45 protein-coding genes and 5 pseudogenes are annotated in these 50,680 nt (G+C 67.9%); 28 read left to right on the top strand and 22 right to left on the bottom strand.

Annotation, left to right across the window (positions count from 1 at the left end; translation table 11 throughout):
- The coding region (locus tag ACKUB9_RS28545; protein ID WP_407529394.1) for a helix-turn-helix domain-containing protein at nt 1–119 on the bottom strand (119 nt) is incomplete at its 3' end.
- Nucleotides 120–514: 395 nt separating this feature from the next.
- On the opposite strand from ACKUB9_RS28545, the gene ACKUB9_RS28540 reads away from it, so the two are divergent.
- The gene (locus ACKUB9_RS28540) at nt 515–1,474 is read left to right on the top strand and encodes an SDR family oxidoreductase (RefSeq protein WP_407529390.1); all 960 of its coding nucleotides are present in this window, start codon (nt 515–517) and stop codon (nt 1,472–1,474) included.
- 165 nt (nt 1,475–1,639) lie between these two features.
- Nucleotides 1,640–2,656, top strand: a complete 1,017-nt coding sequence (locus ACKUB9_RS28535) for an MBL fold metallo-hydrolase (RefSeq protein WP_407529389.1) — start codon at nt 1,640–1,642, stop codon at nt 2,654–2,656.
- Nucleotides 2,657–2,677: 21 nt separating this feature from the next.
- On the opposite strand, the gene ACKUB9_RS28530 is transcribed toward ACKUB9_RS28535, so the two are convergent.
- The 5 genes from ACKUB9_RS28530 to ACKUB9_RS28510 all read right to left on the bottom strand — a co-directional run bounded on the left by ACKUB9_RS28530 (nt 2,678) and on the right by ACKUB9_RS28510 (nt 10,061).
- On the bottom strand, nt 2,678–3,127 hold the full coding sequence (locus tag ACKUB9_RS28530) for an adenylate/guanylate cyclase domain-containing protein (protein WP_407529388.1): 450 nt from the start codon (nt 3,125–3,127) through the stop codon (nt 2,678–2,680).
- A gap of 46 nt (nt 3,128–3,173) precedes the next feature.
- Nucleotides 3,174–4,694: an ATP-binding protein gene (locus tag ACKUB9_RS28525; RefSeq protein WP_407529387.1), complete on the bottom strand. Its 1,521-nt coding sequence runs from the start codon at nt 4,692–4,694 to the stop codon at nt 3,174–3,176.
- Nucleotides 4,691–5,410 carry a response regulator gene (locus ACKUB9_RS28520; RefSeq protein ID WP_407529393.1) on the bottom strand — a complete coding sequence of 240 codons (720 nt, stop codon included), beginning with the start codon at nt 5,408–5,410 and terminating at the stop codon, nt 4,691–4,693. Before ACKUB9_RS28520 ends, ACKUB9_RS28525 begins: the two co-directional genes overlap by 4 nt.
- A gap of 347 nt (nt 5,411–5,757) precedes the next feature.
- A complete protein-coding gene (locus ACKUB9_RS28515; protein WP_407529386.1) occupies nt 5,758–6,885 on the bottom strand; it encodes an efflux RND transporter periplasmic adaptor subunit in 1,128 nt (375 codons plus the stop codon).
- Entirely contained in the window at nt 6,882–10,061 is a 3,180-nt protein-coding gene (locus ACKUB9_RS28510) for an efflux RND transporter permease subunit (protein WP_407529385.1), read from the bottom strand. The genes ACKUB9_RS28515 and ACKUB9_RS28510 overlap by 4 nt, the downstream gene beginning before the upstream one ends.
- 470 nt (nt 10,062–10,531) lie before the next feature.
- Between ACKUB9_RS28510 and ACKUB9_RS28505 the strand changes: the two are divergent.
- A pseudogene (locus ACKUB9_RS28505) lies at nt 10,532–11,037 on the top strand (IS5 family transposase); the annotation flags it as partial.
- 25 nt (nt 11,038–11,062) lie between these two features.
- On the opposite strand, the gene ACKUB9_RS28500 reads toward ACKUB9_RS28505, so the two are convergent.
- Nucleotides 11,063–11,647: an AraC family transcriptional regulator gene (locus ACKUB9_RS28500; protein WP_407529384.1), complete on the bottom strand. Its 585-nt coding sequence runs from the start codon at nt 11,645–11,647 to the stop codon at nt 11,063–11,065.
- 147 nt (nt 11,648–11,794) lie between these two features.
- Between ACKUB9_RS28500 and ACKUB9_RS28495 the strand changes: the two genes are divergently transcribed.
- Nucleotides 11,795–12,277, top strand: coding sequence for a nuclear transport factor 2 family protein (locus ACKUB9_RS28495; protein ID WP_407529383.1), 483 nt, complete (start codon nt 11,795–11,797; stop codon nt 12,275–12,277).
- Between the two features lie 17 nt (nt 12,278–12,294).
- On the opposite strand, the gene ACKUB9_RS28490 is transcribed toward ACKUB9_RS28495, so the two are convergent.
- The 4 genes from ACKUB9_RS28490 to ACKUB9_RS28475 all read right to left on the bottom strand — a co-directional run bounded on the left by ACKUB9_RS28490 (nt 12,295) and on the right by ACKUB9_RS28475 (nt 15,532).
- Nucleotides 12,295–13,275, bottom strand: a complete 981-nt coding sequence (locus ACKUB9_RS28490) for an NAD(P)H-binding protein (protein ID WP_407529382.1) — start codon at nt 13,273–13,275, stop codon at nt 12,295–12,297.
- 236 nt (nt 13,276–13,511) lie between these two features.
- Complete coding sequence (locus ACKUB9_RS28485) at nt 13,512–14,270, bottom strand: SDR family NAD(P)-dependent oxidoreductase (RefSeq protein WP_407529381.1); 759 nt, start codon at nt 14,268–14,270, stop codon at nt 13,512–13,514.
- An 84-nt stretch (nt 14,271–14,354) separates the two neighbouring features.
- Nucleotides 14,355–15,110, bottom strand: a complete 756-nt coding sequence (locus ACKUB9_RS28480; RefSeq protein WP_407529380.1) for an SDR family oxidoreductase — start codon at nt 15,108–15,110, stop codon at nt 14,355–14,357.
- A complete protein-coding gene (locus ACKUB9_RS28475) occupies nt 15,107–15,532 on the bottom strand; it encodes a MarR family winged helix-turn-helix transcriptional regulator (protein WP_407529379.1) in 426 nt (141 codons plus the stop codon). Before ACKUB9_RS28475 ends, ACKUB9_RS28480 begins: the two co-directional genes overlap by 4 nt.
- 102 nt (nt 15,533–15,634) lie before the next feature.
- Here ACKUB9_RS28475 and ACKUB9_RS28470 point away from each other — a divergent pair.
- Nucleotides 15,635–16,315: pseudogene (locus ACKUB9_RS28470) on the top strand (SDR family oxidoreductase).
- A 237-nt stretch (nt 16,316–16,552) separates the two neighbouring features.
- Here the strand turns inward: ACKUB9_RS28470 and ACKUB9_RS28465 are convergent.
- The gene (locus tag ACKUB9_RS28465; RefSeq protein ID WP_407529378.1) at nt 16,553–17,170 is read right to left on the bottom strand and encodes a TetR/AcrR family transcriptional regulator; all 618 of its coding nucleotides are present in this window, start codon (nt 17,168–17,170) and stop codon (nt 16,553–16,555) included.
- A gap of 55 nt (nt 17,171–17,225) precedes the next feature.
- Between ACKUB9_RS28465 and ACKUB9_RS28460 the strand changes: the two genes are divergently transcribed.
- Genes ACKUB9_RS28460 through ACKUB9_RS28450 form a run of 3 tightly spaced genes read left to right on the top strand, consistent with a single transcriptional unit; the run spans nt 17,226 to nt 18,501 of the window.
- Nucleotides 17,226–17,681, top strand: coding sequence for a nuclear transport factor 2 family protein (locus ACKUB9_RS28460; protein WP_407529377.1), 456 nt, complete (start codon nt 17,226–17,228; stop codon nt 17,679–17,681).
- Nucleotides 17,674–18,330 (top strand): NAD(P)H-binding protein, encoded by a 657-nt coding sequence (locus tag ACKUB9_RS28455; RefSeq protein WP_407529376.1) that lies wholly within the window; start codon nt 17,674–17,676, stop codon nt 18,328–18,330. The genes ACKUB9_RS28460 and ACKUB9_RS28455 overlap by 8 nt, the downstream gene beginning before the upstream one ends.
- Before the next feature lie 12 nt (nt 18,331–18,342).
- The gene (locus tag ACKUB9_RS28450; RefSeq protein WP_407529375.1) at nt 18,343–18,501 is read left to right on the top strand and encodes a hypothetical protein; all 159 of its coding nucleotides are present in this window, start codon (nt 18,343–18,345) and stop codon (nt 18,499–18,501) included.
- Nucleotides 18,502–18,753: 252 nt separating this feature from the next.
- On the opposite strand, the gene ACKUB9_RS28445 is transcribed toward ACKUB9_RS28450, so the two are convergent.
- Entirely contained in the window at nt 18,754–19,653 is a 900-nt protein-coding gene (locus tag ACKUB9_RS28445; RefSeq protein WP_407529374.1) for a LysR family transcriptional regulator, read from the bottom strand.
- Between the two features lie 113 nt (nt 19,654–19,766).
- On the opposite strand from ACKUB9_RS28445, the gene ACKUB9_RS28440 reads away from it, so the two are divergent.
- Nucleotides 19,767–20,870: an aldo/keto reductase gene (locus tag ACKUB9_RS28440; RefSeq protein WP_407529373.1), complete on the top strand. Its 1,104-nt coding sequence runs from the start codon at nt 19,767–19,769 to the stop codon at nt 20,868–20,870.
- Nucleotides 20,871–20,940: 70 nt separating this feature from the next.
- On the opposite strand, the gene ACKUB9_RS28435 is transcribed toward ACKUB9_RS28440, so the two are convergent.
- A complete protein-coding gene (locus ACKUB9_RS28435; protein WP_407529372.1) occupies nt 20,941–21,846 on the bottom strand; it encodes an SDR family oxidoreductase in 906 nt (301 codons plus the stop codon).
- Between the two features lie 100 nt (nt 21,847–21,946).
- Between ACKUB9_RS28435 and ACKUB9_RS28430 the strand changes: the two genes are divergently transcribed.
- A complete protein-coding gene (locus tag ACKUB9_RS28430) occupies nt 21,947–22,822 on the top strand; it encodes a helix-turn-helix transcriptional regulator (protein WP_407529371.1) in 876 nt (291 codons plus the stop codon).
- 569 nt (nt 22,823–23,391) lie between these two features.
- On the opposite strand, the gene ACKUB9_RS28425 is transcribed toward ACKUB9_RS28430, so the two are convergent.
- Complete coding sequence (locus ACKUB9_RS28425; RefSeq protein WP_407529370.1) at nt 23,392–24,291, bottom strand: SDR family oxidoreductase; 900 nt, start codon at nt 24,289–24,291, stop codon at nt 23,392–23,394.
- A gap of 34 nt (nt 24,292–24,325) precedes the next feature.
- The gene (locus ACKUB9_RS28420; protein ID WP_407529369.1) at nt 24,326–25,063 is read right to left on the bottom strand and encodes an SDR family oxidoreductase; all 738 of its coding nucleotides are present in this window, start codon (nt 25,061–25,063) and stop codon (nt 24,326–24,328) included.
- A gap of 95 nt (nt 25,064–25,158) precedes the next feature.
- Between ACKUB9_RS28420 and ACKUB9_RS28415 the strand changes: the two genes are divergently transcribed.
- Nucleotides 25,159–26,094 carry a LysR family transcriptional regulator gene (locus ACKUB9_RS28415; RefSeq protein WP_407529368.1) on the top strand — a complete coding sequence of 312 codons (936 nt, stop codon included), beginning with the start codon at nt 25,159–25,161 and terminating at the stop codon, nt 26,092–26,094.
- A 55-nt stretch (nt 26,095–26,149) separates the two neighbouring features.
- Here the strand turns inward: ACKUB9_RS28415 and ACKUB9_RS28410 are convergent, their stop codons facing one another.
- Nucleotides 26,150–27,049, bottom strand: a complete 900-nt coding sequence (locus ACKUB9_RS28410; RefSeq protein ID WP_407529366.1) for a LysR family transcriptional regulator — start codon at nt 27,047–27,049, stop codon at nt 26,150–26,152.
- Between the two features lie 141 nt (nt 27,050–27,190).
- On the opposite strand from ACKUB9_RS28410, the gene ACKUB9_RS28405 reads away from it, so the two are divergent.
- From ACKUB9_RS28405 to ACKUB9_RS28385, 5 genes are all read left to right on the top strand, one after another.
- A complete protein-coding gene (locus ACKUB9_RS28405; protein WP_407529365.1) occupies nt 27,191–28,036 on the top strand; it encodes an SDR family oxidoreductase in 846 nt (281 codons plus the stop codon).
- 89 nt (nt 28,037–28,125) lie between these two features.
- Nucleotides 28,126–28,755 carry an ester cyclase gene (locus tag ACKUB9_RS28400; RefSeq protein ID WP_407529364.1) on the top strand — a complete coding sequence of 210 codons (630 nt, stop codon included), beginning with the start codon at nt 28,126–28,128 and terminating at the stop codon, nt 28,753–28,755.
- Between the two features lie 18 nt (nt 28,756–28,773).
- On the top strand, nt 28,774–29,448 hold the full coding sequence (locus ACKUB9_RS28395) for a VOC family protein (RefSeq protein ID WP_407529362.1): 675 nt from the start codon (nt 28,774–28,776) through the stop codon (nt 29,446–29,448).
- 135 nt (nt 29,449–29,583) lie between these two features.
- Nucleotides 29,584–30,570, top strand: coding sequence for an IS481 family transposase (locus ACKUB9_RS28390; protein WP_407529361.1), 987 nt, complete (start codon nt 29,584–29,586; stop codon nt 30,568–30,570).
- A 15-nt stretch (nt 30,571–30,585) separates the two neighbouring features.
- Complete coding sequence (locus tag ACKUB9_RS28385; protein WP_407529360.1) at nt 30,586–31,029, top strand: alpha/beta fold hydrolase; 444 nt, start codon at nt 30,586–30,588, stop codon at nt 31,027–31,029.
- A 110-nt stretch (nt 31,030–31,139) separates the two neighbouring features.
- On the opposite strand, the gene ACKUB9_RS28380 is transcribed toward ACKUB9_RS28385, so the two are convergent.
- A complete protein-coding gene (locus tag ACKUB9_RS28380) occupies nt 31,140–32,033 on the bottom strand; it encodes a LysR family transcriptional regulator (protein WP_407529359.1) in 894 nt (297 codons plus the stop codon).
- Nucleotides 32,034–32,191: 158 nt separating this feature from the next.
- On the opposite strand from ACKUB9_RS28380, the gene ACKUB9_RS28375 reads away from it, so the two are divergent.
- The 6 genes from ACKUB9_RS28375 (at nt 32,192) to ACKUB9_RS28350 (ending at nt 39,138) form a co-directional block, all read left to right on the top strand.
- Nucleotides 32,192–32,659 (top strand): aldo-keto reductase family protein, encoded by a 468-nt coding sequence (locus ACKUB9_RS28375; RefSeq protein WP_407529358.1) that lies wholly within the window; start codon nt 32,192–32,194, stop codon nt 32,657–32,659.
- Nucleotides 32,660–32,812: 153 nt separating this feature from the next.
- Entirely contained in the window at nt 32,813–33,331 is a 519-nt protein-coding gene (locus tag ACKUB9_RS28370) for a DoxX family protein (RefSeq protein ID WP_407529357.1), read from the top strand.
- Between the two features lie 187 nt (nt 33,332–33,518).
- On the top strand, nt 33,519–34,004 hold the full coding sequence (locus ACKUB9_RS28365) for a (2Fe-2S)-binding protein (RefSeq protein ID WP_407529356.1): 486 nt from the start codon (nt 33,519–33,521) through the stop codon (nt 34,002–34,004).
- A gap of 4 nt (nt 34,005–34,008) precedes the next feature.
- Nucleotides 34,009–35,004 carry an FAD binding domain-containing protein gene (locus ACKUB9_RS28360; protein ID WP_407529355.1) on the top strand — a complete coding sequence of 332 codons (996 nt, stop codon included), beginning with the start codon at nt 34,009–34,011 and terminating at the stop codon, nt 35,002–35,004.
- A gap of 5 nt (nt 35,005–35,009) precedes the next feature.
- Nucleotides 35,010–37,220 (top strand): xanthine dehydrogenase family protein molybdopterin-binding subunit, encoded by a 2,211-nt coding sequence (locus tag ACKUB9_RS28355; protein ID WP_407529353.1) that lies wholly within the window; start codon nt 35,010–35,012, stop codon nt 37,218–37,220.
- Between the two features lie 76 nt (nt 37,221–37,296).
- Nucleotides 37,297–39,138: an adenylate/guanylate cyclase domain-containing protein gene (locus tag ACKUB9_RS28350; protein ID WP_410823927.1), complete on the top strand. Its 1,842-nt coding sequence runs from the start codon at nt 37,297–37,299 to the stop codon at nt 39,136–39,138.
- 244 nt (nt 39,139–39,382) lie between these two features.
- Here the strand turns inward: ACKUB9_RS28350 and ACKUB9_RS28345 are convergent, their stop codons facing one another.
- Nucleotides 39,383–39,805, bottom strand: a complete 423-nt coding sequence (locus ACKUB9_RS28345) for a transposase (protein ID WP_407529391.1) — start codon at nt 39,803–39,805, stop codon at nt 39,383–39,385.
- Between the two features lie 264 nt (nt 39,806–40,069).
- Nucleotides 40,070–41,327, bottom strand: a pseudogene (locus tag ACKUB9_RS28340) (IS256 family transposase).
- A gap of 96 nt (nt 41,328–41,423) precedes the next feature.
- Here ACKUB9_RS28340 and ACKUB9_RS28335 point away from each other — a divergent pair.
- Nucleotides 41,424–42,467 (top strand): annotated as a pseudogene (locus ACKUB9_RS28335) (IS110 family RNA-guided transposase).
- 252 nt (nt 42,468–42,719) lie between these two features.
- Here the strand turns inward: ACKUB9_RS28335 and ACKUB9_RS28330 are convergent.
- Nucleotides 42,720–43,085 (bottom strand): annotated as a pseudogene (locus tag ACKUB9_RS28330) (transposase); the annotation flags it as partial.
- A gap of 210 nt (nt 43,086–43,295) precedes the next feature.
- Between ACKUB9_RS28330 and ACKUB9_RS28325 the strand changes: the two are divergent.
- The 3 genes from ACKUB9_RS28325 to ACKUB9_RS28315 all read left to right on the top strand — a co-directional run bounded on the left by ACKUB9_RS28325 (nt 43,296) and on the right by ACKUB9_RS28315 (nt 48,395).
- Complete coding sequence (locus tag ACKUB9_RS28325; RefSeq protein WP_407529351.1) at nt 43,296–44,210, top strand: DUF6671 family protein; 915 nt, start codon at nt 43,296–43,298, stop codon at nt 44,208–44,210.
- Between the two features lie 179 nt (nt 44,211–44,389).
- Nucleotides 44,390–45,949, top strand: a complete 1,560-nt coding sequence (locus tag ACKUB9_RS28320; protein WP_407529350.1) for an NADH-quinone oxidoreductase subunit L — start codon at nt 44,390–44,392, stop codon at nt 45,947–45,949.
- 19 nt (nt 45,950–45,968) lie between these two features.
- On the top strand, nt 45,969–48,395 hold the full coding sequence (locus tag ACKUB9_RS28315; RefSeq protein ID WP_407529349.1) for a YbcC family protein: 2,427 nt from the start codon (nt 45,969–45,971) through the stop codon (nt 48,393–48,395).
- Between the two features lie 125 nt (nt 48,396–48,520).
- On the opposite strand, the gene ACKUB9_RS28310 is transcribed toward ACKUB9_RS28315, so the two are convergent.
- Complete coding sequence (locus tag ACKUB9_RS28310) at nt 48,521–49,426, bottom strand: LysR family transcriptional regulator (RefSeq protein ID WP_407529347.1); 906 nt, start codon at nt 49,424–49,426, stop codon at nt 48,521–48,523.
- Between the two features lie 304 nt (nt 49,427–49,730).
- On the opposite strand from ACKUB9_RS28310, the gene ACKUB9_RS28305 reads away from it, so the two are divergent.
- Together ACKUB9_RS28305 and ACKUB9_RS28300 are read left to right on the top strand one after the other, a co-directional pair.
- Nucleotides 49,731–50,060, top strand: coding sequence for a hypothetical protein (locus ACKUB9_RS28305; RefSeq protein ID WP_407529345.1), 330 nt, complete (start codon nt 49,731–49,733; stop codon nt 50,058–50,060).
- 186 nt (nt 50,061–50,246) lie between these two features.
- Nucleotides 50,247–50,680 (top strand): carboxyl transferase domain-containing protein (locus ACKUB9_RS28300; protein ID WP_410825967.1); only part of this gene is annotated, 434 nt, incomplete at its 3' end.

Below are 50,680 nucleotides of genomic sequence, written 5' to 3'. Positions count from 1 at the left end.
CAGCGGCTGGCGCTCGACACGCTGACCCCGAAGCGAGCCGCGGCGCGATGGCAGGAGGCCCCCGCCGCCACAGCAGCGACCACACGCTCGCGGAGATCCACAGAGAGGGGTGAGGGCATCGGCAAGCTCCTTCACCCCTCAACGCGCAACCCGCAGATCCGTCTCTAGCGGCTCGGGACCCGCTCTAGTCTGGCCGATGACCGTACCCGGGACGGTGGCCTGCGCCAATCGATTCTCATCATGCGTGAGCATCCTCTTCGTCGATCAAGGGCAAGATCGCTCGTCGCATCGACAGCGCCGATGCGGCTTCATGCAAGATATCGATTTGTGTAGCCCCAAGATCGGCGTTGATTGTGGTCCGTGCCTGTTCAGGCAGGGCGGTCGGCGCACCGATGGGGGGCGGGCGTCAGCGCGTCTTTCGCCGAGAACACCTGTCGCCGGTCGTTCGTGAGCGCAGGGGAGCTTGTCGCATGGTCGAACAAAAGGCTGTCGATGCGCCACCCGGCGCTCGGTCATGGCGGCTGCCGCGACAGGCGCCAGCGCCGTTGTCGCGTCCACGCAAATCAGCGCCCAACCCCAGCCGGCGCGAAGCGTCACGAAGTCGGACCCGCGCCGAGCCTACCCTCAGCCTCCCTTCAGGCCGCAGAACCAGCGCTTCCCAGGGCTTGCCGGCGCCATGCAACCCAAGCCGGATCACGGCGAGGACAGCTATGCCGGCTCGGGCCGTCTCGCGGGCCTGAAGGCGCTAATCACGGGCGGCGACAGCGGGATGGGACGGGCCGCCGCGATCGCGTTCGCCCGAGAAGGCGCTGACGTCGCCATCGCCTTTCTTCCCGAAGAGGAGTCGGACGCTCGCGAGGTGCTGAAGCTCATCGAGGCGGCAGGCCGGCGCGCAGTCGCCGTGACGGGAGATATCCGCACGGAAGAAGTCTGCCGCAGGATCGTCTCGGAGGCGGTCACCTCCCTCGGCGGGCTCGACATCCTCGTCAACAACGCGGGCGCGCAGACCATGCAGGCGACGCTGGAGACGATCAGCGCCGAGCAGTTCGATCGCACTATGAAGACCAACGTGTACGCGCCATTCTGGCTGACCAAGGCGGCGCTTCCCCATCTCGGGCCCGGATCCTCGATCATTATGACGGCGTCCAGCCTCGGCTACGACCCCAACCCGGACCAGGTCGACTACTCTCTCACCAAGGCGGCGAACATCAACTTCGCGAAGTCTCTCACCAAGCAGCTCGCCGGTCGAGGCATCCGCGTCAACGCCGTCGCGCCCGGCCCGATCTGGACCCCGTTGATCGTTCAAACTGGCCGCTCGGACGAGCTTTACGCGCAATTCGGAGCGGGCACGCCAGCGGGTCGCCCTGGCCAGCCCGCAGAGCTCGCCTCGATCTACGTGCAGTTGGCCGATCCTACCGCGAGCTACGCGTCGGGTCAGGTGTACGGGGCGACAGGAGCCAACGGCGACGCGTAAGCCGCAGCTGAACCGAATCCCACCCGATAGCTGCAGCAAAGGAACAAGCATAACGGCAATCCGAGACCGCATCATCGCTGCCGATCACCTCGCATGCTGAACATAGATTTGAGGTTTGGACCAGACGGGACCACATGTGCGCCATCATAGTGCGGAGAGGTGGCAATGACCGAGCCAATTCTTGCCGAATCAAGCGCGCTCGGGCGACGTCAAGCGATGACGCTCCTGCTTGGCGGCGGCCTGGCCGCGGCGGTCCCGAACGCCGCGGCGGCTCAGGACGGGCAAGTCCTGTCCCGCCTGACCGTGCCCGCACCATCTCCGCCCGTAGTCGACGCTCGCTTCCCGGCGGAGATGGCGCCCGGCGTCTTTATCCTGCCCGACAAGCGCATCCCGCTGGTGCCGAACATCGGGATCGTGGTCGGACGCGAGACGGCCTTGGTGGTCGATTGCGGACTCGGCCTCGACAGCGCGGAAGCCGTGCTGGCGCTGACCCGGCGGCTCGCGCCGGGGCGCCGGATCGTTCTCACCGTCACTCATGCTCATCCCGAGCACGGCTTCGGGGCGCAGGTGTTCAAGCGAGACGCCCGCATCGTCTATAACCGGGTCCAGTCCGACTACTTGGCCCGTGCGGGCCAGACCCTCCTCGAAGGGTTCCGGGCCGGCGTCCTCCCGCCAGGGCAGAAGCACCTGCTCGACGGCATCGTCATCACCCCGCCCGACGAGGCCTACGACGGCGAGCGCGCGAGCTTAGATCTCGGCGGCCGACGCGTGGACATGCGGACCTGGGGCGTCGCTCACAGCCCCGGCGACCAGGTCATACATCTGCCGGACGAGAGCATCGTCTTCGCGGGCGACCTTCTCGAGGAACGAATGTTCCCCATCGTGCCGTTCTTCCCGCCGATGATCGGGGCAGCCGACATCGACGTGGCGCGCTGGGAGACGGTCCTCACGGACATCCAGAGTTTTCGGCCGCGCCTGGTCGTGCCAGGCCACGGCAACCTAGGCGGCGCGGAGATCGCGACGGACGTGCTCGGCTATTTCAAGCTGGTCCGTGAGTTCATCGAAGGGGCAAATGGGCAGGCGAGCGGGCTCCGCTCGCGCATTCGGCAGGCCTATCCCACTTGGGAGAACGACAACTTCATCGGGCCAGCCCTGCAGTACTTCGCCGCCCGTCGCGGCTGACCTGCCGCCGCGAGCGTGAGCTCAGGAGACCTCAATTCGCCGATCCGCCCAGGGGAGTCGAAACGCGGCGCCGGCGCCGTCGATCTCAATGGTAGGGTAGGACAGCCAACAGAGATCCGCGCCTGCCTCTCCGGCCGTCTTGCTCGAAGCCAGAACGACCACCTTGTTCTCGTCGTCGACCTCGCGCCCGTGGTGCTCGAAGCGTTGCGCGACGTTCACGACGCGCCCGATGATCGTGTAGTCGACGCGGCCCGAGAGGCCGGCGTTCCCGACCGCCACCGGGCCGGTGTGCAAGCCGATTCTCATCCGGCATGCGTGCTGTTCGGCGCTCCGGCGCGCGGCGTTGAACGTCTCGACCTCCCGGGCGATGGCGCATGCCGCGAGGCACGCGGTTCTCGCGCGGTCGATCCGCTCCTCGGGAGCGCGCTCGAAAGGATTCGAACCTCTGACTCCTAGATTCGTAGCCCTCATCGGGACACTCTAAAGGTGGGACGCTCGGTTTGAGTTTCGAACTGCGTCACCGGTAGGCCCCGGCGGAGCTCAGCCCTGCTGCCGCGGCGATTTCGTCCCGCGTCGCGTGCCCCCCATGGGGTGAGGCGGCCCGGCTCGGCGCCAAGGCACCGAGCGCCGGAGCGGTCAGGGGCAGTGAGAGGGTGGTCCGGAAGCGCCCGGCGCCGCCGTCGAAGCAAATGTCGCCGCCGTGCCGCCGCACGATCGTTCGCGCGATCGCGAGCCCAAGACCGATACCCCCGGTTTCCTGATTGCGCGACCTTTCAAGGCGGTAGAAGGGCGAGAAAACCTTCTCCCATTGGTCCTCAGGAATGCCCGGGCCGCGGTCGCACACGACGACCTCGACGACGTCGGCCTCGGCGACGAGCTCGACATCGGCGTGCTTTCCGTATCGCACGGCGTTCTCGACGATGTTTCGCAGCGCACGGCGGAGCGAACCCGGACGGCACCGATATGGCAGCTTCGCGCGTTCGACGAAAGCAACGCTAAGGCCGACCTCGCGCAGGTCGTCGCACAAGCTCTCTACCAGCGCGGTGAGGTCGATGTCGCGGGTCTGCTCCTTCTCGGCGTCATGCCGCGCAAAATCGAGGCTCGCCTCGGCCATTCGCTGAAGCTCGTCGATGGTGGCGAGCAGCTTCTCGCGCACCTCCTCCTCGGTGACGAACTCCGCCCGCAGACGCAACGACGTGATCGGGGTTCTCAGGTCGTGGCCGATCGCGGCGATCATGCGCGTGCGATCTTCTACGAATCGATTCAGCCGTTCCTGCATTAGGTTGAAGGCCTGCGCGGTGCTGCGGATGTCGTCGGGCCCGATCTCGGGCAGAACGGCATGCTCGCCACGGCCGACGGCTTCGGCCGCAGCCGCCATGCCGCGCATCGGCCTCGTTATGCCACGCCCGATGAAGGTCGCGATCATGCACAGCAGGAGCGCCGTCACGCCCATGGTCGCCACGGTCTGCGGGGTCCAGAACGGTTTGTAGGCCGGCTTGGCCCAGACGCTGTTCAGCCAGGCGCCGTCCCGCAGCCGAACCGCGAGCCCCATGGTGGTCGCGTCGTCGATCCGCAGGAACCGTGCCGGGCGCGGGAGCGGCCAGGCGGTAGCCGGCAGCTCCGACCAACTTGCCTTCGCCGACGACTTGGCCGCTTCGATCAGCGCGCCGCTCGGAGGTTCGTCGGTCGCGTCGGGCCCGACGGGTCGTCCGAGACCCGGAAGCGGCTTCGTGAGCTCCCTCCTGGCGTCGCCTCGCCACGCGTCCATGTCGTCGGGAGGCGTCGGTGTGACCCAGAAACGCGAGTAGTTCGTGCCGCTCGCCCTGAGGATGTCGGCCTGCAATTCGGACGGCGTCGCCTCGAGGAGCTTCGCGACGGACGCGCTGCGGCTCAGGAACTCGGACCTGATCGTACTGCGTAGCGCCGCGGAGCGCTCCGCCCAGGCGATGGCGGCGCCGACGGCTTGCGAGGCGGCGAGCGCGAGCAGCAGGAGCACGATGAACTGAAGCGTGAGGCTCCTCGACCAGACCCGTCTCATAACGCCCTGACCTCGGCGGCGAAGCTGTAGCCACCGCCCCAATGGGTCTTGATGATGCCGGGCGAGCGCGGATCGGCTTCGATCTTGCGGCGCAGGCGGCTGACCTGGTTGTCGATCGAGCGATCGAACGGTTCGGCCGCGCGTCCCGCCGTCAGGTCGAGCAGCTGGTCGCGGTCGAGCACCAGTCCCGCGTGATCGATAAAGACGCACAGCAGGCGGAACTCGGCGGTGCTGAGCGGCACCGCCAAGCCGGCCGCGTCGACGAGCTCGCGCTGTCCGACATCGAGCCGCCAACGGTCGAAACCGATCTCCTTCGCCTTGGGCACTGTCCGCCGTGGCGGCAGGCTCTCCACGCGCCGCAGAACCGCCTTCACGCGCGCCAGGAGCTCGCGTGGGTTGAACGGCTTCGTCAGGTAGTCGTCGGCGCCGATCTCCAGCCCGACGATGCGGTCGGCGTCCTCCGCCATCGCCGTCAGCATGATGATCGGCAACTCGGTCGTGGCGCGGAGATCGCGACAGAGGGACAGGCCGTCCTCGCCCGGCATCATGACGTCGAGGACCATGAGGTCGATCGCGTTGCGTTCGAGGAGGCGCCGCGCGGCCGCCGCGTTCTCGGCTTGGCTCACGCGATAGCCGTGCTGGACGAGATACCTTCCGACGAGGTCGCGGATGTCACGGTGATCGTCGACGATAGCGATGTGAGGCTGAGAACCCATTTCAAGCACCTCGGTTTCGCACGCGTCGCCGCGACAGGCTCGTCCCGCGAGGCCGCGCCCGGACGTCCGACGATATGTGGCCGGCAGCCCGATCGGGAAGCCTCGCGGCCAAGGGTTCGCTCGCGGTCGAGGCCCTGCCGGACGCCGGGCCGGAACCGCCGCCGGGGGTTCCTGGAGACAACGACGTCCAGAGCGGCGACGCAAGACCGCTTTCACGACGCTCCCGGACGAGATCGGCTTCCCGTGCCTCGAGGTTCCTATTCATGACGGCCTCCATGCCGGTCGTGTTCCCGATCGGCGATCGCCCGAGCGCTCTCGGCCACATCCACCGCCCGCGCCCTCGTGCGTCAGGAGGCGCTCTTCACCGCGACGCGATCGCCGGCCCTCAACAGGGCGTTCGGGTTGAGTACGACCTCGTCGGCCTCCCGCAAGCCTTCGCGGATCTCGACCGTGCGGCCGAGATCGCGACCGAGCGCCACCTCCCGAAACCGGACGACACCCTCGTCGAGGGTGACGACGAAGGTCTTTCCGTTGCGAATCGTCAAGGCGCTCGTCGGAACGGTCACGCCGTCCCCGGCGACCGCGAACTCGACATGCCCCGCGAGTCCGGCGGGCAAGCGGCCACCCGGATTACTCATCGTCAGCTCGACGCGCATCGTACCGGATACGCGATCGATCGACTGCGACCGACGAGCGACCTTGGCGACGAAGGCTTCGTTCCCGAACCGGGTGAAGGTCACCTTGGCATCCTCGCCGAGCCGGATGGCTCCCAGCGCGCCCTGCGGGACGTCCGCGACGATCCTCAGCTCCTCGATCCGCGCGAGCTCGAACATCGGGGTGGCGCCCGCCGCGGCGTCGCCGACCACAAGGTCGCCCAGTTCGACGTTCCGCGCGACGACCACGCCGCCGAACGGCGCGCGAACCTGGCGGAAGGCGAGCAGTTCCTCGAAGCGCCTGAGCTCCGCCAGCGCGGCCTCGCGATCCGCGACCGCGATGTTCGATTGCGAGCGGCGGTCGTCCAGAACCGCCCTGCTCGCGAAGTCCTTGCCCGCGAGCACGGCGGTGCGTTCCAGATTGGCTTCGGCGAGCGAGACCCGGGCGTCCGCCTGCCCAACCGCGGCCTTCGCCCGTTCGTGGTTCCTCACGACCTCGGGCGCGTCGATCACGGCGAGGACGTCGCCGGCCTCGACCGCGTCGCCGATGTCGACGCGGCGCTCGGCCACGAACCCGTTGGCCCTCGCGAAGAGCCTGGCTCGCTTCTCCGGTTCAGCGACGACCGGGAGGCGAAAGCCTTCGCGGGCGCTGGCGCGTTCCGGCCTCACCGTACGCACCTCGGCGGTCTGCGCCGCCACGTGCCAGGCCGGACAGACCGTCGCGACGGCGCAGAGCGCCGATGCGAAGAGCCCCGATCGCAGCGGCCTCGTGGCGGCTCCCGGCCTGTTGATCGTGGATTTCGGTGTCGCTCGAACAGTCATGCCCCTGACGGCTCCCCTCTGCCGACGTCGGACGTGGCGAACCGCTCGTCGACGACCTTCGTACGTTTGACTTTCAATGCCGTCACGGCGATCGGGACCAGCACGAGCGTGCCGATGGTCCCGAGAACGAGCCCGCCGATCACGGCACGGCCGAGGGGCGCATTCTGCTCGCCCCCCTCCCCGATCGCGAGCGCCATGGGGATCATCCCGACGATCATCGCGGTCGCGGTCATCAGCACGGGCCTCAGGCGGGTCGCGGCGGCGTCGAGGACCGCGCTCGCCGCGTCGCGGCCTTCCTCCAGGAGGTCGCGGGCGAACGAGACAACCAGCACGCTGTTGGCCGTCGACACGCCGAGAACCATGATGACGCCGGTGAGCGCCGGCACGCTCAGGTAGGTCCCCGTCGTCGCGAGCCCGAAGACCGCGCCCGAAACCGCGAACGGCAGCGCGGCGAGCGCCGCGACCGGCAGCGTCCACGATTGGAAGTTCACTACCAGCAACAGGAAGACCAGCAGCACCGCGAAGGCCACCCCGCCGGCGAGCTCGGCGTAGGCGAGGTTCATCTGCGCGGCCTGCCCGCTGACGGACAGCGTGTTCCCGGGCTTCAGCCGACCCCGGACCTCGGCGAGTATCGGTTCGACGTCGCGCAGCACGCCGCCCAGGTCGCGCCCGGATACGTTGACCAGCACGTTCAGCGCCGGTTGCAGCGTGGCACGCGAGACGTTGGCCGGCATCTGGCGGTCGCCGACCGTGGCGATGGTCCTGAGCAGGATGGTCCCGCCGCGGGAGGTCGAGACGGGCGTGTTCATCAACTCGTCGACCGAACGGACACGGTCGGGGGGAGTCTGTACGGCCACGACGTAGCTGGTTCCCGCATCCGACCAGTAGCTCGACCGAACGACCGCGCTCGACGACAGCGAGATCAGGACGGCGTTCGCGATCGCCTCCTGGGTCAGCCCGAGCTGCGCCGCCCGCGCCTTGTCGACGGTGATGCGGTGTTCGGGCCAGTCCGGGATCTGCCGCAGCATGACGTCGGTCGCGCCCGGGACCGAGCGGATGCGATCGACGAGTTCGCGCGCGACGGCCAGGTTGCCGACCCCGTCGCGTCCGGCGATCTGAAGGTCGATCGAGCCGGCCGCCGGCCCGTCCAGCGTCTGACCGACGATGTCGGCCGATCGGAAGAAGGCGACCACCTGCGGGAAGCGCTCCCGCAGCATGTCGCGGATGCGCGCCCGATACGTCGCCGAGGGCGCGTGACCGGGCTTGAGCTGGATCAGCATCTCGCCCTCGCTTGGGCTGGCCGTCAAACTGCCGACCCAGGCGAGGTTGACCGGATCCGGCACGCCGATGTTCTCGACGATCGCCTGCGTCTCCTCGCGCGGCAGCAACGTTCGGATCTCGCGCTGGACGTCGGCGAAGACCCGCGCCGTCTCCTCGAGACGCGTGCCGCTCGGGGCGCGAAGGTGGATGCGCAGCGTGCCCGCATCGACGGTCGGGAAGAACTCCCGGCCGAGGCCGGTCGCCGTCCATCCGGCCGCGACGACGACGGCGACCGCAGCGAGCCCCACCGGGAGCCGTGTTTTAACGAGCCCGGAGACCAGCGCGCGATAGCGGTCGCGCAAGGCGTCGAGCGCCCGCTCGACCCGGGCGTGGACCCGCGAGAGCGGCGAACGCGCGCCCCGCTCGCGTGCCCGGATCTCGGCAGGCAGAAGGAGGAAGGCGAGCGTCGGCACGAGCGTGCGCGACAGCCCGAACGACGCGATCATCGCGAAGACGACGGCGAGCGCGAGCGGAGCGAACACGAAGGATGGCGTGCCGCTCAACGCGAAGACCGGAAGGAACACGATGCAGATGCAGGTGGTCGAAACGAATTCGGGAAAGACGACCTGCTGCGCGCTGTCGAGCACCGCCTGCCGAATGGGTTTCCCGTCCGCGATGTTGCGGTTGACGTTCTCGATCTCGACGAGCGCGTTGTCGACCAGGATGCCGATGGCGAGCGACAGGCCCCCGAGCGTCATCAGGTTCAGCGTGTAGCCGAACGCGGAGAGCGCCGCGAGCGAGGCCAGCAGGGACAGCGGGATCGAGACGAGCACGATCGCGGTGCTGCGCAGGCTGCCGAGGAACACGATCACGACGATCGCGACGAGTGCGCCGACGAGGACGGCTTCGTGAAGCACGCTCTCGACCGCGTTGCTTACGAAGGCGGATTGGTCGAAGATCGGCTCGATGCGCGTCCCCGGCGGGGCGGCGTCGCGGATCTCAGGGAGACGCGCCAGGACCTGGTCCACGATGTCGACGGTCGAGGCTGAACCGAGCTTCAGGAGCTGGACGATGACGCCCGGCTCGCCGTCGACGCGAGCGACGTTGGTCGAAACCGCCCCGCCGTCGCGGACGTTGGCCACGTCGCGCAGGAAGATCACGCGCCTGTCCACCTCCCGCAGCGGCAGGTCGTTGAAGGCCGCGACCGTCTCGGGACTCGAATTCAAGGAGACGAACGCCTCGCGATCCTGATCGCGCAAGGTGCCCGAGGGCAGGGTGAGGTTCTGTGTCGTGACCGCGCGCGAGACATCCTCGGGGGAGACGCCGTAGGCCCGCATGCGATCCGGGTCGAGGTCGACCATGATCTGGCGGGCCTCGCCACCGTAGGGCAGCGTCACCCGGACGCCTGGAATGGTCTGGATCTGCGAGCGCAGTCGTAGCCGCGCGTAATCGTAGAGCTGCGGCTTGGTCTGCGAGTTCGACGACAACGCGAGTTGGAGGATCGGTACGCTGCCCTGCGAGTAGCGGACCACGAGCGGCGGCTGCGTCCCGGGCGGCATCCGCCTCAGGATAGTCTGTGACACCGACGAGATCTGGCTGAGCGCGAGTTCGAAGGACACCGTCGGCTGGAACTCGACGCGCACGATCCCGATGCCGGCGCTCGTCTGCGACTCGACGCTGCGGATGTCGTCGACGTTGTTGAGGATGGCGATCTCGCTGAACGACGTGATCTTGGAGGCCATCTCCTGCGGGTCCAGACCCTGGTAGGTCCAGACCACCTGGATCGCCGGGAGATCGATCGTCGGCAGGATGTCCGTTGAGGTCTTCCTTATCGCGGAGGTTCCCGCGATCAGGATCACCGCGGCCATCACCGCGATCGTGTAGGGCCGTCGCAGGGCATACAAGACGATCCACATGACGGCTTTGGTTCCTGCAAGTTGACGATGACGCGGAACTTGGGCCGGCGTCTAATGCTGCCGTCGATGCGCGAGGTACCGTCGACAGGCCGTGTTACGGGGTCAGCGCCCGTGAGTATGGACCGATCGTGACAGATATGAGCGACGCAACCTTTGTATCCGACGCCGCACGCAGCGGATTTTCATGATTTATAGCAGGGCTTGATCGATCTTCAGCACCAATTGTCAGACTTTGTAACGAATTGTATCGGTCGGCGAATCCGAGACAATCTATTACAATTTCCCATTCCGCTCTCGAGATGGAGAGGTCATCCCAGCACGTTTGGCAATGATCGCGAATGTATCGCGTCTGCGTCGGGACGAGTCCGGAGGAGAAAACCATTTCCCGCAAAGCACGTCCACTACGGCCTATGATCGCTTGAACCACCTGATGTGGTGGGCGTTTCGCCTCTCCTGAGCGAGGAGGAGCGATGCTGTCGGACGCGCAATGGGCCGAGTTGGAGCCGCTGGTGAAAGCCTGCCGACCGTAGGGCAAGACGCCGCCCCAGGATCTGCGCCGCACCGTCTCGGCCATTCTCTGGCGCCATCAGAACGGGGCCAAGTGGCGCGCTGTGCCAGCCGAACTCGGACCCTGGTGGCGTGCCGCTCAGGTCTTCATCCGGTGGGCGCGGGCTGGCGTCTGGGAGCGGCTCCTCAGCCTTGTTCAGGAGCGCGGCGTGCAACTCGGCATGGTGTTTCTCGATGGCACTAGCGTGCGCGCTCACCAGAAGGCGGCCGGGGCTGTGCGAAGGGGGGATCTCACGCTGAGCGAGATCATCGTGAGGCGCTTGGCCGCTCTCGTGGCGGATATGGGACCAAGGCTTGCGTGATCGCCGATGGCGCTGGTCGTGCCATCGCCTTCCGGATCGCGCCCGGACAGGCGCATGAGCTGCCCCAGGCCATCCCGCTGCTCGGTCGATTGCCGGGCGTGCCGAAGTAGGTGGTGGGGGACAGCGGCTACATCAGCCACCGGCCGTCCTGATCTGCGAGAAGTGCTTGCGCCCCTGCACCACCTCGCGCAGCGTTCCGCCCGCCGGTCCCTGCAGCAGCCGGTAACAGAGCTCGCGCTCGAGCTGCGGCCCGAGGATCGGAATGTCGGCGGGCGAGGCCAGCAGGCGCAGCAGGCGGGCGACAGCTTCGAGGACGCCGGCGGCGGCCTCGGCCGTCGCGAGCGCCGGTGCGGGGTGCGGCGGGGCCTCCGGCATCTCCAGCAGCAGGCCCGCGATCACGCCCGGGTCGAGGCCGAGCTCCACCGCTAGGTAGGGCCACTCGGCCGACGCCTCCGTCACCTGTCCCGTGAACGGCAGACCGAGCGACGAGACGGCGTAGAGGCCCGGCGTGAAGAGGATCGTCTTGCCCCCGACCGACAGGCGCTTGCCGCCCTGGAGCAAGAGATAGAACTTCGGATCGAAGATCGCCGGTGTGGGTTCGGTTGTCGCGATGCTGGACCAAAGTGTCAGGCAGTGACAAGCGGTCGCCGTGCGCAGCCCCGACGCATGCCCGGCGGCCAGCGCCGCCAGGTCAGCGATCGTAACACCCGTGGTCATGATGGATCCTCGCTTCGGGTCATCGCGGGACTTTGCCTCGGTTTGGCAGGATCGGGCACGGCTGCGCCACGATCGGGAATGCGGCGAGGCCGCCTAGCCCCGATATCCGGCTTGTCAGCACCGACCCACGCCCGCGAGGAGGCAGCGATGTCCGACCGGCAGGACCTTCTGAGACGCTCTATGGACGAGGCCTCGATCCGCAACACGATCGCCCGCTTCGCCGACGCCGCGACCCGCGACGACCACGCCATGTTCCGCACGGTCTGGGCGGAGGAAGGCGAGTTCGTCATCGGCCAGGCGCCTCAAGGCCACCACGCCAAGGGAGCGGACGCGAGCGTCGCCCTCCTGCGCAGGCTCCGCGCGGGGAAGGTCTACTTCGTGCAGTTCGCGCTACCCGGCGTCATCGAGATCGACGGCAACCAAGCAACCACACGCACCTTCGTCCATGAGTCCGCGCAGGGCCCCGGCGAGACCTATTACCGCAACCATTGCATCGCCTTCGACCGTCTGCGGCGCGCCGGCGACGGCTGGGTCTTCGCCAGCCGTTCGTTCCAGTATCTCTGGCTCGACACCGGGCCCTTCGGCGGACATGCCTTCCCGCTGTTTCCGGATGCCGCCGCGGCGTCCTGAGGTCGGGCGCGAGGCGGTCAGCCGCCGGCGGACCGGTCCCGCAGGACATCCCTCAGGCCGACCGGCGACCGGCCGATCAGGGCGGCGAGCGTAGGATCGACGGCCGCGAACTCGCCGGCTCGCGCCGCGCCGTAGAGGCCAAGGGTGATCGCGATCGCCGCGGGCGGCGCGCCGCGCTGCGTCATCGCGTCCGCCAGCGCTTCGTCGGCGATCTCACGCCGCTCGACGGGCTGCGCGCGTCCCTCCGACAGACATGCCGCGACGTCGGCGAGATCCAGGGCCTCCGAGGCCGTGAGCGGCGGCGTGGGTCCTTCGAAGCGACCCTCCTGCGTGAGGATCGCGACCGCCGCCGCGGCGAGATCGTCATGCGCGGTCCAGGACACCTTGCCGTCCCTCGGCGCGGCGAGCACGCCCGTCGCGGCCGCATCGCCCACGAGCATCGGCACCGTGCTGGCGTAGAAGCCGTTGCGCAGGGCCGTCCAGGCGAGGCCCGAGGCCGCCAGCATGTCCTCAGTCGAGGCATGTGTGAGCATGGGCGGGAACGCCGAGTCCGTGCCCGCCGCCATGTGGCTGGTGTAGACGATGCGCCGTACGCCCGCCGCTTTCGCGGCGTCGATCGCCGCGCGATGCTGCGCCAGCGGGTCGCCGCCCTGGGCGGCGGCGTTCGACGACACCAGCAGAAGCTGGGAGGCGCCTTCGAACGCGGCCGCCAAGCTCGCGGGTTCGGCGAAGTCGCCGCGCCGGACGCGGACCCCACGCCGGGACAACTCATCCGCTTTTCCGGGGTCTCGCGCGCTGGCGCCGAGCCTCTCGGGCGGTAGCCGCTCCAGGAGGCGTTCGACGATCTGCCGGCCGAGCCGGCCGGTCGCTCCGGTGACAACGATCATGACACGTCTCCTTCGTTCGAGAGATCGCAGCCGAATTCTTCCCTGGCCGGCGCTGCGCGAATTCGACTTTGCCGCCCAGGCGGCGATGGGGCGGGCGTAGGCGGCGCGCACGGCCGGCAGGGTTGCGGTGGCGCTCGGTATGGATGATCTTCACGATCGCTGCGGCCGTGGCCTCCAGGTCGCCATGGTCGGCGCTGGCGAGCCGCCCGAAAGCCCGGGCGCATCGGTCGGCGTAGGCGTCGATGCTAGGCACGACCCTGAGCCATTGCAGGCTCGTGAATCTCGTGGCGTACCCACCGGCTCCAGCAGCGTCACAATCGGTCGGTTGTGACGCTTACCGCACGATCTCACCAAGGGATTGGCGCGTTCTCCCAAGCTGTGAAGGCGCCGCTGCGGGTGTCACCCTCGAGCAGCGCCACGCGGACGACCTCGCGCGCGCCGTCCTCCAGGCTCTCCATTCCCTCGAAATTGTTGAGGTTCGTGGCTGTGAACCCTGGAGAGACCGCGTTAACGCGAATGCCCTCGGTCTCGAGTTCAATCGCGAACGACAGGGTGACCGCGTTCATCGCCGTTTTCGATCCGGCATAGCCGGGCGAGTACATGTGCCGGTACGGGAAGGCGGGATCGGCGTTGAGCGTGAGCGATCCCGCGCCGCTTCCGACGTTGACGATCCGGGCCGCGGGCGCGGCGCGCAGCAGCGGCAGCATCGCCTGGGTGATGGCGACGACAGCGAAGACGTTCGTCTCCCAGATCGTCCGCATGTCGTGGAGCGAGATCGTGGCCGCGCTCATCGTCTTCATGTGGTCCGCGAGCGCGAGATCACCCGCGTGGGGTGGACGCGAGATGGCGGCGTTGTTTACCAGCAGGTCGAGCCGGCCGTGCTCCGTGCGGATGCGGTCCGCCGCCTCCGCGATCGAACCCGCATCGGTGACGTCGAGCGGCACGAACACGGCTCCCTTGCCGATCTTGGCGGCCGCGGCCTGGCCCTTCTCGCTGTCCCTTGCGCCAACCAGTCCGGTCCAGCCGTTGGCGACGAGCTCTTTGGCGACCTGGAAGCCGATCCCTTGGTTCGCGCCTGTCACCAGAGCGATGCGCTCGTTCGACAAATCGATCTCCTACGAGGAAGTGGCCGGCAAGGACGGAGATCGGCCCTGCGACCGACCTTGGACCTGACGGAGCTGGATGAGGTTTCAGGCCGCTGCGGCCTTGCTCATCTGGTTGAAGACAAGATCGGGCGCGACCCTGCCGGCGATGCTCAGCACCTTGCTCAGGCCAGGGCGGATGTCGGTCTTGCCCGTCTCTATGCCGGTGATCGCGTGCCGAACGAGCGTCTCGACCGGCATGTTTCTGGCCCCGTCCATGGTCGCGAACTCGGCCTTCATCAGCGGCGTTTCCGTTCCAGGCGGTGCGAGCTCGACGACGCGGACGCCGCCGTTCGCGAGCTGGGTTCTCAGGCACCGCGTATAGGCGCGCACCCCGGCCTTGGCGGCCGAGTAGACCGGCGCGATCGAGAACGGCACGAACGCGATGCCGGACGAGACCATGACGATGAGCGCCTCCGGCGAGCGTTGGAGATGGGGCAGGAACTGCTGCACCATGCGGATCGGACCGCTGAGGTCGATGTCGATCTCGCGGGTGACGTCCTCCAGCGAGCGATCCTCGGCGAGCTTCAGGTTGCGCATGATCCCGGCGTTGTTCACCAGCGTGTCGAGCCGGGGAAAGCGCGCGGTCACGTCGGCGTGCAACCGCCGGATCTCGTCGGCGTCGCCGACGTCGCTCCTGAACGCATGGAGACCAGGATGGCGGCCCTTGGCCGCCTCAATGGCCTTGTCGTCCCGCCCGGTGACGATCACGACGTTGTCGCGCGCGAGGAGCTGGGCCGCCAGCTCCAGGCCGATGCCGCTGGTGCCGCCGGTGATCAGAACCGTCCTGCCGGTCAGTTTCATGTGTCGGTCCTTTCGGATGAGAGACGATCGAGGCGTTCGGTGGCGGTGCGGAGCACCCGGACAGCGATGGCGATGTCGGCTTCGTCGATGCCGTTGAACGCGGACAGGACCAGCCTCTGCAGGTCCGGGAGCCGGTCCCACAGCGCCGCCCCCGCTACGGTCATCCGCAGCAGCTTCTGACGGCCGTCCGCCCGGTCGGGCACCTGCTCGACAAGGCCCTTGCGGACCAGCTCGCCGATGACGACGCTCAACGTGGCCCGCTCGACCTTGAGCATTCGCAGCAGTTCGCGCTGCAGGGTCGGGCCGTCATGGGCCAGGTGATAGAGCACGTACCATTGCGTCGCGCCGAGACCGTGCGGCCGCAGCGCGGCCTCCATCAGGGCGCGCCCGGCGAAGTAGCAGCGCTTGGCCCATGCGGCCACGGAGTCATGACGGAAGCGAGGAGGTTTGCTAGGCACCAAACAAATATGTTAGCATCATAACAATGTGTCAAGCCGGGACTCGACGGGAGGTGGGTGGAAATGATCAACGAGATCGAGGGCAAAGTCGTCGCGATCACCGGCGCGAGCAGCGGGATCGGTGAGGCGACCGCTCTCCTGCTGGCTCGGCAGGGAGCAAAGCTCGTGCTTGGCGCGCGCGGGGCCGAGCGGCTAGAGACGATCACCTCCCGCATCGTCGCTGAGGGAGGAGAAGCGATTTGAGCGACGACCGACGTGACGAAGCGCGACGATCTCGTCCGACTGGTTGCTCTCGCTCGTCAACAATACACCAGGCTCGACGCTCTGGTCAGCAATACCGGTGCAGGTCCGCTCTCTCGATTTGACGACCTGAAGGTTGAAGAGTAGGACGTGATGATCAACGTCAAACTGCGCGACGTTCTCTACGATATTGCCGTAGAGCTCCCGGTACTTCGAGCTTAGGGCGACGGCCACTTCGTCAACATCGTCCCCACCGCGGGTTTGAAAATCGTCCCGCTGCAAGGCGTGTACGCTGCAACCAAGAACGCCGCGCGGACGATCAATGAAGCGCTCCGGCAAGGGGCGGGCGACAAGCTGCGTGTGAGGGGCATGTCGCCTGGCTTCGTCAAGACGAACTTCGCCGAAGCTATGAGCGACCCTCAGATCAAGGCGACCATCGCCGAACGCATGGAGCAGATCGCAACCCCGCCGGACGCGATCGCTCGGGCGATTGCCTTTGCGATCTAGCAGCCGCCCGAGGTCGATGTCGGCGACATCGTAGTCCGCCCGACCGCTCAGGATTGATGCACTTACCCCAGTGTGTCGAGCGGTCGCTACTGCAGCTTTCCTCCGGTGTCTGCGAACGGACGACCGATCGCGCGCTTGAAGGCGGTGCTCAAAGCGGTTCTCGAACGATAGCCAGCGGACCAGGAACCGCAGCCACCGCGTAGGAGCATCGGACCAGCCGCTTGCTCGGATCCGCTTCTAGGCTGTCCTGGCGGCTGCAGCACACATGCGGGCCAGACGTCTGATGTGCTGGCGGTCGGAACGCCCGCCAACCACGACGAGGCGCCAGTAGATGGGTGCGGCCACCAGGTCGGCGATCGACTCGAAATCGACCTGCGGGTCGAGCTCGCCCCGCGCAGTCGCTCTCTCGACGAGGTCGCGAGCGCGGTCCCGCCTCGCCTGCTGCAATGGTCGGATCGCCTCGGCCAGGGCCGGCTCGCGTCCGATCTCCGCGTGGAGATCGCTGACGATGCGTCGGATCGTGCGATGGCGCAGGACGCGACGAATGGCCAGGAGGAGCGCTTCGAGATCCGCCTCCAGCGATCCCATGTCGTCCGTCTGGGTAATCGTGAGGCCCACCTGCGCCAGGAGATCGCTGGCCATGTCGACCTTCGACGACCAGCGCCGGTAAAGCGCGGCTTTGCCGACGCCCGCGCGCTTGGCCACCCGCTCCAGGCTGAGCGCCGCAAAGCCCGTCTTTGCCCATTCCTCGAAGAAAGTGCGCGCCAGCGCATCGGTGACGCTGGACTTGCGCACGGCGGCGCCGCTCGGCTGCCGCCGTGCGATCCTGGCTTCGTCGGAACGATTGCGTTCCATCCACACATTCCGTATAGCGTCGGAACGCACCCGTTCCAACCGCAGGGTCTACGGCATGCCCGACACCGTGAAAAGCTTTTCCGCCATGCTGAGGGAGGCACTGGGTGATCGGCTCGCTCCGGATGCCGGCTCCTTCGTCGACATGTTCCATGCTGAGGGCGTCATGGAGTTCCCCTACGCCTTCGGAGATCTCCCCAGGCGCGTGGTCGGGCGGGAAGCGCTGGAAAGACATCTGTCGAGTCTCGCCGAGCAGATCACGTTCGATCGCATAAGCGAGCCGACGGTCATCGAAACCCTGGACCGAGATACGGTCATCCTGGAATTCGAGGCGTTCGGCTCGGGCGTGGCGACGGACGAGCCCTACGAGCAGCGCTACGTCTCGATCATCCGCACGCAAGGCGGCACCATCGTGCACTACAAAGACTACTGGAACTCGCTGGCCGTACTGCGCGCCTTGCGCGGTTCTGAACAACTCGCGCTTCTAACCCATGGCGAGGCGCACCATGGCTGACCCCATCCTGGTCACTGGCGCCACTGGAAAGACCGGCAGCGCTCTCGTTCGCCGGCTGCGGGAGGCGGGTTTCACAGTTCGGGCCGGAACCCGCAGCGCCAAGATGGCAGGGGACATCGCCTTCGATTGGCGGCGTCCCGAGACCTTCGACGCTGCCCTCGATGGGGTCGTTGGCGTCTATATCGTCGCACCGACGGACACCGACGAACCGCTCGCACAGATGCGGCCTTTTCTCGAGCGGGCGGGATCGCGGCGCCTCGTTTTTCTTTCGGCATCATCGCTTCCCCGAGGGGGACTGGTGATGGGCGCGGTCCACGAATGGCTTTCGGGACACGCCGTGGACTTCGCCGTGCTGCGACCGACTTGGTTCATGCAGAACTTCACCAATCAGCACCTGCCCGGGATCCTCCGAGACGACGCAATCTATTCCGCCACCGGGGACGGCCGCGTTCCGTTCATCGATGTCGGCGATATCGCGGCCGTCGCCGCCGCCCTGTTGACTGGTGTCGCAAGGGAAGCCGGGGTCGCCCCTGTCCTGACCGGACCGCAGACCTTGTCTTATGACGAGGTGGCACGGATGCTGACCGAGGTACGGGAACGAGAGGTCCGCCACGTTCGGATGAGCGCGGCCGACCTCGCTCGACGTTAAGAGGGTTACGGGTTGCCCGCGCGCTACGCTGCAGCACTGTCGGCCCTCGACGGCGACATCGCCGAGGGGTCGGAAGATCGCGTCACCGACGAGGTCCAGCATTGGACGGGCCGCCGGCCCGCCGATCTAAAGTCCTTCCTTGCCGCGCACGCGACGCTACTGCGAGCGTGAAGTCGGCGCCACACTGAACCCGCCGGCGACCCCGGACTCAGACGCGGTTCTCGCTACATCGACGAGGGCATCGTACTCGGTTCGCGGATGAAGCCGTTGGCCGTTACGGCGTCGCGAGGGGTGAACTTCTCGCGCAAAGCGATCGTGGTGAGGGCTGCAACGCCGTCAAAGCCCAATGAGCTGGAAGCGGCCAACCGGGATTGGTCGAGAGCAGGCTGGCCGCCTTCGGAGTGCCTGGCCGAATAGCAACGCCTAGCTGACCAGTTCCGCTCGCAACGTCGCAATCAGCGCCCGGAGCGCGGGCGAGGCCTGCCGTCTGCTGGGGTGGTAGAGGTAGTAGCCCGGGAAGGGCGGACACCAGTCGGCGAGCACCTGGACCAGCCGCCCGGCCCGGACGTCGTCGGCGACGTCGGCTTCCAGCGTGTAGCCCAGCCCCACGCCCGCCCGGACTGCGGCGAGCGCGAGCGGGCCGTTGTTCACGACCAGGGGCCCAGAGGTCCGGATGCTCACCTCCCGGCCGTCCTTCTCGAACTCCCACGGCAGCAGGCCGGGCGAGGTCGTCAGCCGGTAGTTGATGCAGGCGTGCTGTTCCAGGTCCCGTGGCGTCGTAGGCGGAGGATGACGCGCGAAGTATTCTGGCGTGCCGACCACCGCGCTGCGCTGATCGAGCCCGACCCGGATCGCGATCATGTCCTTGGCAACCGTATCGCCGAACCGGATGCCCGCATCGAAGCCGGCGACTACGATGTCGGTGAGACCATTGTCCACGTCGACCTCGACCTGAACGTCCGGGAACGCGAGAAGGTACGCGGGCAGAGCCGGCTCAAGGACCGCCGCGGCCGCCGTACTGAACGTCGTGATGCGGAGCGTGCCCGACGGCCGCTCGCGCCAGCCACCCAGCGCCTCCAGTCCGCTCGCGATCTCGTCGAGCGCGGGGTTGAGCGAGCGCAACAGCCGTGCACCCGCCTCGGTGGGCGCCACGCTGCGCGTGGTACGGGCGAGGAGGCGCACGCCCAGCCACTCCTCCAGCCCACGCATGGCATGGCTCAGCGCCGACGGCGACATGCCCAGCAGGGCGGCCGCCCGCGTGAAGCTGCGCTCGCGCGCGACCGCGGCGAAGGCGGCAAGATCGTTGAGCTCACGCCGGTCCATTGCTGCATGCTGCTCACAAGCTCATGCGCTCGGCAACGGCTAATCGCCTTGGCGCTCCAGGGCTACCTACCGGCTCATGCAGCGCTCCTTCCGAGCGCGCCGGGAGCACTGCGATGAGCCTGACCGACTACCGCACGCTGGGCCGCTCGGGCCTGATCGTCAGCCCGTTGGCGCTAGGCACCATGACCTTCGGTGCGGAGCGCTGGGGCTCGGGGGAGCGCACCTCGCGCGCCGTGTTCGACGCCTATGTCGAGGCGGGCGGCAACTTCATCGACACCGCCGACGTGTACTCGGCCGGGCGCAGCGAGGAGATGCTGGGCGCATTCATGGCCGATGGCGGCACGCGCGACCGACTGGTCGTGGCGACCAAGTCCGGGTTCGGCCGCACCCCGGGCACGCCGCTCCATGGCGGGAACGGGGCCAAGAACATCCGGCTCGGGCTGGAAGGCTCGCTCCGGCGGCTCCGGACCGACCACATCGACCTGTACTGGGTCCACGTCTGGGACCGGGTGACCCCGGCCGAGGAGGTGCTGCACACGCTCGTGGACGCCGTTCGGGCGGGCAAGATTCTCTCCTATGGATTCTCGAACACGCCCGCCTGGTACGTCGCCAAGCTCGCGACGCTTGCGCGGGCACATGGATTACCGGCGCCGATCGGGCTGCAATACTCCTATTCGCTCCTCGACCGTGGCGTGGAGCTCGACATCCTGCCTGCCGCGCGCGAGCTCGAAATGGGGCTGGTGCCCTGGAGCCCGCTCGGGGCGGGGCTGCTGACCGGAAAGTACGGCCGCGACAAGCTGGCCGAGGCGGGACGCACGGCTTCGCTCCCGGACAAGGCCGCGGGCCTGAGTGAAACGCCGAGCGACGGGCGGCTGAACGGTGACAACCCCTTCGGCGGCATGCTGTTCACGGAACGCAACTTCGACCTGGTCGACGCCGTGCGCTTGGTGGCCGACGAGATCGGGCGCTCGATGGCGGAAGTTGCGCTCGCCTGGGCGGTGTCGCGTCCGGGCGTGTCGTCGGTGCTGATCGGAGCCAGCGGCACCGAGCAGCTCCGGCAAAATCTTGCCTCGCTCTCGGTCGAGCTGACCGCCGACCAGCGAGCCCGCCTCGACCAGGCGAGCGCCCTGCCGCTGCTCAGCCCTTACTTCATTTTCGACCTGCCCTCGCCCGCCATCTTCGGCGGACAGGCGGTACGAGGATGGGCCGGCGCGTGAGAGACTCAACTCTCGAAGCGTCTGGGTCGGGCGAGTTGAAGAGCGCCTCGGGCCCGACCCGAGCCGGCGATCAAGACCGAGCGGCGGCGCCCGCGTCCCTCATCGCCTGCAAATCATCGAGCAGGCTCGGCCCGGTCGGACGCCAGCCGAGCCGCTCGCGCGTCCACGCGCTCGAGGCCGGCATGTCGAGCCCGGCGAAGATCGAAAGCCAGCCGAAATGCGCCGACGCTTCCTCAGGTGGAAGCGACCGGATGGGAACGCGCAAGGCCGCCCCGATCACCGCCGCGATCTCGCGCATGGGCACGCCCTCCTCGGCGGCCGCGTGCCAGCGCGCGCCGGACTCGTGGCGCTCCAGCGCCAGCCGGTAGAGCCGGGCCACGTCGTCGACATGCGCGGCGCACCAGCGACCGCCGCCGTCGCCGACGTAGGCGCAGACGCCCTTCTCGCGCGCGTGCTCGATATAGAACGTGATCAGCCCCTGCTTCACGGCGTCGTGCACCTGGGGCAGTCGGACCACCGCAACCGAGACGCCCTTGTCCGCCACCTCGGCCGCCGCCTGTTCGCTGGCCGCGCGCGGGATCGAGTGCTCCAGGTTCGCGACCTGCTCGACCGCGGTCTCGCCCGGGCCGGCGCTTCCCATCGCGGTTCCCGAGGTGACCAGCAGCGGACGGTCCGTGCCCGCCAGCACAGCCCCCAGCGCCTCGATCACCCGCGCGTCCTTCTCGCAGTTCTCGACATATCGAGAGAAGTCATGATCGAACGCGGCGTGGATCACGGCGTCCGCCTCGTCAGCGCCGCGGGCGAGCGACTGAGGGTCATCCAGCGTCCCGTGATGGGACGCCGCGCCCAGGGAAGCCAACTGGCGCGCGCCCTCCTCCGATCGGGTCAGGCCGACTACCTCATGCCCGGCTCCGATCAGCTCGGGCACGATCCGCGAGCCGATGAAGCCGGTCGCGCCGGTGACGAAGACACGCATCAGAAAACCTCCGGGTTGTTCGGTCCCTCCTTATCGTGCTTCGTCTCACCCTGTTAAAGTAGTGCGCTTATCCAGGGATAAGCGCCAACAGGATCGCCCAATGCCCGCCGATGCCGAGAACCGCCTCGGGACCTATCTGCGCGACCGCCGCACTCGGCTCGACCCGGCCGCGTTCGGCCTCTCCTGCGGACGTCGCCGCACGCCTGGGCTGCGCCGCGAGGAGGTGGCGAGCCGCGCGAACATCAGCGCGACCTGGTATACCTGGCTGGAGCAGGGCCGCGGCGGCGCGCCCTCGGCCGACGCGCTTGACCGCATCGCCAAGGGGCTGATGCTCACCGAGCCCGAGCGCGAGCACCTCTACATGCTTGGCTTAGGTCGCCCGCCCGAGGTCCGCTACAAGCCCGCGGACGGCGTCACCCCGCGGCTTCAGCGCATCCTCGACGCTTTCGAAGTCAGCCCGGCGATCATCAAGACCGCGACCTGGGACGTTCTCGCCTGGAATCGCGCGGCCGCAGCGGTGCTCACCGACTATGGCCAGTTGCCTCGCGAAGAGCGCAACATCCTGCGCCTGATCTTCGGAAGCGCGCAGGTGCGCGCCGCGCAGGAAGATTGGGAGGGTGTCGCCCGCTTCGTCGTCGCCGCGTTCCGGGCCGACATCGCCCGTGCGGGAGCGGCGGGGAGCGAGGACGCGGCCCGCCTCGTGGACGAGCTCTCCCGGCTCAGCCCTGACTTCGCGGCGCTGTGGCGCGAGAACGACGTGATCGCGGCCGGCGAGGGCGTGAAGCGCCTTCACCATCCCGAGGCCGGGCTGTTGGAGTTGGAGTTCTCGTCCTTTGTGGTCGAAGGGCGCCCGGAACTCGCCATGGTAGTTTATAACACCGCCTCGGCCACGATGGCCGAGCGCATCCGGGCGTTCATGGCCAAGCGAGCGACCGCGGTAGGCTCTGCGCCTGTCCCGGCCGGTGCCCGCGCTTGATCGGCTTCGTCGCCTCGTTACGGACCGTGCTTCAAGGTCGAGCCAGCCTGTCGAGGAGTTGTGAGAACAGGTGACGCTCGCCAGAGTGGGGGGCAGCGTGTCGCCCAGCGCGAGTGCTGCGCCGGCCGGTCCTGGTCGGCTTAGAACGGGCTTTGAAGACGTGATCGCGTCGAGAACGCCTTCTCAGGCCCTGGCCGAAAGGGCAAGCTCCCTGCTCTCGACGAGCCTGCCGAGCAGAACCGGAACGGTGCCGACGTTAAGGCCCGCGCATCATGTCCAGCGCATGCTCCTCGCTCACCTGCAGCAGCCCGACCCTGGCGATCCGGGTCAGTTTACGTCCCGGCATCTCCAGACCGGACGCCCGCAGCGCAGACGTTTTTATTGGGCCGCGGGTCGCCGTTGATGATCGAGCAGCTCGCCGAGTGTTAGGGTAGGCGTCGGACCACTTCTACGGGGGCAGGTCATTACCTTCGCCCCGGTACGGGTCCCCTCGTTAGGAGTCGGGGTGCAGTGATCATGCCACCCTGACGACCCTCGCCGAGGTCGAGGGCAAGCTCTCGCTCACCATGTCAGGCCACAGTGGGCTTGAGCAGGTCACCCAGCCCGATGTTGTTGAGCAGCTCGCGCCGCACACGGTCGGCGACCGCGTTGACCGCTTCCGCGCCGTCGTCGGCGGGGTCGATATGGATGCGGAACGGGCGCTTGCCGAACGGCGCGTCGACTATGCGCACGATCGAGCGGGCCACCTCCTCGGGATCGGCGTCGGGAGGCGACAGGGCAGCCAAGCCCTTCAACGCCTGATCGGTGATCGAGCCGGTCGGACCGTCGGCATAGGCCGTCGCGATGGCCTGGTCCTCGGGCTTGCCCGCATGGGCGAAGTGGTTGGTACCGGTGGTGAAGGAGCCCGGCACCACGATGCTGGTCTCGATGCCCCAACGCGCCAGCTCGCCCGCGTAGCTTACGGCGATCGCGTCCATGCCGGCCTTGGCCGCGAAGTACGGGCCGAGATAGGGCGGTGTGCCCCCGCGCGTCGAGGTCGAGCCGATCCAAACGAGCAGGCCGCGCCCGCGCTCACGCATGTGTGGCAGCGCCGCGCGGTTGAGCCGCTGCGTGCCCAGCACGTTGACGTCATACTGCTGCATCAGCTGCTCGGGCGTGAACGCCTCCAGCGGGCCGTAAACCATGTGGCCGGCGTTATGGACGATCACGTCCAGCCCGCCCGCGTCGGCGAAGATGGTGGCGACCGCCGCCTCTACCGATCGCCCGTCCTGCACGTCCAGCTCGACCGTGCGCAAATCGGCGGACTCCTGCCTGCCCCAATCCGCATAGTCCCGCCCGACCGACGCGTTCTTGCCCGCGAGGTCGCGCATGGAGGCGTAGACGGTGTGGCCCGCCTTCGCGAGCGCCTTGGCGGCGGACGCCCCGAAGCCGGAGGACGCGCCGGTGACGAGAATGACTTGCTTGCTCATGGTCCGTTCCTTTCGAGATCGAGGAAGCGCGGCTTCAGACCATGCCGCCGTTGGCGCGCAGCACCTGCCCGCTGACCCAGCCGCCATCGGGGCCGACCAGGAACGACACCACCGACGCGATGTCGTTCGCCTCGGCCAAGCGTCCCATTGGGATCATCCTGGTGACGGCCGCGACCTGTTCATCGGTCTTGCCGTCTAGAAACAGCGCGGTCGCGACCGGGCCGGGAGCGACGGCGTTGACGGCGATGCCCTTAGGGCCGAGCTCCTTGGCGGCGATGTGGGCCAGCGCCTCCACCCCGCCCTTGGTCGCAGCGTAGACGCCGTAGGTGGGCTGGTAGAGCCCGACGACGCTGGACGAGAAGCTGACGATACGCCCGCCCTGGCCCATCCGTCGCGCGGCTTCGCGGATGCCGAGGAACACGCCCTTCAGGTTGACCGCGATGTGCTGGTCGAAGAGTTCATCCGAGCTTTCCGCAATCGGCGCGAGCTTCATCAGACCCGCATTGTTGACGAGCGCATCGACACTGCCGAAGGCTCGCTCGGTTTCGTCGAACATCGCCGCAACCGATGGCGGATCGGAGACGTCGGCCTTGACGGTGATCGCCTGGCCGCCGCTGCCTATGATCTTCGCGGCGAGCGCATCCGCGGGCACGGCGTCTCCGGAATAGTTGATCGTCACGGCCATGCCGTCACGGGCCAGGCGCTCGGCGATTGCGGCGCCGATGCCGCGGGACGACCCGGTGACGATGGCGGCTTTGGTTGTGGTGGTCATTGCTTGTCTCCTTGCTGGTGATCCAGGAGATAGCCACCGGGATTGTGCGGGATTAGAGGTTCATTCCTGGCTTCACTGACCGAGATATCGGACCAATGGACAAGATCGAGGCGCTGCGAGCGTTTGTGAGGGTCGTCGAACGGCGCAGCTTCCGTGCCGCCGCGCAGGACCTGCTGATGCCGCGCGCCCGCGTGTCGGAGGCGGTGGGCCAGCTCGAACGTCAGCTTGGCGTGCGCCTCCTCGCCCGCACGACCCGCAAGGTGGTGCCAACTGTCGAGGGGGAGGAGTATCGCCGGCGGGCGCTGGGGATCATCGCCGCGGTGGAAGACGCGGACGCGGCGGTCGCGCCCGGCGTTCCGTCAGGGCCGCTAAGGATCGACGTCCATGGCACCTTTGCGCGGCGGTTCCTCCTGCCCGATCTGCCCGACTTCATCGAGCGTTATCCTGAAATCAGGCTGCACATCGGCGAGCGCGACCGGCTGGTCGACCTCATCGGCGAGGGGGTCGACTGCGTGATCCGCGTTGGCGAGCCGGCGGTCAGCGGCCTGGTCGGGCGTCGGCTCGGGATGCTGCCGGAAGGCACGTTCGCGAGCCCCGCCTACCTTGCCCATCACGGCGTCCCCGCCTCACCCGACGATTTGGGCGGACATCGGGTGATCGGCTTCGTGTCGTCGGCGTCGCGCGAGGTGATCCCGTTAGAATTTCAGGTCGACGGCGAGGTCCGCTTGGTGTCGCTTCCCGCTGCCGTAACCGTCACTGCCGCGGCGACGAACGCCGCCTTGGCCCGTCTCGGCCTCGGGTTGATCCAGGTGCCTCGTTACCGAGTAGAGCGCGAGCTCGCGGCGGGCGAACTGGTCGAAGTGTTGCCGGAGTGGCGGCCGACGCCCACGCCGGTCTACCTGCTCTATCCGGAAGCCCGGCAGCTTTCTCCCCGGGCGAGGCTATTCATCGACTGGGCCGTCGATCGGGTCGGCTCGCGGCTGCAGCAGACAGATAGGAGTCAAACCCACCCCAGCGATCAGAAAACGTGAGCAGGCATCCGCGACGTTTGCGAACAGGAAATCATCAAGGTGTGAGCCGCTACACCTAGGCGGCGAAGTCGGCTTGCTTCACGAGATCGATGAAGGCGCGAAGGCCGGCCGGGACATGGCGGCGGCCCGAGTAGTACAGACATAGTCCGGATATTCGCGGGCACCACTCGCCGAGCACGGGTCGAAGCGAGCCATCAGCCAACGGCGCGGCGACGGTTCGTTCGGAGACATAGGCGATGCCCATCCCAGCGAGGGCGGCTTCCGCCATCAGAGCCGGACTGTCGAGCGTCAGGACGCCCGGTACGTCGACGGAGACCTCCTGCCCGTGCCGTTCGAACTCCCAGCGGTAGAGCTTGCCGCTCGGCAGACGGTGCCTGATGCAGCGGTGGCGATGAAGATCGTCCGGCACGATTGGTATCGCGCGTGCGGCGAGGTAAACGGGCGACGCGACCGCGACGAAGCGGGCGTCCCCGCCCATGGGTACAGCGATCATGTCGCGGGGTACCGCTTCGGCCAATCGTATGCCCGCATCGAAGCCCTGGTCGACGATGTCGACCAGTCGTCCCTCTGTCACAAGGTCGAGCGCCATGCTGTGGTATCGCTCCAGGAACGTCGGCACGACGGACCTCAGGAGCATTCGGGCCGCGACGTCGTTTGCGTTGATGCGAAGGGTGCCCGTGGGCTGGCCGCCGTCGTCGGCGACCTCGTCGAGTGCACCTTCCAGATCGCGCAGGATCGGTCCGACCCTCGCCAGCAACCGCTCGCCGGCCTCCGTCGTGGTCACGCTGCGGGTCGTGCGGTGGAGCAGTCTGACACCGAGATCGCGCTCCAGCCCGGTGATGACATGGCTCAGCGTCGAGCGGGCCACGCCCAGTTGGTCGGCGGCGCGCCGGAAGCTGCGATGGGCGGCGATGGCCGAAAAGGCTTCGAGGTCGGCGACAGTCGGCTTCGGCATTGGTGGCTCCTATCGACCGTCTCATGCCACATTGGCGACCTTATCGCGCCAGTGAAGGGCACTACGTTGTGGTCACGCAAGCGCCGGCTGGGAGGAACCCACGACTAGCCGCGCGACGACGAAGCTCAGCGAGAAGGCAGCATGGCCGAGAACTATCTCGTCACAGGCGCCTCGTCCGGCTTCGGGCGGCTGATGACCGAGCGACTGCTGGAGCGCGGAGACCGCGTCGTCGCCACGGTGCGAAGGCCCGATGCACTGGCCGAACTCCGGTCGGCCTATCCCGAGCGCTTGCATGTCGAAACGCTCGAGATGACAGAAACGGACGGGATCGGCACCGTCGTGGATCGTGCCTTCGCCACCATGGGCCGCATCGACGTGGTTGTCAGCAACGCGGGCTACGGCTTGTTCGGGGCCGCCGAAGAGTTGGAGGACGGCGAGATCGACCGGCAGATCGCCACCAATCTCACGGGCTCGATCCAGCTTATCCGGCGGTCGCTGTCTCGTATGCGAGGCCAGAACTTGGACGGCGCGCGCCGCGGTCGGATCGTTCAGATATCCTCCGAGGGCGGCCAGATCGCCTACCCTGGTTTCAGCCTGTATCACGCGACCAAGTGTGGCATCGAAGGTTTCGTAGAGGCGGTGGCCCAGGAGGTCGCGCCGTTCGGCATCGATTTCCTGCTCGTCGAGCCGGGTCCCACGGGCACCAACTTCCTGGCCGGAATGCGGCAGGTCGCGCCGATGGCGGAGTATGACGGTACGCCGGTCGGCGACGTGCGCCGCAGCTTCGGCACCGGACAATTTGGCGTCATGGCCGACGCCGATAGGTCCGTCGCCGCGATGATCGACGCCATGGATGCCGACAAGCCCGCGCTGCGGCTGGCACTGGGCAGCAACGCGTTCGACGGCATCGCCAAAGCGCTTGCCGCCAGGTCGCAGGCACTGGAAGCGCAGAAGGCCATCGCGCTCGGTGCGGATGGCGACCGCTAGTCGGCGGGTCGAAAACGAGTGCAAGATCGCGTCGCACAGTCGACCGTTCCCCGCGAACCGTAGCGCTACCGTAAGAATGGGAGTCACCCATGCAACGTGGCAATAAGTTGGCGAGCCGACGCACGCTGGTCGGCGTTGGTCTCACCGTGGGTGCGGCGGCTGCCATGGCGGTCGCCGGCCGAGGCGACGCCGCCGCAGCGCAGGATCTTGGACCCAAAGGCGATCAGGGCAAGCCTGCCGATTTCGCCTTCGGCCGCACCGATGAGGGCAATCTGCGCGCCGATGACGCCAGCCTGTCGCAGCGCGCCCGTGATCTGATCCGGATCGGCATGGACGGCATCGCGCGCGAGAATACCGCTGCGATGATGGCGTTCTTCCACCCGAGCTTCCGGTTCCACGGACCCGGCGGTGCCGAACTCGATCGCGACCGGCTGTTCGCCTATTTCGCTGCATGCCGCGCGGCTTTCGACGATTTCAGCGTCACGCGCCAAGCGTTGGTCTCGGACGGCGGCGACTACCTTGCCACTCGAACGCGCTTCGCCGGCATCTTCGCCCGCCCCTTCACGGCGTCTCCCAAGGGTACGCTCGAACCGAATGGGAAACGCTTCAGCTATGACCTGGTGAATATCTTCCGCTACGCCGCCAATGGACGGCTCGCGGAGGAATGGTTGCAATACGACACCCAGTCTTTTCTTGCACAACTGCAGAGATCGGCGTAACTCCCAAGGAGATCATCAATGATGACCAGACGATCGGCGATCGCGGCGTGCGGATGTTGTGCGGTCACTATGGGAGTGTCGGCATCTGCTGCACATGGGCAAGGCAATGCGTCAGGCGGCGGCAGAACTTCAAACCCTGGCCCTGCCCAGTCGCCACGAGCCAGCGCCACGGGCGAGCGCGCTGACGGTTCGGGCCTTCCCGACGTTCATCACGTCGCATTCGTCGTGGCCGACCGTGACAAGGCGCTCGCCAGCTTCGGGAACGCGTACGGTTTCGGTCGAGCGCACAAGTTCGATCTGAAATCTCCAACGGCACGGGTATCCAACGGCGTTGTCGGGTTCAACCTCCGCGCCGGTTTCGTCTGGTCAGGCAACACCCTGCTCGAGTTCCTCGAACCCGTGGACGACCGCTCACCGCATGCGACATGGCTACGCGAGCGCGGCGAGGGCATGCACCACCTCGGCTATCTGGTGCGCTCGGTCGACCACGAACTCGACGCGATCGCCACCGCACGAGGCGGGGTTCGACCGCCGCTCCTCGTTCAGGGCGATGGCAGCGAAGCCGTGCGCTGGGTGTACCTCGAATCCGGAGTCGCGAACGGCGCGGTGATCGAGTTGATCGAGCGCAGCCCGGCAGCCGAGCGGTTCTTCGAGCAGATCTACAAGGTCACTGGTGGCCGGATGCCGCTCTAGCTAGATCAGCGTCGCCATAGAGTGTTCTAGGTGTTTGGTAGCGGAACGTTGTTGGGATCAGGCCCGTTGAGCGATTGAGGAGCATGCCTGGCGCTTCGAGCCGGACCGGCGCTCCTCAGCCAGGAGGGCGCGCTGATGCTCGCAATCCACCCCAACGCCCGCACCACCCCGGCCGTGCGCGCCGAGATCGCCCGCTCAGTCGAGCCGTCCGGCGTGCTGGCCAAGCGCTACGGTGTTTCCGCCGAGACCATCCGCAAATGGCGCAAACGCGGGCCCGACGACTGCCAGGACCGTTCCGCCCGACCTCACAAGCTGCCTTGGAAAGCCAGCGATGAGGAGCGCGCCATCGTGTGCGCGCTCCGCCGCAGCACCGGCTTCCCGCTCGACGATCTCACCTTCATCGTCAGCCACTTCCTGCCCCACCTGAACCGGGATGCCGTCTACCGCATCCTCAAGGCCGAGGGCCTCAACCGCCTCCCGCCCGCTGATCGCTCCCGCAAGCCGCACAGCGCCTTCAAGGACTACGAGGTCGGCTTCGTGCATATGGACGTGAAGCACCTGCCCAAGCTGCAGGATCGCGACCGCGTCGCGCGCAAACGTTACCTGTATGTCGCGATCGATCGTGCCTCACGGTACGTGCACCTGGCCGTCAAAGATGATGAGACCGCTGCTTCAGCCGTGGCTTTCCTGGAGGAGGCGCTCGCGGCCTTACCCTTCCGGGTCACGCACCTGCTGACGGATCGCGGCTCCTGCTTCACCGCGGATGGCTTCGAGGCGGCCTGCCGGCAGCACAAGATCGCGCATCGCACCACGCGGCCCTATACGCCGCGCACCAACGGGATGGTGGAGCGCTTCAACGGACGTGTGCAACGTGAGGTGCTGGGCATTACGCTCTACAACCATCGTGATCTTGAAACAGTGCTGGCCGGCTTCAACGCGGCCTATAACGGTCGCCGTCAGCGCGTCCTGAAGGGGCGATCACCAGACACAATCCTGCGTGAGCGGCTGAAGGCGAAGCCGGAGCTGGCCAAGCCCGTCACCAAGCCGCCTGATCCGGACGCGCTCCCCGCAGCGCTCAAGGTTGTCGCAGACGCCAAGGAGGTCTCGCATCCAGACAGCTAGGCCGTCCTCGACGCGATGGCCGGTCCCTTCCTGGCGGCCGGCCACTCGATGGGCGGCCGCGTCGCGCTCGAGATCGTGCGGCAGGCGCCGGACCGCGTCGCCGGCTTGGGTCTCCTGAACACGGGCGTCCATCCCGCGGCCGAGGGCGGGGCCGCGAAACGGCAGGAACTGGTCGATCTCGCCTACGCGAAGGGCAACCGGGCGCTGGCCGGGCAATGGCTGCCGCCAATGCTCTCACCCAACCGCGTCAAAGACCTGCGGCTGGTCGCCTCCTTGATCGAGATGGTGTGCCGCTCGACGCCGGAGATCTTCGAGCGGCAGGTCGGAGCGCTGCTGCGGCGGCCGGACGCGCGAGAAGGCCTGGATCGGATCGCCTGCCCAGCCATCCTGGCGAGCGGAACGGCCGACGGCTGCAGCCCTCTCGCCCGGCACGAGGAAATGGCGCGCCATCGCCGGTAGCAGGCTCGTGCCGATCGAAGGCAGCGGGCACATTTCGCCGGTCGAGCGGCCCGCCGTGTCCGACGTCCTCCTATCGATGCTGGCTGCCAGACCGGACCGCGGAAGCGCGTTTAAAACTTGTAGGCGCGCACGTGGTCCAGGAAGGCCTTCAGGGACGCGCTGTGATAGCGCCGGCTCGGGTAGTAGAGATGCCAGCTCGGCAGCTTCGGGCTCCAATCCCGGAGGAGCTCGACCAGAGCGCCGACCCCGACCTGCGCCCGCACGTAATCCTCGAAGACGTGCGCGATGCCCTGTCCGGCGAGCGCCGCCTGCAGCTCTTGGTGCGCCGAGCTCAACGTGAGCCGCCCCTGGGGCGTGACTTCCAGTACATCCTTCTTCCGCGCGAAGTGCCAGGTCGCGATCGTTCCGCCGGGAAAGCGGCGCCGGATGCAGTCGTGGCCGGTCAGATCGTGCGGCGTCAGCGGCGTGCCCCGCCGCTCCAGGTATCCAGGCGAGGCGACGATGGCGTAGCGCAGCGAAGGCCCGAGCGGGGTCGCGATCATGTCCTGCGCCACCTGCCGCCCGAAGCGGACGCCAGCGTCGAAGCCCTGCGCAACGATGTCGACAACCGCTGCGTCGCTAACAATCTCGACCTTCACGTCCGGGTAGGCTCGCATGAAGTCGAAGGCGATGGGGCAGAGCACGTGGTCGACGGCCGGGCCCGGCGCGTTGATGCGCACCGTGCCCGATGGGCAGTCCCGAAGTTCGTCAAGGTCGTCGAGCGCCAGCCGGATGTCGGCGAGTGCCGGGGCGAGGCGCTGTAGCAGGCGCTCGCCGGCGCTGGTTGGGGCGACGCTCCGAGTCGTCCGATTGAGCAGGCGGATACCCAGCGCGTGCTCCAAGGAGCTGACGGTCTGGCTAAGTGCCGAGGAGGAGACGCCCCGCTCTGCGGCCGCGGCCCGGAAGCCGCCGCAGCGGACGATGGCGGCAAAGGCGTCCAGGCTGTCGAGGCGAAGCGATGGCATTGCGAAGTCGCGCTCAAGAACCGACGAGGTTTTGTCCTCTTATCCGCTCGCTCACCCGATGTCATGTGTCGGTGGGCGCGGATGACGGAGGGTGGCCGGCATCGTGCGTCGTCGGAACGCCGGGATCAACTTCGAATGGCGTCGGGACGAGGAAGGCCGTGACCGCGTCGGCCTTGCCGCCCTTCATCGTGATGTATGCGATCAGGCGCGGCGAGCCGGCGTGGCCTCGTGAGAGGACTCGAGGTCGGCTCGGCGGCGTCCGCGGCCATCTCGTCCCTCGGGGCGGGATACGCTCCTCAGGCCGTGGGGGCCGTCCGCTGCCCGACGTCGCGAAGGAGTCCGACGCTGAGACCTGGGCGGAGTTCTGCCTGAAATGCGTGATCGCGCACTCGACCGTGACCTGCGCGCTGCCCTCCACCGCGAACCCGGCCCACGCTCGCGAGAACGTCGGCGCTCCGACCGGCACGCTGCCGACGCCCGCCATGCGTCGCGTGGTCGCGCACATGGAGACGATCCTGGGCTTCCACGACCTCGCTTGTATGCCCTGGTACCCTGACAAGAACTACTCGGGGGTTATGCCACGCGCACGCCGAGGTCCGCGCGGGCGGCACGATCGCCTCGAATAAGGCCCACGCGTCGGCGCACCGATCCGCGTAAGGTAAGTCCAACTAATCAACGCGTTAAGAAAGAGCTAGCTTATCGCGCAATCGAACTCGGCTTACTTGCATTGTGAGAGTTCACGCCCACGCGGCGTCGACGAGAGCGGATGGAGTTCCGAGATGAAGACCGGAGCGCTGGACCTGCACGGGGCGGACGTTGCCGAGCCAAGGATGACGGACGGGGGGAGGCTGCTGTTCCCTGGGCTGGCGCCCCTCTACGCAAGCATGGAAGGCGTCGGCTACGCCATCCTCCGCGTCGGCTTCGGCCTGACCCTCTTCACGCACGGTCTGCCGAAGCTGCTGGGCGTCCCGCACGGCTCGATGGCCAATCCGATGGCCGGCAGTACGAACCTGATAGCGAACGTGCTGCACATGCCGTTCGCCCCGCAGCTGGCGTACTTCGTGATGCTGTTGGAGACGTTCGGCAGCCTTGCGCTGGCCGCCGGCCTGCTGACTCGGCTCGTCGCGCCAATGTTCGGCGTGCAGATGCTTGCCATTTGCTTCGCGCTCGGACCGACTTACCCCTGGATCGACCGCGGCATCGAGTATCCCATCGTGTTGGGCCTCATCGCCCTCTACGTCTCGTTCCGCGGCGGCGGCCGGTTCTCGGCGGACCGTCTGCTCGGCCGCCAGCTCTGAAAACGGACGTCTCATCGCCGACGATCCTCTCGCGAGCGGAGATCCTCGCATGTCAATCAGCTCTGAAGATGGCGCGTCCCGGGACCGCGCGGCCCCTTGGGCGCAGCAGACGCGCCGGGAAGTTCTCGCGGCGGTCGCCGCGGTCCCGGTCCTCGGCCCGATCGCCGGCGCCACGGCCCAGACGGGCATGGACGGCATCATGAGCCGGGTAACCCTAGTCGTGAACGGCAGGCGTCGCTCGCTCGAGATCGATCCGCGGACCTCGCTGCTCGACCTCCTTCGCGAGCGGCTCGCGCTCACCGGAGCGAAGAAAGGCTGCGACCACGGCCAGTGTGGGGCCTGCACCGTGCATCTCGACGGCCGGCGCGTCGCCTCCTGCCTCACGCTCGGCCTCCAGGCGGAGGGGAGAGCGGTGACGACTATCGAGGGCCTGTCATCCGCGGAAGGTCCACTGCACCCGATGCAGCAGGCCTTTATCGACCACGACGCGCTGCAATGCGGCTACTGCACCCCGGGGCAGATCATGGCCGCGGTCGCTTGCGTGCGCGAGGGACACGCGACCTCCCCCGACGAGATCCGCGAGTACATGAGCGGCAACCTGTGCCGCTGCGGCGCCTATGTCGGCATCATCGCGGCTATCGAGGACGCCGCGCCCAAGATGGGGAAGGCCTGAGGCCATGCAGCCGTTCACCTACGTCAAGCCCTCGACCGTTCCCGAAGCGGTGCTCGCCGTCGCGGCCGGCGGCCCGAGCACGCGGTTCATCGCCGGCGGCACCTCGCTCTACGACCTCATGAAGCTGAACGTCGAGGCGCCCACCCGCGTCGTCGACATCACAGGCCTCAAGGAGCTCCACAGCTTCGACACGTCCGGCTCGCGGGAACTCGTGTTCGGCGCGCTCGCCAGGATGAGCGACGTCGCCGAGGACGGGCGCATCAAGCGCGATTTCCCGGCCCTGGCCGAGTCGCTGTCGAAGGCCGCCTCGCAGCAGCTGCGCAACATGGCGAGCGTCGGCGGCAACCTGCTCCAGCGCACGCGCTGCCCGTACTTCCGCCACGGCGAGCCTTTCGCCTGCAACAAGCGGGCGCCCGGCAGCGGCTGCGCGGCGCAAGAAGGCCTCAACCGGGGCCACGCTCTGCTCGGGGGCAGCCAGGCCTGCATCGCGGTCTACCCCGGCGACTGGGCCATCGCGCTGGCCGCCTTCGACGCCGAGGTCGACGTGATCGGCCAGCACGGCCAGCGGACGGTCGCGCTGAACGGCCTGCACGTCGAGCCCCGCGACACGCCTCAGGTCGAGACGGTGCTGGCGCCGGACGAGCTGATCACCCGCATTCGCGTGCCGGTCAGCCGGCTGGGCCGTGCCTCGACCTACCACAAGATCAGGGACCGGGAGTCCTACGCTTTCGCGCTCACCTCTGCGGCGGTGGCGCTGCGCCTCGATGGCCAGACCGTGCGCGAGGCGCGCATCGCGCTGGGCGGGGTCGCCACCAAGCCGTGGCGCGCCCGCGAGGCAGAGCGGACGCTCGTCGGGCGGCCTCTCACCGCCGAAGCGGCGAAGGCCGCTGGCGAGGTCGCCTTCAGGGGCGCGCGCTCGACCGAGCACAATCGCTTCAGGATCGAGCTCGGCGCGCGAACCGTCGCCGACGCGCTGATGATCGCTAGGCAGAGAGTGTGACGACCATGCCCATGTCTTTCCTCAACACGCCCCGCGTCGACGCGCTCGACAAGGTGCGCGGCCGGACGCGCTACGGCGCCGACGACGCCCGGCCCGGCCTTCTCCACGCCATGCTGCTCCCGGCCACGATCGCCCGCGGCCGGGTCGCGCGCATCGACGCCCGCGCCGCCCGCGCCGCGCCCGGCGTCCGCCTCGTCCTGACGCACGAGGACCTCGGCGACCTGAAGCCCGCGGGCTTCCTCGGGAATGGCGGATTCGCCTTCCAGAACTTCCAGCCCATGCTCTCAGCAAAAATCGCCTACCGCGGCCAGCCCGTGGCGATGGTCGTCGCCGACACGCTGGAGCAGGCTGTCGAAGGCGCCCGGCTCGTCCGCCCGACCTTTGAAGCGGCGGCGTTCAACGTCGTGCTGGGCGACGCCGCCGCAACAGACATCCTCGCCCAGGCCAACTCGCCGCTGCCGAAGCCGGCCTTCGCCGACCGGACGGCGGGCGATGCCGACGCAGCCTTCGCCGCCGCTCCCGTGAAGGTTGACGCCGCGTATACAAGCCCGCCGCAGCATCAGAACCCGATGGAGCTTATCTCCACCGTAGCGGAATGGCAGGGCGACACGCTCGTCATCCACGAGGGCACCCAAAACGCCGAATCCTGCCGCCAGGGCTTGGCGCGCCAGCTCGGCCTGTCCCCCGCCCAGGTGCAGGTCCGCTCCCCGACGGTCGGCGGCGGCTTCGGCCAGAAGAATTCGCTCCAGATGCAGACGCTCCTCGCAGCCGTCGCCGCGCGCCGGCTCGGGCGACCCGTGAAGATCGTGGTGCCGCGGACCCAGCTCTTCCACAACGCGAGCTTCCGGCCCGCCAGCCGCCATCGCGTCCGCCTGGGCGCGGACCGGGCTGGCAAGCTCCTCGCGGCCATCCACGAGATCGACCACCAGACGGCCCGGCACACCCTCTTTCCCCTGGTCTACGCGGACCTTTCCGCCCGCCTGCACGGGATCGAGAACTTCCGAGGGCGCGAGCGGCTGGTGCAGATGGACACCCAGGCGCCGGGCTTCATGCGTGCGCCATTCGAGCACGCGGCGGCGTTCGCCTTCGAGAGCGCGGTGGACGAGATGGCGCAAAGCCTGGGGCAGGATCCCGTCGCCCTGCGGCTCGCCAACGACACCAAGGTCGACCCGATCACCAAGCGCCCGCTCTCCTCGCGCCACCTTGCCGAATGCCTCCGGGCTGGCGCGGAGCGTTTCGGGTGGAGCCGGCGCGACCCGGTGCCGGGCTCGATGCGGGCGGCGGATGGGACGCTGATCGGCTGGGGCGTGGCGGCCGGCGCCTACAAGGCGTCCAGCGCTCCCGCGGTCGCCAAGCTCCGGGTGACCGACGACGGCGGCGTGGTGATCGCCGTCGGCGTCCACGAGATGGGCCAGGGTATCCGCACGGCGCTCGCCAACGTGCTCGCGGCCAAGCTGGGCATCTCGCCAGAGCGCGTCACGGCGGAGATTGGCGTCACCGGCGCCACGCCGCAGCACGTCACGGCGGGCTCTTGGGGCACGGCGACCGCCGTCCCAGCCGCGAGCGAGGTGGCCGACGCCCTCCTGGCCGAACTCCGCAAGCTCGACCCCGGCGGGACCGCCCGTCAGCCGGCCGAAATCCTTAAGGCCGCCGGCCGGCCGTTCCTGGAGGTCGAGGTGCGCCGCAAGGCACCAGGCCAGCCCGACGCGATCTTCGACCGGCTCGCGGGCGGGCAGGTCGCCTCGGCCGGGCCTGCTTACCCCGAGTTCGTCTCGCTCAGCTACGTCGCCCACTTCGTCGAGGTGCGGGTCGAGTCGACGACGCGCCGGGTGCGCGTGCCCCGCGTGGTCAGCATCGTCGATTGCGGGCGCGTCGTGAGCCCGCGCACCGCCGAGAGCCAAGTGCGGGGCGGCGTGGTCTGGGGTATCGGCGCCGCGCTCCGCGAGGCGAGCGAGGTGGATGGGCGCTACGGCGGCTTCCTCAACGCCGACCTCGCGGAATACGTAATCCCGGTCAACGCCGACATCGGCGCGATCGAGGTCGACTTCATCGACGAGCCCGATCCCTTGCTCAACCGGGAGGGGGTCAAGGGCCTCGGCGAGGTCGCGATGGTCGGCCTCGCGCCGGCTATCGCCAACGCCGTCCACCACGCCACCGGGCGGCGGGTGCGCGACCTGCCGATCCGGATCGAGCACTTGGTCTCGCCATCGGCATGACGGACAGGCATCCTGCCGCGACAATGGTCCGTTCCACCGCGGGAGCCTGACGACTTGTCTTGTACGAGAACGACCCGTGCGGCCTGAGCGCGAGCCCGGCGCGCCGATCGCGCGGCTGCTGCCGCTCGCCCTCGTAGGCCTCCTGCTCGCGACCGTGCTGCCGATCGTGCTACTCGGCTACCTCGGCGCGCGCGACAACACCGGCCGGCTGCTCCGCGACCGGGGCGAAGCAGTGCTCGACGTACTCGTCGACCGGGTTGCCGCCCATCTGGACCCCGTGCGCGTCCAGGTCGCCTACGTCACCGAAGCGGTCCGACAGGGCAGGCTCGACCCGCGCGACGACGCGGCCATGAGGACCTTTGTGGTCGCCGCGCTGGCCGCCACGCCCCAGACGCTGGGCGTCGGGCTGATCAGGCCCGACCTGAGGATCACCCGCTATAACCGCGCGGACTTCCGGGTCTTCGACAACACCGATCCCGCCGCTTTCCCCGCGGCCCGCAGCAGCTTGGAGGAGGCGCGCGCCGGGACTGGCCCACGATGGGCTGGTCCCGTCTGGAGCACGCTGCTCGACCAGCCGATCCTGCAACTGCGCGCGCCGCTGGTCGGCGCGGACGGCGCCTTCGAGGGTGTCCTTGTCGCCGCTGTAACGATCAAGGAGCTTTCGCGCTACCTCGGTGAGATCGCCGAAGATCTCGGCCAGACCCCGTTCATCCTCGTCGGGCGCGACCGGGTCCTAGCCCATCCCGCCCTCGCCCCCGGGGGGCAGTCGTACACGACAGGGATTGGCGAGGCGACGCGGCCCGTGACGACGTTCGAGGATCCCGTGCTCGCCCGCATCTGGACACGCGCGGCCGAGCCCCTGTCCAGCCACGCTCCGCTGCGGCGCTCGCAGGGTCACTGGAGCTGGCTCAACGACCAGGGCTACGAGGCCCACGCCTACCTCTATCGCACCATCGCGGCCTACGGCGAGGCACCGTGGACGGTCGGCCTCCATTACCCCGCCCTGGAGACGCGCCGCGAGCGCTGGGTGGTGATTGGGATCGGGCTCGGCGGAACGGCGCTGCTCGGGCTCGCCTGCCTCGCGGCGATTGTCGCCGCGAGGCGCCTGGCGCGGCCGGTGCTCGGGCTGGCCGAGACGGCGCGCCGCATCGAGGCGCTCGACTTCGACAGCGTGCGGTGCCTTCCGCGCGGGCCGGTGCGGGAGATCAACCTCGCGGCGAGCGCCATCGAGCGGATGGCCGAGGGCCTGTCCTGGTTCCAGACCTACGTGCCGCGCACGTTGGTGCGGCGCCTGATGGCGGCGGGCCACGTCCCTGGGGCGGCCGAGCAGCGCGAGGTTACGGTGATGTTCACCGACCTCGAGCGCTACACCGACTTCTCCGCGCAGCGCCCTGCGACCGAGGTCGTCGATTACCTCAACGGGCTGTTGGTCCGGATCGGCCCGATCCTCGAGGCGAGCGGGGGAACCATCGACAAGTTCATCGGTGACAGCGTGATGGCGTTCTGGGGCGCTCCTGAGGACCATCCGGACCACGCCGCCGCCGCCTGCCGCGCCGCCTGCCGGATCGCGGCCGAGGTTGAGGCCTGGAACAACGCCCGCCGTCTCGACGGCTTGCATGCCTGCCGCATGCGCATCGGGCTCCATACCGGGCCGGTCGCGGTCGGCAACGTCGGTTTCACGGGTCGGGTGGACTACACCATCGTCGGCCGCACCGTGAACGTCGCGCAGCGCCTGGAGCAGGCGGCCCGGCAGCTGTTCGAGGAGGCCGAGGTCGCGATCCTCGTCTCAGATGAGACGGCGCGCAGGGCAGGTCAGGGGTTCGCCTTCGAGCCGCGCGAGGACATACGGATCGCGTTCGTCGACGCGGTCGCGGTGCTGCGGCCGGAGGGATCCCGCGAGGCAACCCTGTCCGGATGATGGCTCACATGTTGTCGGCCAGCCAGCCGGCGACGAAGTCGACGCGGACCTGCCGGTTGTCGACGTGGGCGTGCTCGGCGCCCCTTGAATGTGCTCCGGTCGATCGAAGAGCGCCTTAACTGACGCGCCGGTGCCAGAATCGGGCTGAGCGGACCAACCCCGGCGTCGAAAGACGCAGGTCCAGACTGTAATGGCCGTCGATGCAACGAGATGGCGCGCGTCAAGGACATAATACCAACGGCCCTCATTTATGACCGATGTGGGCCCACTCGCGCAGGCCGAGGGATGTGATGGTGTTGGGTCGGGCGAGGAGCTTGTTCCACGCCTCGCAGGCTGCGTCGATGATGCGGTCGTAGGTTTCAAAGACGCGGTTCGACAGCCAGTTCCGGCGCAGATACTGCCACACGTTCTCGACCGGGTTCAGTTCCGGTGCCCGCGAGGGCAGGAACACGAGCGTCAGGTTCTTTGGGACGTCCAAATTGGCCGTGGTGTGCCAGCCGGCGCGGTCGAGCAGCAGGACTGCATGCGCACCTCTGGCCACAGTGCGGCTGATCTCCTCGCGATGCAATTGCATGGCGCTCGTCTCGGCGTAGGGCATGGCCAGTGCCGCGCCTGCCTCGGGCCGGACAGATGGCGCCAAACAGATAGACGCTCTCATAGCGCTGATCGGCGGGCTGACGCGGGCGCGTTCCGCGCCGGGCCCATTGGCGTACGTTTCCGTTCTTCTGGCCGATGCGCGCCTCGTCTTGGAACCAGATCTCGACGGGCTTGCCCCTGGGTAGATCGGCCAAGTGCGCCTTCAGCGTCTCGCGAAAGTTTTATGGGATGGCCCGCCCCTCTTTGCATCGCCGCGCTGCGCTGACGGTAATCGGAGGAGAGGAGCACAGCGATGACCATCAGAGCTATGCGGGAATTTGGGTGACGGCGGCGGTCAGGCGGCGCGGTGATCTGGGCTCGCGACGACCTCGGTCCCATCCTGGAAAGTGACACCCGCCACCACCTTCGGCAACTGGTTCTCACCCTTCAGCCGCCGCCAGGTCTTCGCGGCCGCCATGACCAGTTTGAACACCATCAGCTTGGCGGTCGTTTGCGAGAGCGCGCCCTTGGTCCGCACCGTGCGGTGTCGGACCGTAGCGAACACACTCTCGATCGGGTTCGTGGTCCGAAGATGATCCCAATGCTCGGCGGGCATGGCGTAGAAGGCCAACAGGACGTCACGATCCTTCGTCAGGCACTCGCTGGCGCGGGCGTACTTGGCTCCATACTTCTCGACGAAGACCTCCATCGCCACCTCGGCCTGGGCGCGGGTGGGCGCGCCGTGGATCTCGCGCAAATCGGCTTTCATCGTTCGCTGAACGGATTTCGGCACCTTGTTCAAGACGTTGGCGGTCTTGTGCTGCCAGCAGCGCTGATGGCGCGTGCCCGGTAACACCTCGTCGAGCGCCTTCCAGAAGCCCAATGCCCCGTCGCCCACCGCGATCTGCGGCGCGATCGACAGCCCGCGCCGCTTCACGTCCACCAGCAACTCCCGCCAGCTCTGAGCACTCTCGCGCACCCCGACCTGGAAGCCAACCAGCTCCTTCTTGCCCTCCGGCGTGGCGCCGATCAGGACCAGCATGCACTCGGCCTGCTCCTCCATCCTGGCCTGCAGGTAGACGCCGTCCGCCCAGACGTAGACGTAGTGACGGGCAGAGAGATCGCGGCCCTGCCAGCGGGCGTACTCGTCCGCCCAACTCGCCGTCAGCCGGGTGATGACGGCCGGCGAGAGGTTCGGGGCATCCTTGCCCAGGAGGGCGGCGAGCGCGTCCTGGAAGTCGCCGGTCGAGATCCCGCGCAGGTACAGGACCGGCAGCAGGGCATCCAGGCTGCGGGTGCGCCGCGCCCACTTCGGCAGGATGGTCGAGGAGAACCGGATCTGCTCCGCGGGGCTGCTCGCGCCGCGATCCCGGATGCGGACCCGCGCCACCGGCACCGGGCCGATGCCGGTCTGGATCGCGCGTTCCGGACCGTGCCCGTGGCGCACCAGGCGGGCGCGGCCATCCGGCAGCCGCAGGTCCTGCATGGCGGTGAGGAAGGCTTCAGCCTCCAGCTCGACCGCCTCGGCGAGCACCGGCCCGCAACACCTCGGTCAGGGGATCGTCGATCTCCTCGGGCTGACGCAACCGCACGACGTTGATAGGAGTGTCCATGGCGTATCGCTCTCGATGAGAGGTTCTGGCAGGCTCGACACCCGCCTCGATACGCCGCCCTCACGCCCAGCGCGTCACCCAATCTCCCGCATAGCTCTGACCATCACGGTGTTGGGCATTGATCTCGGCAAAAACACCTGCAGCGTCGCGGGTCTTGATGAGACCGGCCGAGTTGTTCTGCGGCGTCGTCTGAGCCGAGATGGCGTCGTCCGTCTCAGCGCGACGCTGCCGGCCTGCGTGATGGCGATGGAGGCCTGTTGTGGTGCCCACCATCTCGGGCGCGTGCTGCGCCAGCAGGGGCACGCGGTGCGCCTCATGTCGCCCGAGTACGTCCAGCCCTAAGTGAAAGCGCAGAAGAACGACGAGCGGGATGCCGAAGCGATCGCCGAAGCGGCTACCCGCCCGACCATGCGCTTCGTCGAACTCAAGAGCGAGGCGCAACTCGATGCTCAGATCCTGCATCGGGCGCGCACCCGCCTCGTCGGCCAGCGAACAGTCTTGATCAACCAGCTTCGCGCCGTCCTCCTGGAGCGCGGCATTGTGGTCGCGAAGGGCCGCCGGCAGCTTGAGACGCGGCTGACGGAGTTGCTCAGCGATGAGGCTGGGCCACCCATGACCCTGAGCGCACGAACCCGCCTCCTGATCGAGGACATGCGCCTGGAATGGTCCGAGCTGGATCGGCGTATCACAGCGCTCACCGCCGAGTTCGTGGCCCGAGCCCGAGATGATCAAGCCGCGCGACGCCTGGCCACCATTCCTGGCTTTGGAGCCCTGAACGCCACCGCGCTCATTGCCGCGATCGGCACCGGTGAAACCTTCCGCTGTGCGCGGGATCTGGCCGCTTGGCTTGGTCTCGTACCACGGCAGGCAACGACGGGCGGCAAGCCGCGGCTCCTCGGGATTACCAAGCGAGGCAACACTTATCTGCGCACTCTTCTGATCCATGGCGCCCGGGCGGCCCTGCCATCTCTCTCGGAGAGCCCAACCGCGATGGGCGAGTGGCTGCGCGGTCTGATCGGACGTGCTCACAAGAACACGGTCATCGTGGCACTCGCCGCGAAGCTGGCGCGCATCGCGTGGGCGGTTCTGCGCTCAGGTGAGAGCTACGCCGCCAAGCTGCCTCGGCCGGCGACGGCCTGAACGAGACAGATCGCTCGAGCGGCCCGGCTCGGCGATCTGTCATGTCTGCGGGCGGCGGACGCGAGATGGCCTGACGGTTGATCCGGCACCCTGTCATCCTGACCCCCAATATGGCGTTCGACGCCGACGCTTTTATGAGGACCAGGGTGCGCGGAACTCCATCTTGGCTGGAGCATGACCCCGAGACCGGATACGTTGGCGCAGACCGGTCAGATCACCTCGCAAAATCCGGTTGCAGACGGGGCGGGCCATACGTTTGGGGGCGGTGACGCGCTCCACCGCCTCGCGCAAGATCTCGTTTTCGAGCGTCTTCTTACCCAGGAGGCGCTGCAGTTCGCGGATCTGCTGTTGCGCGGCGCGGTACTCGGAGGCTGGCATGACCTCCTCGCCAGCGCCGGCTGCCGTGAATGCGCCTTGGGCCATCAGCCTGCGCCAGGTGAAGCGTTGGTTGGCGCTGATGCCGTAGCGGCGACCGATGATCGAGACGGAGTTGCCGGGCAGGTACGTCTCTTCGACGATGCGCACCTTCTCTTGCGTCGACCAGCGTCGCCGCCGCTGGACCGACGTGATCACCTCGACGCGCTCAACGCGGGGCGGGTCGTCGTAGGGGCCAGTCATAGGGTGGACCATAAGCATCACACTTCCATAAGTGCGAGGCCCTGTCCGGCCTATTTGGGGGCTACCTCACAGAGTTCCATGAAGTACTTGAATGAAAATTTATGCTTGTGACGATAACGTTAATAGTGAAGAATTATCATCTTCCAAAGAAAAGAAGCCAAGCGCACCCGCTGTCCCATTGCCCGGGTATCAACGAAGCAGAGGCTGATCATGAACGACAGACCGAACACGTCACACGAGATGTCGTACGTGGACAGGCCGCAGGTACCTGTCAGCGCGCTCTATCGAGGCGCAGCGGTCGTGCTCGCGACCATGCACGGCAAGGCACAGGCCATCGCGCCGCCCTTCGCTGACCACCTCAGCCTCATCGTCAAACCATCAGTCGGCCTTGACACGGATCAGCTCGGAACCTTCTCGGGCGAGATCCCGCGTCAGGGCACCATGCTTGAGGTCGCTGTGCGCAAGGCACGACTCGGCATGCACGCGGCGGGCCTACCGCTCGGGCTTGCCAGTGAGGGCAGCTTCGGCTCTCATCCAGCGGTGCCCTTCCTGCCGGTGGGAATGGAACTGTTGGTCTTCGTCGACGAGGAGCGTGGCCTCGCGATCCATGAGAGCTTGGTGGACGAGAGCACCAACTTCGCGCACTTCGTGATAATCCCGGGCGAATCCGTCGAGCCTTTTCTGGAGCGGGTCGGCTTCCCGGCACACGGCCTAATCGTCCGCCCGAATGAGGGCAATCCGCTTCCAGCGCTGACCAAAGGGATCACTGACCAGGCTGCCCTTGAGCAGGCCGTCCGCGAAGCTGGGGCCATCTCGCCGGACGGTGCGGCACGCCTGGAGACCGACATGCGGGCTCACCTCAATCCGACCCGCATGAGGAGCCTGGGCGTGCTGGCGGAACGCTTGGCGCGCCGCGTGGCAACACTCTGCCCGACCTGCAGCGCGCCTGGTTTCGGCCGCACCGGGACGCTGAGTGGGCTGATTTGCGAGGAGTGCGATGAACCGACCGAGATGGTCGCGTCCGAGGTGTTCGGCTGCGCCGCCTGCGACCACCGGGAAGTGCGCGTGCGCAGTGACGGACTGAGCCGCGCACCGGCCCGCTCTTGTCCTCTGTGCAATCCGTGACCGCCGAAACTCTTCGAGCACCGATCCTGGGGCAGGAAGCTGACCGCTCCTGATCCTCCTCAACCGCGCTCTCTCACTTATTCATACTGTAGAACAAAATCTCACAAACAATCAATTTTTCGGAACCTCGCCCATCGGGTACGAGATCTCGTGACTCAGCCTCTCCCGAGGAGATCCTCGTGTCCATCTTCGACCTGCCGCTGCTCGCGCCCGCGGCGCTGCTGGCGTGCGCCGCAGCCTGCTTCCTGAACCCGGGCCGGCGTCCGCATCTCGTCCTTCCGCTCACGGAGGCGACGGCTCTCGCAACCCTCGCGATCGCCATCACGTCTACTGTCGTGCTGGTAGTAAGAGGGCCGGGTACCGGCTCCCTCGTTGGTCTCTACGGGATCGGCCTCTCGGTTCGGCTGGACGCGGTGAGCATCACCATGTTCCTGCTGGTCACGTTCATCGGCTGGATCGTGGTGCGCTACGCCTCGCGGTACCTCGACGGCGAGGACCGTCAGGGCGCCTTCACGGGCTGGCTCTGCCTGACGCTCGCCGCGGTGCTGCTCTTGGTGACGGCAGGCCATCTCGCCCAATTGGTCGCGGCGTGGGTCGCGACCAGTCTGTTCCTGCATCGCCTGCTGCTCTTCTACCCGGAGCGCCCCGGCGCGCGGCGCGCGGCGCGCAAGAAGTTCATCACTGCAAGGGCCGGCGACGCCGCATTGATCGTCGCGGCGGTGCTGCTGGGCATCGCCTACGGCACCGGTGATGTCGGCGTGATCCTCAGCGCGGCCCGCGCCGGCGAGGGCGGCGGACTGGCCGTTGCGGCAGCCGGCCTGCTCGCGCTCGCCGCCCTGCTCAAGTCGGCCCAGTTCCCCACGCACGGCTGGCTGATCGAGGTCATGGAGGCTCCGACCCCCGTCTCGGCGCTGCTCCACGCCGGCGTCATCAACGCGGGTGGGTTCCTGCTGATCCGCTTCGCGGACGTACTCCTCCTCGCCCCCGGCGTGCTCGCGGTTTTGGTGATGATCGGCGGCTTCACGGCCCTGTTCGGTGGCCTCGTGATGCTGACCCAGCCCTCGGTGAAGACCTCGCTCGCGTGGTCCACTGTCGCCCAGATGGGCTTCATGATCTTCGAGTGCGGGCTGGCCCTGTTCCCGCTCGCTCTGCTGCACATCGTGGCGCATTCCCTCTACAAGGCCCATGCCTTCCTGGCCTCGGGAGGCGCCGTCGAGGCGGTCGCGGCGATCCGCCGGCCGGGGCCGGTGGCCGTCCCGCGCGCCGGCGCCGTCCTGCGCGCCTTCCTGTTCGCCTTCGCCATCTTCGTCCTCGTCGGCTTCGGGCTCGGGCTGGCGCACAAGTCGCCCCAGACCCTCGCACTCGGTGCCATCCTGATCTGCGGCGTCGCCTACATGCTGGCCCAGGGGCTGGCCGACGCCGCGCCGCGGGCCCTGACGTGGCGCACCGCGGCCTACGCACTCGGCACCTCGGTCAGCTACTTCGCGCTCCAGGCGGTCGCGACGCGCGCGACGGCGGGCGTGCTGCCGGCGACGCCTGCGCCGGGGCCACTCGAATGGGCACTGATCGTGCTGGCGCTGTTGAGCTTCGGCCTGGTTGCGATCCTGCAGGCGATGTTCCCGATCTGGGCCAACCATCCCGCCGCCGCAGGGCTGCGCGTGCACCTCGCCAACGGGCTGTATGCCAACGCCGCCTTCGACCGACTGATCGGCGGCTGGTCCACCCGCCACGTCGCCTGACCGCCTCGGAGATCCCACGATGATCGAGATCGTCCACTCTCGCCCGACTGCGCACGAGGCCATCAGGGCGGCGGCCGATGCCGCGGGCCAGCTGATCCCACCCCTGTGGCCGCTGGCCTCCAGCGTCGCCGTCAATCCCTTCCTCGGGCACACCGACGAGCCGCTCTGGGCCGCTGGGGCGCGCCTCGGCCGGGCGACCGGCGCGGCGGTGACGATGCCGCGGCGCTGGTACCGCGACAGGGTTGCGTCACGCGCCATCACGGACGCGGATCTCCTGGCCGCACTGGATGACGCACCTGCCGATCTGCGCCCGGCGGACCTCGACGCCCTGAAGGCGGCGCTCCGCTCGGATGCTCACCCGGTGTGCGTCCTCCCGACCGTGGCGTCGCTCTGTGCCGAGGTGTCCGGGATCGACTGGCAGGGACTGTTCGCCGACCGGTTCACCGCCTGGGCGGCTGCTCAATTCGACGAGGGTCAGGCCTTGTGGGCGCCGCCCTCGGGAGACAGTGTGCTGGCGCTCTGGCAGAACTGGGCCCTCCACGACCTGACCCCGGAGATCGCCGGCCTCGGTGGGTTCGCGCGACACGTTGAGCAGGTGCCGGACGGGACAGCGCCCGCCCTGGCCCGCGCCGTCTCCACGCTCGGACTGAGCCCGGACGCGCTGGAGAGCTACTTCCACCAGATGTTACTGTCGCTCGGCGGCTGGGCGCAGTACGCTCGCTACCAGCTTTGGGAGGCCGAGCTTGCCGGGCGATCCGACGGAACGCTGAGGGATCTGCTCGCCATCCGGGTGATCTGGGAGGAAGCCCTGTTCTCCCGCTACGCGGACCGGATCGCCGAGCCCTGGGCGGCGGTCGCGGCCGCACACACATGGCCCGTGCGGCCGACCGCCGACCTCATCGTCGACGCCATCCTGCAGGACGCTGCGGAACGCGCCGCGCAGCGCGGGCTCGCCGCGACGCTGGCGGGTCCCTCGCTCGGAGCCGGAGCCAGCCGTCCGCTCCTGCAGGCAGCGTTCTGCATCGACGTCCGGTCGGAGGTCTTCCGCCGTGCCCTGGAATCCCTGAGCCCCACCATCCGCACCCTTGGGTTTGCCGGCTTCTTCGGCCTGCCGACCGCGCACCGGCGCTTCGCGTCCGACGTCGAGGAGCGGCGCCTGCCCGTACTGCTGCGGCCGGCGCTGCACACATGCTCGGGCGGACCTGATGTCGGCGACGCGGACGAGTCCGCACGGATCGCGGCGCGCGCGAGGCGGGCCTGGGGCCGCTTCAGGCAGGCAGCGGTGTCCTCCTTCGCCTTCGTCGAGGCGGCGGGGCCTCTCTATTTCGGCAAGCTCCTGAGCGATGCGCTCGGTCTGGGCGGCGTGGCAGCGCCTGAGGATCCGGCGCCGCGCCTCGAGCCGGCGCTCGACTTGGCATCCCGGGTCGCGACCGCGGCGAGCGTGCTGCGCGCGATGTCGCTGACGTCGAACGTTGCCCCGGTGGTGCTGCTCGTCGGGCATGGCGCCACGGTGGTCAACAACCCTCACGCCAGCGCGTTGCACTGCGGAGCCTGCGGCGGCTACTCGGGTGAGGTGAATGCGCGTCTGCTGGCGCAGCTCCTCAATGACGCACAGGTGAGAGCAGGCCTGTCGGAGCACGGCCTCGACCTGCCGTCGGACACGGTCTTCCTCGCGGCCCTGCACGACACGACGACGGACTGCGTGACGCTCTACGACGGTGATCAGCCGCGCACGATCCGCTCTCAAGATCTGGTGCAGATCCGGGGCTGGCTCGCGGCGGCGGGCGAGATCGCCCGCGCCGAGCGCGCGCTGCGTCTGCCGGGGGCGTCCATCGGGAGCGTCGTCGCTCGCCGCAGCCGCGACTGGGCCGAGACCCGCCCTGAATGGGGGCTCGCCGGCTGCAGCGCCTTCATCGCCGCACCGCGCCACCGCACCGCCGGGAGGGCGCTCCACGGGCGCGCCTTCCTGCACGAGTACGATTGGCGGCAGGACGACAGCTTCGGTGTGCTGGAGCTGATCCTGACCGCGCCGGTGGTGGTGGCGAGCTGGATCAGCCTGCAGTACTACGGCTCGACCGTCGCGCCCGCGCTGTTCGGCAGCGGCAACAAGCTGCTCCACAACGTCACGGGCGGCATCGGGGTGCTGGAGGGGAACAGCGGTCCCCTGCGGGCCGGCCTTGCCCGGCAGTCGGTGCACGACGGCGAGGATTTCGCCCACGAGCCGCTGCGGCTATCGGTCTGCATCGAGGCACCGCGCGAGGCGATCACCGACGTCCTGAGGCGTCACGCACAGGTGCGTGCCCTGTTCGATCATCGCTGGCTTCACCTGTTCGCGCTCGATCAGGACGGCCGACTGGCGTGGCGCTACGCAGGCGACCTGCGATGGACCGGCGCCGAAGGCGAGAGCGGCGTCGCGGCGGTCGTACCGCTCAGGGCAGTCGTTTGAGGTCTGGCGCTCGGGTATCGATCCAGGGGGCTTGCGCCGAAGCAAAGGCCGGCTTGGCGCAAGGGCGCACGTCACGGCGAGGGGCCGGAGCCGTGACCGAGTGCAACGCGCTCCAGCTGGGCTCATCAGTCGGCGGCTGACGCCGCGGGCGGCGGGACACTCGCGCTGATCAGCTCGTGCAGGATCGGGTTCGGGAAGCGTCGCGTCTGGACGATCGCGTAGAACCGCTCGGTGACGTCCGGAATGCGGCAATGCTCGACCAGCACGCCCGCCTGCAACTCGTCCTGCACGACGATCGGGGGAACGACGGCAACACCCTCGCCCTCGCGCGCCAGCAGGCGAAGCATGGCCATGTCGTCGACCTCTGCCTGGATGATGGGGTGGATCCCGGCCAGCGACAGTACGCGGTCGAACGCCACCCGGATCTCGCTGTCGAGGCTGGGCAGCGTCACCGGAACGGTGCGCAGGATCTCCGGGAAGCAGAGCGGTTCCGGGTTCGACCCGGGGCGTCCGACCAGGCTGACGGGCTGCTCGGCGATGAGGTGGCTGTGAAGGTCCGTGCCCGCGTCCCGGCGAACCGCGGTGGTGGCGAGGACCACGTCGAGGCTGTGCATCTCGATCTGAGCGAGCAGCTCGCGCATCGTGCCGGAGCGCACCACGAGCTCGACATCCGGGCGCCCGAGCACGGGTCGAAGGAACTCGAGCTGGAAGTTTCGCGAGAGCGTGGTCAGCGCTCCGACGCGCAGGACGTGCTGGGCGGCGCGAGGGCGGCCCTGCAGGACCTTCATCAGCTCGTTGCCGGTCTCGAAGACGGTGTCGGCGTAGTCGAGGGCGATGCGGCCCGCCTCGGTGAGGATCAGCTTCTTGCCGCGGCGCTCGAACAGGTCGTGTCCGAGCTGCTGCTCGAGCTTCTGCAGCTGAACGGAGAGGGCGGATTGCGAGAGGTTGAGGGCCTCGGCCGCACGGGTGAGGCTGCCCTCGTGCGCGATGCGATGGAACAGGCGCAGGTGGTGGTAGTTCAAGGCTGCCATGCGGTATATCTACGAAAGCGAACGATGTGTGGCAATCTTTGAATTTGTACGGCGGAAGGAGTACGCGTAGGTTTAACATGCACCGGTGAGAATGCAGTAAAATCGTCGCTAGCACGACGAAATTCTACGTCGTCAAAGAATAATAATATCTGATCTGCATGATTTTAACGCGATATGGATAAGCATGAGATTCAATGTGAAAGAACATCAGTGGGTTTTGTTATCTAATGATCAACTAATTATCTTAATATGCTTCAATCATTGAGCAGGATCCAGAGTATCGTTCGCGTGCGAAGGAATATTCATGCTTACCGGACCCGATTTAAATCCTTCTTCTGGATCGAAGGCAATATTGACATCGCCGCGTATATTGGATCTCTTTCTGCAAGGCGACCTGCTGGACGGTGACATAGACGCTGCAGTCGACGCGTATCTTGCCAATCCCACGGTGCGCTCATACGTGCTTCAATCTCTGTACCGCGTCGACTTCGATGAGATCACGGCCTCAACACTGGTTGCCGCGAAACCCTTCTCTCCCACCGCCAATGGTGACTACAGGCAGGCGCTCATGTGCGCCCTCCTGCTGCACCGGCCGCAGCTCGTACGCTCGTTCGGGGCGGAGCAGATCAGCTGAACGATCTCTGAGTGCGCTCGCCGCTCGACCGTATGTCAGCCGAGATCACGCACCTCGACAATCCATCTCACCGCAACGTGAGGCTCACCTCATGAAGCAGATCCTCGCTCTGCTGGAGCACCGCCGGAGTCATGCGCAGCTCGGCGGCGGTGGCAAGCGCGTCGCCGCTCAACATGGCAAGNCGGGCTGGCCCGGCTCGGCGGCGGCGAGAACCGGGTGGCCGCGCAGCACAAGCGCGGCAAGCTGACGGCGCGCGAGCGCATCGAACTCCTCCTCGACACCGGGTCGTTCGAGGAGTTCGACATGTTCGTGCAGCACCGCTCCGCCGATTTCGGGATGGAGAGCCAGAAAATCCCGGGCGACGGCGTCGTCACCGGCTGGGGGACCATCAACGGCCGCACCGTCTTCGTCTTCTCCAAGGACTTCACGGTCTTCGGCGGCTCGCTCTCGGAAGCGCACGCCCAGAAGATCATCAAGGTCCAGGACATGGCGCTGAAGATGCGCGCGCCGATCATCGGCCTGTTCGATGCCGGCGGCGCCCGCATCCAAGAGGGCGTGGCCGCGCTCGGCGGCTACGGCGAGGTGTTCAAGCGCAACGTGCTCGCCTCCGGCGTGATCCC

This window comes from Methylobacterium oryzisoli, from assembly GCF_046557895.1.
Taxonomy (GTDB): domain Bacteria; phylum Pseudomonadota; class Alphaproteobacteria; order Rhizobiales; family Beijerinckiaceae; genus Methylobacterium; species Methylobacterium oryzisoli.
This window is presented reverse-complemented; position numbering and strand designations above follow the sequence as displayed.

Bases quoted from the DNA above. Each gene is read 5' to 3' on its own strand.
- ACKUB9_RS28365 (WP_407529356.1), top strand. From the start codon at position 33,519: ATGGACGGCATCATGAGCCGGGTAACCCTAGTCGTGAACGGCAGGCGT.
- ACKUB9_RS28380 (WP_407529359.1), bottom strand. From the start codon at position 32,033: ATGCCATCGCTTCGCCTCGACAGCCTGGACGCCTTTGCCGCCATCGTC.
- ACKUB9_RS28370 (WP_407529357.1), top strand. From the start codon at position 32,813: ATGAAGACCGGAGCGCTGGACCTGCACGGGGCGGACGTTGCCGAGCCA.
- ACKUB9_RS28415 (WP_407529368.1), top strand. From the start codon at position 25,159: ATGGACAAGATCGAGGCGCTGCGAGCGTTTGTGAGGGTCGTCGAACGG.
- ACKUB9_RS28360 (WP_407529355.1), top strand. From the start codon at position 34,009: ATGCAGCCGTTCACCTACGTCAAGCCCTCGACCGTTCCCGAAGCGGTG.
- ACKUB9_RS28410 (WP_407529366.1), bottom strand. From the start codon at position 27,049: ATGCCGAAGCCGACTGTCGCCGACCTCGAAGCCTTTTCGGCCATCGCC.
- ACKUB9_RS28530 (WP_407529388.1), bottom strand. From the start codon at position 3,127: ATGAGGGCTACGAATCTAGGAGTCAGAGGTTCGAATCCTTTCGAGCGC.
- ACKUB9_RS28355 (WP_407529353.1), top strand. From the start codon at position 35,010: ATGCCCATGTCTTTCCTCAACACGCCCCGCGTCGACGCGCTCGACAAG.
- ACKUB9_RS28540 (WP_407529390.1), top strand. From the start codon at position 515: ATGGCGGCTGCCGCGACAGGCGCCAGCGCCGTTGTCGCGTCCACGCAA.
- ACKUB9_RS28465 (WP_407529378.1), bottom strand. From the start codon at position 17,170: ATGGAACGCAATCGTTCCGACGAAGCCAGGATCGCACGGCGGCAGCCG.
- ACKUB9_RS28495 (WP_407529383.1), top strand. From the start codon at position 11,795: ATGTCCGACCGGCAGGACCTTCTGAGACGCTCTATGGACGAGGCCTCG.
- ACKUB9_RS28315 (WP_407529349.1), top strand. From the start codon at position 45,969: ATGATCGAGATCGTCCACTCTCGCCCGACTGCGCACGAGGCCATCAGG.
- ACKUB9_RS28510 (WP_407529385.1), bottom strand. From the start codon at position 10,061: ATGTGGATCGTCTTGTATGCCCTGCGACGGCCCTACACGATCGCGGTG.
- ACKUB9_RS28520 (WP_407529393.1), bottom strand. From the start codon at position 5,410: ATGGGTTCTCAGCCTCACATCGCTATCGTCGACGATCACCGTGACATC.
- ACKUB9_RS28405 (WP_407529365.1), top strand. From the start codon at position 27,191: ATGGCCGAGAACTATCTCGTCACAGGCGCCTCGTCCGGCTTCGGGCGG.
- ACKUB9_RS28420 (WP_407529369.1), bottom strand. From the start codon at position 25,063: ATGACCACCACAACCAAAGCCGCCATCGTCACCGGGTCGTCCCGCGGC.
- ACKUB9_RS28455 (WP_407529376.1), top strand. From the start codon at position 17,674: ATGGCTGACCCCATCCTGGTCACTGGCGCCACTGGAAAGACCGGCAGC.
- ACKUB9_RS28325 (WP_407529351.1), top strand. From the start codon at position 43,296: ATGAACGACAGACCGAACACGTCACACGAGATGTCGTACGTGGACAGG.
- ACKUB9_RS28390 (WP_407529361.1), top strand. From the start codon at position 29,584: ATGCTCGCAATCCACCCCAACGCCCGCACCACCCCGGCCGTGCGCGCC.
- ACKUB9_RS28310 (WP_407529347.1), bottom strand. From the start codon at position 49,426: ATGGCAGCCTTGAACTACCACCACCTGCGCCTGTTCCATCGCATCGCG.
- ACKUB9_RS28395 (WP_407529362.1), top strand. From the start codon at position 28,774: ATGATGACCAGACGATCGGCGATCGCGGCGTGCGGATGTTGTGCGGTC.
- ACKUB9_RS28445 (WP_407529374.1), bottom strand. From the start codon at position 19,653: ATGGACCGGCGTGAGCTCAACGATCTTGCCGCCTTCGCCGCGGTCGCG.
- ACKUB9_RS28525 (WP_407529387.1), bottom strand. From the start codon at position 4,694: ATGAGACGGGTCTGGTCGAGGAGCCTCACGCTTCAGTTCATCGTGCTC.
- ACKUB9_RS28430 (WP_407529371.1), top strand. From the start codon at position 21,947: ATGCCCGCCGATGCCGAGAACCGCCTCGGGACCTATCTGCGCGACCGC.
- ACKUB9_RS28435 (WP_407529372.1), bottom strand. From the start codon at position 21,846: ATGCGTGTCTTCGTCACCGGCGCGACCGGCTTCATCGGCTCGCGGATC.
- ACKUB9_RS28515 (WP_407529386.1), bottom strand. From the start codon at position 6,885: ATGACTGTTCGAGCGACACCGAAATCCACGATCAACAGGCCGGGAGCC.
- ACKUB9_RS28425 (WP_407529370.1), bottom strand. From the start codon at position 24,291: ATGAGCAAGCAAGTCATTCTCGTCACCGGCGCGTCCTCCGGCTTCGGG.
- ACKUB9_RS28460 (WP_407529377.1), top strand. From the start codon at position 17,226: ATGCCCGACACCGTGAAAAGCTTTTCCGCCATGCTGAGGGAGGCACTG.
- ACKUB9_RS28480 (WP_407529380.1), bottom strand. From the start codon at position 15,110: ATGAAACTGACCGGCAGGACGGTTCTGATCACCGGCGGCACCAGCGGC.
- ACKUB9_RS28385 (WP_407529360.1), top strand. From the start codon at position 30,586: ATGGCCGGTCCCTTCCTGGCGGCCGGCCACTCGATGGGCGGCCGCGTC.
- ACKUB9_RS28500 (WP_407529384.1), bottom strand. From the start codon at position 11,647: ATGACCACGGGTGTTACGATCGCTGACCTGGCGGCGCTGGCCGCCGGG.
- ACKUB9_RS28305 (WP_407529345.1), top strand. From the start codon at position 49,731: ATGCTTACCGGACCCGATTTAAATCCTTCTTCTGGATCGAAGGCAATA.
- ACKUB9_RS28535 (WP_407529389.1), top strand. From the start codon at position 1,640: ATGACCGAGCCAATTCTTGCCGAATCAAGCGCGCTCGGGCGACGTCAA.
- ACKUB9_RS28400 (WP_407529364.1), top strand. From the start codon at position 28,126: ATGCAACGTGGCAATAAGTTGGCGAGCCGACGCACGCTGGTCGGCGTT.
- ACKUB9_RS28440 (WP_407529373.1), top strand. From the start codon at position 19,767: ATGAGCCTGACCGACTACCGCACGCTGGGCCGCTCGGGCCTGATCGTC.